This is a genomic window from Pseudomonas sp. ZL2, assembly GCF_054788455.1.
Window position 1 is genome coordinate 1 of the sequence record NZ_JBGOGX010000053.1, and the last position, 55,777, is coordinate 55,777.

The following is a 55,777-nucleotide window of genomic DNA, read 5'->3' on the forward strand; positions in this document are numbered from 1 at the left end:
CGCCGGCAACGCCTCACCGCGCTCGACACAAGCAGCCACCGCCGCAATCATCCCCTCCAGCTGATACCCCTGCCCGCTCAACCAGTCCTGGTCATAGTACGTGGTCGCATAGCGATCGCCGCCATCACACAGTATTGCCACGATCGACCCGGCCTCCCCCGCCGCGCGCATTTGCTGCGCCGCCGCCAGGGCGCCAATCAGGTTGGTGCCGCTGGAACCGCCAACACGCCGTCCCAGGCGCTGGGCCAGGTAATGCATGGCCGCCAGGGACAGGGCGTCCGGCACCTTGACCATGGCATCGATCACCTGCGGCAGGAACGAAGCCTCCACTCGTGGCCGGCCGATGCCTTCAATGCGCGAACCGCAGTCCAGGCGCAGGGAACGGTCACCCGTCTTGTAGCAGTCGAAAAACACCGAGCGCTCGGCATCGGCGCACAGCACCCGAGTGACGTGCTGGCGATAGCGCACATAGCGGCCTAACGTAGCGGTGGTACCGCCCGTGCCCGGGCTGGAAATCAGCCAGCTCGGCTCCGGGAACTGCTCGAAGCGCATCTGGGCAAAGATCGACTCGGCGATGTTGTTGTTTGCCCGCCAATCGGTAGCGCGCTCGGCATAGGTGAACTGGTCCATGAAGTGCCCGCCACTTTCCCGGGCCAGGCGCTCGGATTCGGCGTAGATCTGCGTCGGATCCTGCACCAGGTGGCTCTGGCCGCCATAGAAGGCAATCTGGGCAATCTTTTCCTGCGAGGTACTGGCCGGTACCACGGCAATGAAGGGCAAACCGAGCAAACGCGCGAAGTAGGCTTCGGAAATCGCCGTCGAGCCGCTGGATGCTTCGATCACCGGCGCGCCCGGGCGCAACCAGCCATTACACAGGGCATAGAGAAACAACGACCGCGCCAGCCGGTGCTTGAGACTGCCGGTGGGGTGGCTCGACTCATCCTTGAAATACAGCTCGACCTCGGGAAAGCCTGGCAGCGGCAGCGGGATCAGGTGAGTGTCGGCGCTACGCTGGAAGTCCGCTTCGATAATACGGATGGCTTCACGAGCCCACTGGCGGTGATCGTTCATGGTCGATTCTCGGGCAAAAAGGTCGAAGTTCTGCAGAACATGTTAGGAAAATTCTGATAATTCCTACAGATACAGCCACGGTGAATTATCGACTACAACTGCTAGGCTGCAGGGCGTGAGTTGGTTACAGCTTATAACAAAAAAGAATATAGTTTTTGTTTTAAAGAATATCACCACAGGGTAGGGTGTGCCCCTATCAGAACCTTCAGGATGGAGAGCGCCCTTGCCCCTGCGTAGCACTTTCACACGTTTCTTTCAGTTGGAAGCTGCCAGCGGTCTATTACTGATTGCTGCAGCTGCCCTGGCCCTGATCATCAACAACTCGCCGCTGTCGTACCTGTACAACGGCCTGCTGGATGTTCCCGTGGTCGCCCAGATTGGCGCGCTGAAAATCGCCAAACCCTTGCTTTTGTGGATCAACGACGGGCTGATGGCCCTGTTCTTCCTGCTGATCGGCCTTGAGGTCAAGCGCGAAGTGGTCGACGGGCACTTGTCCAAGCCCTCGCAAATCGTCCTGCCCGGTGCTGCCGCCATCGGCGGCATGGTGGTGCCGGCGCTGATCTACTGGTTCCTCAACAAGGACAACCCGGCCGCCGTTGCGGGTTGGGCCATCCCCATGGCCACCGACATCGCCTTCGCCCTCGGCGTGCTGGCCCTGCTGGGCAAACGCGTACCGGTTTCGCTCAAGCTGTTTTTGATGACCCTGGCGATCATCGACGACCTGGGTGCGATCATCGTCATTGCCCTGTTCTACTCCGGCACGCTGTCGAGTCTCTCGCTTGGCCTGGCGGCAGCCTGCCTGCTGGTGCTGATCGCGATGAACCGCATGGGCGTGGTCAAGCTTGGTCCGTACATGGTGGTTGGCCTGATTCTCTGGGTCTGCGTGCTCAAGAGTGGCGTGCACGCCACGCTGGCCGGGGTCACCCTGGCACTGTGCATCCCGCTGCGGACGAAAAACGCCGAGCCCTCGCCGCTGCTGAGCCTGGAGCATGCCCTGCACCCCTGGGTCGCGTATGGCATCCTGCCGTTGTTCGCCTTTGCCAACGCCGGTGTGTCGCTGTCCGGCGTCAGCCTCGAAAGCTTCACCCATCACGTGCCGATGGGCATCGCCGTGGGCCTGCTGCTGGGTAAAACCCTCGGGGTGTTCGGCTTCGCCTGGGTGATGATCAAGGCCGGCATGGCCGCCTTGCCCGCGGGTGCCAACTGGGGCCAGGTGCTGGGGGTGGCAATTCTCTGTGGCATCGGCTTTACCATGAGCCTGTTCGTCGGCTCCCTGGCCTTCGTACCGGGCAGCAGCGAGTACGCCGGCATGGACCGCATGGGTATTCTTACCGGCTCCATCCTCGCCGCGCTGATTGGCTATGGCATCACCGCGCTGTCGAGTCGCAAGCCCGTCACGGCCTGAGCCTCAAGGCAATAAAAAACCCCGACCGGCATTGCCGAGTCGGGGTTTTTAATGGGGGGGCAAAACTCAGTGAGTGACGCGGCTGGTGCCGTCGACCGTCATGATCCGCACACGCTCGCCTACGCGGAAAATCTCGTTCTGCTGCACTGCCTGCACGTAGGCACGCATGCTGCCGTCGTCTTCACGCACGGTGATTTCCACGCCCTGGGTGCGGGTCAGGCCTTCTTCAGCCGCGGAGCCTGCCAGGCCACCGGCCACGGCACCGATCACGGCGGCAACGATACTGCCGCGACCACCACCCACCGCGCTACCGGCGACGCCACCGACGATTGCACCAGCGCCACCGCCGATCGGGGTTTTGGTACCTTCGATTTTCACCGGACGCAGCGACTCGATGGTGCCCATGCGCACGGTCTGCACACGACGCGCTTCATCACGGGAGTACGAATCGCCGGTCAGGCTCGAGGCACAACCACCAAGCAGCAGCGACATTGTGGTGAAGCTTGCCACCAGCAGAACAGATTTACGCATTGGATGATCTCCGTAAGACAGATGCTCATTAGACTCCGCGCATTGACGACTGTCACGACACATGCGGGGTAAAATTGCTTCCATTCAGCTTCCGTACAGCCTGTGCTATCGGGGCAGCCTGTAGAAACTTCTAGCGCAAGGATAGACATGGATTACTTCATCGTCGTCATCACCACCGTGGCAGGCCTGTACTTCCACTGGTGGATCTACGTTCGCATCAAGCGCTGGATGGACCGTGACCTGGCCTTGTCGCTGGCCGGCCAGGACGAAGGCAAGAAGGCCTTCATGCTACAACGTCTGGACAGCGCCAAGGCGCAAAAGGTCAAACGCAGTGAACTGGCGGCCTGGCTGGAACGCGAGGCCGCCGGTTACCAGGCCGATTAAGGCGCGAGGCGCTCACGCAGCCAGTTGCCCTGCTGCAAGCGGTAGTTGAGACGATCGTGCAGGCGGCTGGCGCGGCCCTGCCAGAACTCGATGCGCTCGGGCAGCAGGCGATAGCCGCCCCAGTGCTCCGGGCAGTGTGGCTGACTTTCGCTGAAGCGCTGCTGGGTGGACTTGACCAGCCCTTCGAGCTCCGCGCGATCGGCGATCACCTGGCTTTGTGGCGAAGCCCAGGCCCCCAGGCGGCTGCCCAGCGGGCGCACCTGGTAATACTCGTCCGATTCCTGCGAGGTGACCTTGACCACCTTGCCTTCGATACGTACCTGGCGTTCCAGTGCCGGCCAGAAGAAGGTCATGGCCGCGAAGGGGTTGGCCAGCAATTGCTGGCCTTTGGCGCTTTCGTAGTTGGTGAAGAAGGTGAAGCCCTGCTCGTCCAAGCCCTTGAGCAGGACGATGCGGCAATGCGGACGGCCGTCGGCGTCCACCGTGGCCAGGGTCATGGCATTGGCTTCCACCGGTGGCTGCTCGGTTTTCAGGGCATCATTGAACCATTGACGAAACAACCCGAACGGTTGCTCCGGGGCCTGGGCTTCAGTCAGGCCGTCACGGGTATAATCGCGGCGCATATCGGCCAGGGACTGGGTCATTACTGCGTTCCTTGACGATCAGTTGGTCTTCGCAGGGCTGGTGTTGGCAGCAACTTTTTTCGCCGCCGGTGCCGCAGCCTTTTTCGCTGCGGGCTTGGCCGCAGGCTTCTTGGCAGCAGCCTTGGCCGGTGCGGCCTTCTTGGCTGCAGTGGCCTTTTTCGCCGGGGCCTTGGCCGCAGGCTTGGCAGCCGGTTTCGCTGCGGCCTTGGCCGGAGCCTTGGCATCCTGCACGGCAACCAGTTCGGCCGGGCTCGGGGTTGGCTGCTTGTATTTGGCCAGCAAGGCGACCATGGTGTTTTGCGGCGTCAGCACCAGTTCGACGCGGCGGTTCAGCGAACGGCCTTCAAGGCTGTCGTTGGCTGCACGCGGCATTTCCGAGCCCATGCCGCGCAGCATCAGGCGATCGCGCTCCAGGCCGCTGAGGCGGAAGATGGCGGCTACCGACTGGGCGCGCTCCTGGCTGAGCTTGGTGTTGGCTGCGGCGACACCACTGGTGTCGGCATGGCCAAGCACCAGTACCGCGGTCTGCTTGTCGGTCTCGACGGCCTTGGCCACACGGGTGATCGGGCCGAGGGTGACCGGCAGAAGCATGGCCGGACGATCCGGGTTGTAGGAGCTGTCGACCGGTACGGTAACTACCAGCACGTCTTCACGGCGCTCGACTTCGAACTTGCTGTCCTTGATGGCTTCGCGCAGCTTCGGCTCATAGCTGTCCAGCCAGGCCTGGGTGGCTTTGTGGTCGATTTTCGGCACGGCAGCGACCTTGCCCTTGTCACCCTCGCCAAACGGCCACCACCAGCGGCTGGCGCTTTCCGACTTGGCGTCGGCCTTGGCGACTTTTTCGGTTACCACTTCCTTAACTTCCTTGTCGACGACCTGGTCCGAGCCAAACGGCCACCAGTTGAAGCCGGCATCAGCGGCCCCGTCCTTCTGAGGATGCTGCGCGCAGCCGGTGACGGCCAGGCACAGGGCGAGAGCTAAGGATTTATGCGAAGACATCAGCGATACACCATGAAAATGAAAGAAATTTGGCCCAGCAATGCAGGGCTTTGGAATTCAGAATAGTCAAAGGGTTCAGGCAGCATCGGGGTTAACCGATCAAAGGCAGCGGGCCAATACCCGTACCAGCTTCTGCGCCCGGGGGTCCATGAGCACATAAGGGCCCAGGGTATTGGTAACAAAGCCAAAGGAAACATCATGTTCCGGATCGGCAAAACCTACCGAGCCGCCCGCCCCCGGGTGACCGAAGGCGCGCGCGCCCAGACCAAAGGTAGCGTTGGCAACGCTTGGCTGGTCGAGCATGCAGCCCAGACCAAAACGAGTCTGGGTCAGCAAGGTCTGATCCTGACCGAGGCTGTGTTCCCGGGTCAGCTCATCCAGCAGTTCCGACTCCAGCAGGCTGCCATCGAGCAAGCCGGCATAGAAACCGGCGAGGCTGCGGGCGTTGCCGTGGCCATTGGCCGCCGGTTGCTGCATGCGCCGCCACTCCGGTTTATTGACACTGGTGAGCATCCCTGGCGGGTTGGTGAAGGCGCGGGTCGACAAGGCCTGTGGCTCGCGCAGGGTCACCTGCAGCAGGCGCTTAGCCGCCTCGTCACCCATGTTGCCTTTGCCGCGGGCGATATGCGCGACGCGGTGGAACTCTGCTTCGGCCAGGCCTATATGAAAGTCCAGGCCCAGCGGCCTGGCCGTGCGTGCAACGATCGACTCGCCAGGTTCACGGCCATCGGCACGGCGGATCAACTCGCCGATCAGCCAGCCAAAGGTGATGGCGGCGTAACCGTGGGCGGTACCCGGCGTCCACCAGGGCGATTCGCCAGCCAGCGCCTGGACCATGGTTTGCCAGTCGTAGAGGGCTTCGGCCGGCATCATCTCGCGCAAGGCCGGGACACCGGCGCGATGGCTGAGCAACTGGCGCAGGGTAACCGACTGTTTGTCGGCCTGGGCGAATTCCGGCCAGTAGCGCGCCACCGGCACATCCAGGGCCAACTTGCCCTCGCCCACCAGTTGCAGGGCGGTCACGGCGGTGAACATCTTGGTGCAGGAAAACAGGTTGGCAATGGTGTCGCTGTGCCAGGCCTCGGCCCCGTCTTTATCGGCGCTGCCGGCCCAGAGGTCGATGACGGTTTCGCCGCCGACCTGGATGCACAATGCCGCGCCACGCTCCTGAGGATCGTCGAACAGCGCCGCAAAGGCTTCACGCACCGCTTCGAACTTTAGCTCGTAATGACCCTGAATCTGCACCCAGCAACTCCCCGCGAAACCGGCTTCTCAAAATGGCGTGCATTGTTTCAGCCTGCGCACGATTTGGGAACAGACAGAAGCCGGGCGGTCCATGCCAGGCGGCAGGGGTCAGGGGGTCGTGGGCGCTTTTTCTGTGACACTAAGCGTTTTGCCGAACTGTTCCTGAGTCTGCAGGTTGCTCTTGCGCACACCGTCGACAAAGCCCTGGAATGGCACATCGGTAATACCGACCAGGCCGAAGTGGCCGTTCTCGCCATCGAGCAGACGCCCGCTGGCCGGCTGATCGAGGTACTGGAACCAGTGCACGCCGACAATCGACGGCTCATCCAGCGCCGCCTTGACGAAGCTGGCATAGGCCGGCGCCCTGCCCTCTTCCTTGGCCACTTCCATCGGCCCCGGCCAGAACGGGCCACGGTCACGGGAGCCGAACTGGAACTCGGAGACCAGCACCGGTTTGTCCAGCGCCTTGAGCTGGTTGAAGTCGTAACCGTCCTGAGGCTTGGGCGTGTAGAAGTTGAAGCTGATGACGTCGCAGTACTCGGCACAGGCGGCGACTGCTTCCGGAGTACTCACGGCATAACGGCCACCCAGCAGCAGGTGGTTGGGCGCATGCCATTTCAGTGAGTCGGCAATGGTCTTGAAATAGGTTTCGGCGAAGACCTTCTGGAAGTACTTGAAGTCGGCTTCGATCTCTGGGTGTTCCGGGCTTGGCAGCGGCGGCTCGAAACCCGGGTCTTCCATCAGCTCCCAGGCTGGCAGGTCGATGCCCCAGGCCTTGGACAGGCCAGCCTGGTTGCGGTACTTGTCGCGCAATTGCTTGAGGAAGGCACGCTTGGCCGGCACGTCGGTGGTCAGGCGCAAGGTGCCGTAAGCCAGGGCGTAGCGCGCTTTGGGGTCATCACCGGGGGCAGCCCAGGCCAGTTCGTTGTCGGCAAAGTAACCGATCAGCCAGGGATCGTCGCGGTGGTCGCGGGCGGCAATCGCCACCGCACGCTCGGTGGCCATGGCAAAGCGCGGGTCGAACGGGTCGGGCATGCCGCCCCACCAGTCCATGCCGGTACTGATGCTGGTGTAATCGCCGACGATCGACAGCGGCAAGGTATAGGGCATGCGGCTGGCCTGGCCCAGCGACGGCTCGCTCCAGTTGCCCAGGGTATTGAAGCCCCAGGCCTGCAGGCGGTCGAGGCTATGACCCTGCCAGCGTTGCTTGTCGAAGCTGGCTGCCGGGCACTCGACCGCCGGAGCCTTTTCGCTGGCCGCGATCGGCGTGCACGGCGTGCCATGGCTGCGCTCGATATTGGCGGCATAAAAGTCGAACCAGCGCCCCTGGTTGAAGTTGCGGCCACGGGCCGAGCCATTGCCGTCGTTGTTGTTGCCTTCACCGTAGAACTGCGCCAGCGCTTCGCCGGCTTGAGGTAGCGCACTGAACATGGTTTCGCGCCCGGCCACATAGGTGCGGCCACCGTCGGCGGCCACGGTGTTGACGCCCAGGGAATAGAACGGGTGCCCTTCCGGGGTCACCAGGTACCAGCGGCCATCGCGTTTTTCAGTGCGAAAGAAGCCCTTGGCCTCGAACGCCGGGCCATCGCTGATGCCGCCGAACTTGTCCAGCTTGAGCTTGCTGCGCTCGCCCAGCCAGCCCTTGAGCTGCTGCTGTTCACGGCTGGCAGCGGCCTTGAGCTGATCGTCGCTGACGATCTTTTCCGGCCAGCGGCCGCGGGTGGACTGGCCATAGCCGTCGATCAAACCGGTGTACACGGCCTTCTGCAGTTGGTCGTCATCCTGGGTGCCGACGCGCTCGATGAGGATACTCTGGGCGACGTTGGGTTTGTTCATCGACAAGGTCACCGACACCACCTGCTTGAGATCAACCTCGCCGGCACTGCTGGTCAGCAGCACCCGCTGGCCTTCATGCACCCACGGCATCGGCGGCCCGGCACGCATGCCCTGGCTTAACGGCGAACTGGCCTTGAGCGGCACGTAAACGGTTTGCGCCGGGCCCGCCGGCAGGTCGATGCGGCTGGTGAGGGTCTTGCCGTCGCTGCTTTGCACCGTCACATCGACGGTCAGCGCCCAGTCCATGGCGCTTTGCAGGCGCAGGGTCAGGGCCGTGGCGCTGGACCAGTCCCAGGCCCCGGCTTGCGGGCTCAGGCGTAGTTTTGGCTGCTGCACCGGGTTGAACACCACCCGGCGCAGCACCTCGCCCTCGGCCGTCTGCTCTGCGTTGTACTGCGGCAGGCTGGCATCTTCGGTCACCACATTGACCACGGCGGCCGGGCGAACGAAGCTGAACAGCGTCTGTTGCCCGGCCAGCAGCGGCGTGCTGAACAACAGTGCGAATACGGCAGGCAAGGTACGGCGAATCATAGGGCTGGAGCTCTCCTTGAGGGCCCATGGGGCCTTGAACTGAGTGATAGACAACGCCCGGAGCATTGCGCTCCGGGTTTCAGGAAATTTCTCTGCGAAACGGTGGCAACGCATTGAGAATAGCCTTGCCGTAGCGCTGGGTGACCACGCGCCGATCAAGCAGGGTGATGGTGCCGCGATCCTCTTCGGTGCGCAGCAGGCGCCCGCAGGCCTGGATCAGCCGCAGCGAGGCATCCGGCACGGCAATCTCCATGAACGGATTGCCGCCTCGGGCCTCGATCCATTCGGCCAGGGCGGCCTCGACCGGATCATCCGGCACGGCGAATGGGATCTTGGCAATTACCACGTGCTCGCAATAGGCACCCGGCAGGTCGACGCCTTCGGCGAAACTGGCCAGGCCGAACAGCACGCTGGAATCACCGCCATCGACCCGCGCCTTGTGCTTGTTGAGGGTTTCCTGCTTGGACAGGTTGCCCTGGATGAACACCTGCTTGCGCCAGTCGCGATCCAGGCCGTCGAACACGTCCTGCATCTGCTTGCGCGAGGAAAACAGCACCAGCGAACCGCGCGAACCTTCCACCAGCTCCGGCAGATCGCGGATGATCGCCGCCGTGTGGGCGGCGGCATCACGCGGGTCTGCGCGCAGGTCCGGCACTCGCAACACACCGGCATCGACGTGATGGAACGGGCTCGGCACGACGCTGGTGACCGCAGTTTTTGGCAGCCCGGCACGCATGCGGAAGCGATCGAACTTGCCCAGCGCAGTCAGGGTGGCCGAAGTCACCAGGGCGCCGTGGGCGACGTTCCACAGGTTGCGCCGGAGCATTTCGGCGGCGAGGATCGGGCTGGCATTGACCTCGATATCGAACAAGGCGCCGCTTTCGGCCAGGGTCAGCCAGCGGGCCATGGGCGGGCTGTCTTCCGGGTCTTCGGCAGTGAAAGCGGTCCACAGCTCCCAGTTGCCCTGGGCGCGCATCAACAGGCTGCCGAACAGCGGGTACCATTCTTCGGCCTGATGGCTGGCAATACCGATGTTGACCTCGCCATCCATGCCTTCCTTGAGCAGCTCGGTCAGACGGGTGAACAAGTCGTTCAGTCGCGAGAAGCCCTTCTTCAGCTCGATGCCCATCTCGCGCATGTGCTCGGGCACCACGCCGCCTTCGAAGCGATGGCGGGGCCGCTCGCGGCCTTCCGTGTCTTCGCCTGGGCGGAAATCGGCGACCTGTTCACAGGCGCTGAACATGAACTGCTGCTGGGCCTTGATCTCCCGAGCCAGTTCCGGCACCTGCTCGATCAGCTTGCCCAGGTCACCCGGCAGCGGGTGCTGGGCGAGTAGTTTGGTCAGGTTCTTGGCGGTCTGCTCGAGCCAGTCGGCGGTCGAGCGCAGCCGGGTGTAATGGGCGAAGTGGCCGATGGCCTTGTCGGGCAGGTGGTGGCCTTCGTCGAACACATAAATGGTGTCGCGCGGGTCCGGCAGCACGGCGCCGCCACCCAGGGCCAGGTCGGCCAGGACCATGTCATGGTTGGTAACGATCACGTCGACCTTGCCCATGCCTTCACGGGCCTTGTAGAAGGTGCATTGGCCGAAGTTCGGACAATGGCGCCCGGTGCACTGGCTGTGGTCGGTGGTCAGGCGCGCCCAGTCCTGGTCTTCCAGGGCCTGGGGCCAGCTGTCCCGGTCGCCATCCCAGCGGTTGCCGGCAAGTTTCTCGATCATGCTGGTGAACAGCTTCTGGCTGGCCTCATCGACCTCGATCCTGAAGCCTTCTTCTTCGAACAGCTGAGCGGTAGCCGATTGTGCCTGGCCTTCCTGCAACAGCACGTCGAGTTTCGACAGGCACAGGTAGCGGCCCCGACCCTTGGCCAGGGCGAAGCTGAAGTTCAGGCCACTGTTGCGCATCAGGTCGGGCAGGTCCTTGAAGACGATCTGCTCCTGCAGGGCAACCGTGGCGGTGGCGATCACCAGGCGCTTGCCGGCCGCCTTGGCCGCCGGGATCGAGGCCAGGCTGTAGGCAACCGTCTTACCGGTACCGGTACCGGCCTCGACTGCGACCACGGCCGGCTCACCGACGCGCCGACCTTCGTCGTCGCAGTCGATATCGCCAAGCACCTTGGCCACTTCGGCAATCATCAGGCGCTGGCCATAGCGGGGCTTGAGGCTCTTGGCTTCGAGAAAACGCGAATAGGCGCCCTGAATCGTGGTTTTGAGTTCGTTGCTGATCATGGTTTCGGGGCGCCCGAAGGGCTGGATAAATTTTCAGTGTTTCGATTGGGTCGCTATCATACCCCGCTATTGCCCTTTGCGCCGAATGGAGATCCCGATGCCCGTCTTTGCCCTGTCTTATAGCCTGCATGTTCTGGCCGCCCTGGTGTGGGTAGGCGGGATGTTCTTCGCCTGGCTGGTCCTGCGCCCGGCGGCGGTTGCAGCCCTGGACGGTCCCGCTCGTCTGCGCCTTTGGGTGGAAGTGTTTCAGCGTTTTTTCGTGTGGGTGTGGATGGCAATTGCGCTGTTGGCGATCAGCGGTATGCTCATGATCAACACGCGTTTTGCCAGCTTCGAAACGACACCGCGCCATGTCCAGGTGATGATCGGCGGCGGCATCGCGATGTTCGCCCTGTTCTTTCGTATCCAGTCGTTGCTGTACCCGGAGTTGCGCAAGGCGGTGCAGGCCGAAGACTGGCCTGCGGGCGCGGCGGCAATGGCGAAGATTCGGCGGATGGTCGGGATCAACCTGATGCTGGGGATTGCGGTGGTGCTGTCGGGTGGGGTGTTGTGGTGAATTGAAGGCCGGGGGGCTGCTACGCAGCCCATCGCCGGCAAGGCCGGCTCCCACAGGGTCGGCGTATTTTTTACAGGCGCTGCAAAATCAACTCCCCTGCCGCCCCGACCGAGCCCGGCTGACCCGCTGCCCCAGGCTTACCGGCAGCGCCGCCCGCAGTGCTGTAAACCAGACAACCCTTGCTCGCGCCACCAGCACCTGGCTTGCCCGCTGCCCCTGCGACGCCTGGCGCACCACCCTCTAGCTGCACCACTATGTGCTCGGCGGGGAAACCTGCCGGTAGCGCCAGCCGTACCCGGCCACCAGGCGCGCCATCATGGCCATTGCCACCGTTGTCGCCATTAGCCCCGCGGCTGGCCTGGCCCCAGGTACAGCCACCGGGCTTGCCGTTGGCGCCATCGAGGCCGACGTACCCCGGAGCACCGGCTCCACCACGGGCATCAATTGCCAAAGTCGACGCCTGCAGCTCATGCAACTGCAACTCCAGGTTGCGTCCGGCCTTTGCCGCCTTTTCATACGTACCCGGCGCACCATGGGCGACAATCTGGCTGCCCTCGCCCAAACTGGCCCGGCTCACTTCGATCTGCAGGGTGGTCTCTGCCGGCACGATGGCAATCCGCGCCTCTTGGCCCAGGTGCAACTCATCGACCTTGAGATCGACCAGGCTGGCGGGCAACAACAGGGTGGCGGAATCAGCAACGTCCAGGCGCTGCAAGTGCACGACGCTGGACTTGTTTGGCAAGCGCAGCACCGAGTGGGCGGCCACGCTGATGGCATCGGCCAGGGCCAGGGGGCTGAACAACGCGGCCAGAATGATCAATTTACGCATGAGCAGCTTCCTTGCGGGGTGCCGGAATTGAAAGAACATGAAAAATACCGACCAGCAGGATCTGCAAGCGATCGAACCAACGGTGGCTGCGCTCGCGCAAGCAACCATTGAACATCAACACTTCCAGCAGGTGCAGGCCAAGCAGGGCAGCACCGGCGGCATTGATCAGCAGGTGGAAGGGGTGCTCCAGCGGGATCAGCAGATTCACCAGTACCACCCACCAGAACACTACGGTAAGGGCCTTGGCCAACCCCAGTAAGCCTTGCATAGGCGCCCCCTGTTGTTATTTTTCACAGGCGATGCCAGGTACGCTGGCATCGCCTGCAACAGTAACGGCTGACACAGCCCTTGTGCCAGCGCTTCGATCAATTAAGGTGCAGCTCCACCCTGCGGTTCTGCGCGCGGCCGGCATCGGTCGAGTTGTCGGCGATCGGCTGGCTTTCGCCACGGCCCTGGCTGGTGACTTTCGACGGCGCCAGGCCCTGACTGATCAGATACTCGGCAACGCTACTCGCACGCCGCTCGGAGAGTGCCTGGTTGTAGGCATCGGAACCCTGACTGTCGGTATGGCCGATGACCTTGACGCTGACGACGTTGGCGCCATTGAGCTTGCCGGTCAGCGCCTGCAGCTGTTGATGGGCCGCGCTGGTCAGTTCCGCTGAGTCGTAGGCGAACATCACGGCGCCCTGATCGTTGAGGGTGATCACTTCTGAAGTAGCCGCAGGTTCCGTCGTTTTCTGACTGGTCGGGTACTGCGGCAGCGGGCAACCGGTGTGGCTGACCGCAGTGTTGGCCGGTGTATCGGGGCAACGGTCGCGACGGTCGAACACGCCGTCTTCATCTTTGTCACCGTCCTGGGCATAACAGATCAGGCCGCCGGCAATTGCACCGGCGGCACCGGCGCCGGCTGCCCAGGCGGAGCTTTCGATAGCGCCCAGGCCACCACCGACCAAGCCGCCCAGCAGACTGCAGATAGGCCAGGTCCTTTGATTGAGTGGGGCGCTGCCATCGCTGTGGGTCGCGCAACCGGAGAGCAGGCTTGCGGCCATAAGGACCGGCAGCGCAGCCTTGGAGAGAACACTCATGAGAATTGCTCCTGTGTCACCGGCCTCTACCGGTCACACAGGAGTAAAGACCGGCCTGCGGTACTTCTCAAGCCGCAGGCCGCTGGCGCTTCAGCGCTCGATGCGAATTTCCGTACGACGGTTCTGCGCCCGGCCATCGGCAGTGGCATTGTCGGCCACCGGCTGGGTTTCACCCGCGCCCTGTACCGAGACAAAGCTGGCGCGTGGCACACCGCTCTCGATCAGGTACTCGGTGACCGAATGGGCGCGGCGTTCCGAGAGTTTCTGGTTGTAGGCATCGGAGCCTTTGCTGTCGGTATGGCCGGTGACGCTCAAGCGCGCGCTCGCCGCTTCGTTTTTCAGGCGCGTGGCAATGGTATTGAGGCGTTCCTTGTCGGCCGCGGTCAGCTTGGCCGAATCGAATTCGAAGTGAACATCACGGATGACAATGACCTCTTCCTTGACCACGGCCACTTCTTCAACCACGGCTACAGGCTCTGGTGGACAGCCGTTGGCATCGACCTGCACGCCACGCGGTGTGCCCGGGCACTTGTCGCGGCTGTCTGGCACGCCATCGCCATCTTCGTCGCCATCACCATGGGCCCAGCAGTAGCCCGCCGCCAGGCCACCGCCCAGCAACGCGCCCCAGCCTGCCCAGCTGGAACTTTCGATGGCGCCCAAGGCTGCGCCGCCTACGCCCCCGACGGCAGCACACTTCGGCCAGTCGGTTTTTTGCAAACCTGCACAACCAGTCAACACGCTGGTTAGCAGAACCAGAGGTAATGCTGTGCGTACTATGCTCATTTTGATGCATCTCCTAGGGGGAATCGGTGCAAAACCGATGCTCTGGGAGTAAAGACCGCCTCATTGATATCCGCCAGCAATAGGCCATGATGCGACGGCGCAGCACTATGCCAAGTGACGCCAGACCGTTAATCTTGACGCATCTGACCGAGGATTCCCGATGATGGACGGCTTTTCCCAACGCACTCCGCAACAGGCCCTCGCCGCCCTGCTCGATCGCCACGTACCGCAACGCCTGCTATTGATAGGTGAGCGATTTCCGGCCCTGGAGGCTTTCGCCCTGGCCCATCCCGAGGTGCACATCGACGTCGCCAGCCCCGGCCCGCTACCTGTGGAGCTGGCAGCGCAACGCTTCGACCTGGCGCTGCTGGTCGATTGCCTGGAGCACCTGCCCAAACGCGATGGCCTGCAGTTGCTCGGCGGCATCCGCAACCTCAATACCAGCCGCGTGGCGGTGCTGGCCGACTTGAGCGCCTGCGGCTGGCAGGAGACCGACTTCTTTGCCCTGGCGTTGCAGGCCAGCGAAAAATTCAAGCGGGATGCGCAGGTTCTGAACCTGTTCACCTATGATCTACGTGAATACAAACAGGTCCCGGACTGGCTCAACGCCAAGTTCTGGGCCAACCCGGAAAATTTTGGCAAGTACTGGTGGTGAAGCAATGAGTATCTCGGTTTGTCCCTGCGGTAGCGGCGATCTGCTTGATACCTGTTGCGGGCATTATCACGCAGGGCTTCCCGCCCCCGACGCACAGACCCTGATGCGTTCACGCTACAGCGCCTACGTGCTGGGGCTGGTCGACTACCTGGTGACCACCACCCTGCCGGTGCAGCAGGCAGGGCTCGATCGCGAGGCGATCAAGGCCTGGAGCCAGCAAAGCACCTGGCTGGGCCTTGAGGTGGAAAGCGCCGAGGTGTTCGGTGGCAAGCCTGAACATGCGTTCGTGACCTTCACCGCCCGCTGGCACGACAACGACGGCGAGCATTGCCACCGCGAACGCTCGGCTTTCGTGCAGAACCAGGGCTGCTGGTACTTCATCGACCCCACGGTTGGCCTCAAGGCCACGCGCAACGATCCCTGCCCGTGCAACAGCGGGCAGAAATTCAAGAAGTGCTGCTCCAGTTACCTGGGTAGCTGAGCCTGATGGCCCGCCTGTTGCTGATCGGCGTTTTGCTACTGCAACTGGCGGGTTGCGCCAGCTGGCTGGACGCTGACTATCAGGACCCGCAGGTCCATCTGCTCAAGGTCGAACCGCTGAAGATGCGCCTGCTGCAACAGGAGTTCGTGCTCCATGTGCAGGTCGACAACCCCAATGACAGCCGTCTGTTCATCCGTTACCTGGGCTACAAGGTGCTGATCAACGACCTGCCGCTGACCGAAGGCGAAGCCAGCCTGTGGCGCAGCGTCGGCCCTCACGCGCGGCGCACCTTCAAGATTGCGGTGCGCACCAACCTCTGGCAGCAGGTCAAACCCCTGGCAAAACTGCTCAAGGGCGCCGAGGGTCCATTGCGCTATCGCCTGGAAGGTGAGCTCAGCAGCGGATTATTCTTCGCTCGCGACCTGCACTTGTCGCGCAGTGGTGAGATAATTCCCGGCGATCTTATTCCGGAGTAACCCAAGATGACCCAGCAACCCCATGTCCATGGCCCTGACTGCAACCACGATCATGATCACCACGACCATGACCATGGCCATGTACACGGCCCGCACTGCAACCACGGCCACCAGGAGCCGGTGCGCAACGCCCTGAAGGACGTCGGCCGCAACGATCCGTGCCCATGCGGCAGCAGCAAGAAGTTCAAGAAGTGCCACGGGGCCTGATCGCGGCCCCATAGCAGTGGTCGCCGCTTGTGTCCTGCGCAGGCGCGACCGCTAGCCCCACCCTTTCAGGCTTGACGTCACGTCAGCTACTGAAAATAAAGGCTGCGCCCCGCTTGCATGGCGTGATCGCGCTCACTAACGTAGCGCCTTTTACCGCCACGCCCTGCAGGAGCCTGAACATGGCCGCGCCAGCCCTTCCCCCTTTTACCCCCCGGTTCGGCGTAGCCGCTGCGTTGCTCGGGCTGCTCAGCCTGGGTGGCTGCCAGATGGCCGGCCAGCGTGACAGCGTGCTGCCCAGTACCGGCGTGCAGCCGCTCAAGGGCCTGGCGCAGAATGTTTCGGTACGCCGCAACGCCATGGGCATGCCGCTGATCGAATCGAGCAACTTCCACGACGCACTGTTCGCCCTGGGTTACGTCCACGCCGGTGACCGTATCGGCCAGATGGTCGGCATGCGCCTGCTGGCTCAAGGTCGCCTGGCGGAAATGGCCGGCGCCGATGTGCTGGAAGTCGACCGCCTGATGCGCGCGGCCAACCTCAAGGCCAGCGCCAACCAGCTGTACGCCGATGCCTCGCCACGCCTCAAGCGTTTCTTCGAGGTGTATGCCCGCGGGGTCAACGCTTATATGTTCCGCTACCGCGACAAGCTGCCGGCGCCACTGGCGCAGAGTGGCTACCGCCCGGAATACTGGAAGCCCGAGGACTCGGCGCTGATCTTCTGCCTGTACAACTTCAGCCAGTCGGTCAACCTGCAGGAAGAACTCGCCGCCCTGGGCCTGGCGCAAAAAGTCGGCACCGACAAGCTGGCCTGGCTGTTGCCAAGCTACCCTGACGAGCCCCTGGCCCTGGCCGAAACCGACAAGCTCAAAGGCCTGAACCTGAACACCCAGCTGGCGGGCCTGGCGCCACTGACGGCGGTCAGCGAACAATTGGCCGCGCTCAACCTGCTCGGCACGGCCGGCTCCAGCAACTGGGCGATTGCCCCGCAGCGCAGCCGCAGCGGCAAGAGCCTGATGGCCAGCGACAACCTCGGCGCCTGGGCCATGAGCCCGGTGCAGATCCGTTCGCCCAAGTACCAGGCCGCGGGCGTGTCGATTGCCGGCCTGCCGCTGGTGCTCTCCGGCTACAACGGCAAGCTGGCCTGGAGCGCCAGTGCGGTGATGGCCGACAACCAGGACCTGTTCCTGGAAAAACTGCGCAAGGAAGGCAGCCGCCTGATGTACCAGGCCGACGGCAAATGGCTGCCGGCCCAGGCACGCAACGAGACCTTCTTCATCAAGGACCAGCGCCCGCTGCGTGAAACCCTGTACGACACCCGCCACGGCACCCTGCTCGGCCAACCGCAGAATGCCAGCCTGGGCCTGGCCCTGCGCATGCCTGAGCTCAAGGGCGACCAGAGCCTGGATGCGTTCTTCAACCTGTCGCGGGCGCAGAATGTCGAGCGCGCCTTCGACAACACCCGCGAGATTGGCGCTGCGGCGCTGAACTTCGTGTTTGCCGACGCCAGCAATATCGGCTGGCAAGTCAGCGGACGCTTCCCCAACCGCCGCGAAGGCCAGGGCCTGCTGCCGTCGCCGGGCTGGGACGGTCGCTACGACTGGGACGGCTACGCCGACCCGATGCTCCACCCCTACGACCAGGACCCGCCCCAGGGCTGGATCGGCAATGCCAACCAGCGCAGCGTGCCCAAGGGCTATGGTATGCAGCTGTCCAACAGCTGGTACTACCCCGAGCGCGCCGAGCGCCTGGCGCAACTGGCCGGCAACGGCAAGCACGACAGCCGCAGCCTGATGCTGATGCAAAACGACCAGACCACGCTGTTTGCCGACAAGCTGAAAAAGATGTTCCAAGCCCCCGGCATGGCCCAACCGCTGGAACAGGCGATCGACGCCCTGCCTGCCGAGCAACGGACCAAGGCCCGCGAGGCCTACACCCGCTTGATGGCCTTCGATGGTCGGCTGAGTACCACTTCGGCAGATGCCGCCCTGTACCAACTGTTCCTGCAGGAAAGCGCCAAGCTGACCTTCCTCGACGAGCTCGGCCCTGAATCCAGCCCGAGCTGGCAGGCCTTCGTCGGCAACGCCCGGCTGTCGTACTCGGCCCAGGCCGACCACTTGCTCGGTCGCGAAGACAGCCCGTTCTGGGACGATCAGAAAACCGCGCAAAAAGAAGACAAGCCGGCCATTCTCGCCCGCAGCCTGGCAGCAGCAATCACTGCCGGCGAAGCGCAACTGGGCAATAATCAGCGCACCTGGCAATGGGGCAAGCTGCACCAGTACCGCTGGCCGGCGCCGACTTTCCATGGACTGGGTGACGCGGTCAGTCGCGGCCCGCTGGCCACGGGCGGCGACCACAGCACCTTGAACCTTGCGCCCTATGCCTGGGGCAAGGACTTCAACGCGCAATTGGCACCGTCACTGCGCATGGTGGTGGACTTCGGCCAGATTGAACCGCTGCAACTGCAAAGCAGCAGCGGCCAGTCCGGCAACCCGGCCAGCCCGCACTTTGCCGATGCTCTGGATGCCTGGTTCAAGGGCCGCTACATGAGCCTGCCGCTGCAACCACAAAACTTCGACCGCGCCTACGGCAACAAGCGCCTGACCCTGGTGCCGGGCAGGTAAAACCGCGCAATCCGCATGCGCAGCCGGTGCAATGCCGGCTGCGCTGATCCATATCAACAGCCCCCGCCGGCAAATCCCTTACAACGAAACTGAGGCAAGTTTCGTTACCCGCCTCTGCCTGATGAACCATAAAAACGATTGCAGCCCTGCGCCCAGGGGACCACCCCAGGCCAGGTGACTAAAGGAATAATGCAATGGCATCTGCCTTCTCCCGTCTGGCCCTGGTGGCCACGACCGTGTTCTCGTTCTCCGTCCTCGCCAGCGAGCCGTCCCCGGCAGCGGCGGCCGACAGCGAACTGCTTGCCCGAGGCAAATACATCGCCCAGCTCGGCGACTGCATTGCCTGCCACACCGCCCCGCAAGCACCGGAAATGGCCGGTGGCCTGCAACTGAAAACGCCGATGGGTACCATCTACTCCAGCAACATCACCCCCGACCCGGACACCGGCATCGGCCGCTACAGCTTCGAGCAGTTCGACAAGGCCATGCGCGAAGGCGTGACTCCGGACGGCACCAACCTCTACCCGGCAATGCCCTACCCGTCCTACGCGAAAATGAGCGAAGCGGACATGCGCGCCCTGTACGCCTATCTGATGCAGGGCGTGACGCCGATCAGCCAGTCCAACCAGGAAGCGGACATGAGCTGGCCGTTCAACATGCGCTGGGGCCTGTCGCTGTGGAACTTCGCCTTCGTCGACAGCGAGCCCTTCGAGCCCGATCCCGCCAAGGACGAAGTGCTCAATCGGGGTGCCTACCTGGTGCAGGGCCTGGGCCATTGTGGTGCCTGCCATACCCCGCGCGGCATCGCCTTCCAGGAAAAGGCCATGAGCGACGCCGGCCGCAGCGGCAAGCACTTCCTCGCCGGTGAAACCGTGGAGCATTGGCAGGCCCTGAGCCTGCGCAACCTGTGGACGGTGCAAGACACCGTGCAATTGCTCAAGACCGGGCAGAACCGCTTTGCCACGGTGTCGGGCAACATGGCCGACGTCATTCATCACAGTACCCAGCACTTCAGCGACGGCGACCTGGTGGCCATCGCCAGCTACCTGAAATCGCTGCCGCCGGGCAAGGATGACCTGCCGATGCCGGATATTCCGCTGGCCGCAGCCGTCGCCCCGGATGACCTGTTCAGCAGCCGCGGCGGCCTGGGCTACACCCAGTTCTGCAGCGATTGCCACCGCCCGGACGGGCGTGGGGTCCCGGGCCTGTTCCCGCCGTTGGCCGGCAACCCGAGCATCGCCTCGGCCAACCCGACCTCCTTGCTGCACATCACCCTCACCGGCTGGGAGACCGCGCAAACCGCCACCCATTCGCGGATCTACACCATGCCGGGCTTCGCCCGCCTGGCCGATGAAGAAATCGCCGAAATCCTGAGTTTCGTGCGTAGCCGCTGGGGCAACGACAGCTCGCCGATCACCGCCAAACAGGTGAAAACCCTGCGTGGCCAGCTCAACCCGCAGACCACCGACTCAACGGCGTTTGAAACCCCGCGCCTGGCCAACCTGCTCGCCGCAGCCAACGCCGACCAGGTGATCCGTGGCATGCGCCTGCACTTGCAGACCCGCGAGTTGCTGCCGGACAACGTTGGCAACGCGCTGAACTGCACCAGTTGCCACCTCAACGCCGGTACCGTGGCCGACGGCTCGCCGTTTGTCGGCGTTTCGGCGTTCTTCCCCAGCTACGCACCCCGGGCGGGCAAGGAAGTCACCCTTGAAGAGCGCATCAATGGCTGCTTCCGTCGTTCGATGAACGGCAAGCCGCTGCCGCCGCAATCAGCGGACATGCAGGCGATGGTGGCCTATTTCGACTGGATGAAAATGAACACCCAGCCGGGCGACAAAGTGGCCGGGCGCGGGGTCGGCAAGATCGATACCGCGATCAAGCCGGACCTGGACAACGGCAAGCAGGTGTATGCCGAACAATGTGCAGTGTGCCATGGCAGCAATGGCGAGGGCCTGGCCCGTGAAGACGGCAGCCTGGTGTACCCGCCGCTGTGGGGCGATCAGTCGTTCAACATCGGCGCCGGCATGGCCCGCACCTATACCGCCGCAGCGTTCGTCAAACGCAACATGCCGATCGGCTTCCACGAGAAGTTCCCGCTGGGCCAGGGTGGCTTGAGTGATCAGGAAGCGGTGGATGTCGCAGCCTGGTTCTCGCAGCAGCCACGGCCGGACTTCCCGGACAAGGTCAAGGATTGGCCTAACGGTGGCAAGCCGGTGGATGCGCGCTACTGAGGCTATTCAGGGCCGCGCTGCGGTCCATCGCTGACAAGGCCAGCTCCCACAGAATGTGGGCGCTGGCCTGGAATATGGTGTGAAACTTGCTATCACTGTGTTGTCTGGCATCGACCGGTAACGGCTTTGTGCCACCCCAACACTTTGCGAATCCAAGGACACACAATGAAAAAAGCATGGCTGACGCTTTCCGCACTCGCGTTGTGTCTGGCTGCGGGGAATACCCTGGCCAAGGAATACAAGGAGCTGCGCTTTGGCGTCGATCCGTCTTATGCACCGTTCGAATCGAAAGCCGCCGACGGTACCCTGGTGGGCTTCGATATCGACCTGGGCAATGCCATCTGTGCTGAGCTCAAGGTCAAGTGCAAGTGGGTGGAAAGCGACTTCGACGGCATGATTCCGGGGCTCAAGGCCAATAAGTTCGATGGCGTGATCTCGTCGATGACCGTTACCCCGGCGCGCGAGAAAGTCATCGACTTCTCCAATGAACTGTTCTCCGGCCCCACCGCCCTGGTATTCAAGAAAGGCTCGGGCCTGACTGCCGACCCGGCCTCGCTCAAAGGCAAGACCGTCGGCTATGAGCAAGGCACCATCCAGGAAGCCTATGCCAAGGCAGTGCTGGATAAAGCCGGAGTCAAGACCCAGGCCTACCAGAACCAGGACCAGGTCTACGCCGACCTGACCTCCGGACGCCTGGATGCCTCGATCCAGGACATGCTCCAGGCTGAACTGGGCTTCCTCAAATCGCCAAAAGGCGTCGACTACGAAGTCAGCCAGCCGGTCGAAAGCGAATTGCTGCCGTCCAAGACCGCCATCGGTATCAAAAAAGGTAACACTGAGCTCAAGGCGCTCCTGGATAAAGGTATCAAAGCGTTACACGACGATGGCACCTACGCCACGATCCAGAAAAAACACTTCGGTGACCTGAACCTCTACAGCGGCAAATAACCATTGGGGGAACCGGTAACGCCGGTTCCCCCATGATCGTGTCTACTGGCATAGGTTCGTTTCATGTTCGAAGACCTGCTGCAGTTCCTGGGGCTCTCGGCATTCAGCTTGAAGGGCTTTGGCCCCTTGCTGCTGCAGGGCACCTGGATGACCATCAAATTATCCATCATGTCGCTGCTGGTCAGCGTTGGCCTGGGCCTGCTCGGCGCCAGCGCCAAGCTCTCGCCGGTGCGCCCGCTGCGCCTGATCGCCCAGGCCTACACCACGCTGATTCGCGGGGTGCCGGACCTGGTACTGATGCTGCTGATTTTCTACAGCCTGCAAACCTGGCTGACGACCCTGACCGATACCATGGAATGGGAATACATCGAAATCGACCCGTTTGCCGCCGGGGTCATCACCCTCGGTTTCATCTACGGCGCCTATTTCACCGAAACCTTCCGCGGCGCCATCCTCGCCGTGCCCCGTGGCCAGGTCGAAGCAGCAACCGCCTACGGCCTCAAGCGCCTGCAACGCTTTCGCTTCGTGGTCTTCCCGCAAATGATGCGCTTCGCCCTGCCGGGCATCGGCAACAACTGGATGGTGATGCTCAAGGCCACCGCCCTGGTGTCGATCATCGGCCTGGCCGACCTGGTCAAGGCCGCCCAGGATGCCGGCAAAAGCAGCTACCAGCTGTTCTACTTCCTGGTGGTCGCGGCCTTCATCTACCTGTTGATCACCAGTGCCTCGAACGTGGGCCTGCGCTGGCTGGAACGGCGCTATAACGTCGGCACCCGGGAGGCCATCCGATGATCGAACTCCTGCAGGAATACTGGCGCGACTTCCTCTACACCGACGGCACCCACATCACCGGCCTGGCCATGACCATGTGGCTGCTGACCGCGTCGCTGGCCATCGGCTTCGTGGTCTCGATCCCGCTGTCGATTGCGAGGGTTTCGCCGCGCTTCTGGATTCGCTGGCCGGTGCAGTTCTACACCTACCTGTTCCGCGGCACGCCGTTGTATATCCAGTTGCTGATCTGCTACACCGGGATCTACAGCCTGGAAGCGGTACGCGCCCAGCCAATGCTCGACAGCTTTTTTCGCGATGCGATGAATTGCACCATCCTCGCCTTCGCCCTCAACACCTGCGCCTACACCACGGAGATTTTCGCCGGGGCGATCCGCAGCATGAACCACGGTGAAGTCGAGGCCGCCAAGGCCTACGGCCTGCGCGGCTGGAAACTTTATGCTTATATCATCATGCCGTCGGCGCTGCGCCGTTCGCTGCCGTACTACAGCAACGAGGTGATCCTGATGCTGCATTCCACCACGGTGGCCTTCACCGCCACCGTGCCGGACATCCTCAAGGTCGCCCGCGACGCCAACTCGGCCACGTTTCTGACATTCCAGTCGTTTGGCATTGCCGCCGTGATCTACCTGTGCGTGACTTTTGCCCTGGTAGGGCTGTTCCGCCTCGCCGAACGTCGCTGGCTGGCTTTTCTAGGACCGACTCACTAGGACTGATATGCATCACTCGACTCACGACATTCTGGCACCGGTGCCCGGCATTGCCCGCCAGATCCACAGCTTCCACTTCGGCCCGCGTGACGCCGGCAAAATCTACATCCAGGCTTCGCTGCATGCCGACGAACTGCCCGGCATGCTGGTGGCCTGGCACCTCAAGCAACGCCTGGGTGAACTGGAGGCCCAGGGCCGGTTGCGCCGCGAGATCGTGCTGGTGCCGATCGCCAATCCGGTGGGCCTGGAACAGGTGCTGATGGATGTGCCGCTGGGCCGTTACGAACTGCAAAGCGGCGAGAACTTCAACCGCCACTTCGTCGACCTGAGCGACCAGATCGGCGACCAGATCGCCGATCACCTGAACCAGGACCCGCAGCACAACATCGCCCTGATCCGCGAAAGCCTGCGCCGCGCCCTGGATGCCCATGCCGCCCACACCCCCCTGCAATCCCAGCGTCTGACCCTGCAGCGCCTGGCCTGCGATGCCGAGATGGTGCTCGACCTGCACTGCGACTTCGAAGCCGTAGCGCACCTGTACACCACCCCGGAAGCCTGGCCACAGGTCGAGCCGCTGTCACGCTACCTCGGCGCCCAGGCCAGCCTGCTGGCCACCGATTCGGGTGGCCAGTCCTTCGATGAATGCTTCACCCTGGTCTGGTGGCAATTGCAGCAGCGCTTCGGCAAGCAGTTCCCGATCCCCCAGGGCAGCTTCTCGGTGACCGTCGAGTTGCGTGGCCAGGGCGATGTCAGCCATCCGCTGGCCGAACAGGACTGTGCGGCAATCCTCGACTACCTGACCCGTTACGGCGCCATCGACGGCGAACCGGCCGCCCTGCCCGCCCTGAGCTACCCGGCAACGCCGTTGGCCGGTGTGGAGCCGGTGGCAACTGCGCTGGGCGGCTTGCTGGTATTCCACGTCAAACCGGGCCAGTACCTGCAGGCCAATGAACTGATCGCCGAAGTCATCGACCCGTTGACCGACCGGGTAACCCCGGTGCGCAACACCCAGCCCGGCCTGCTCTATGCCCGCTCGCTGCGGCGCATGGCCACCGCCGGCATGGTCATCGCTCACGTGGCCGGCAACCAGGCCTACCGCAGCGGCTACCTGTTGTCGCCTTGAATCTCACCTTTAGAGCCTGCGCATGTACAAACTGACCATCGAAGACCTGCACAAACGCTACGGCGAGCACCATGTGCTCAAGGGCGTTTCGCTCAAAGCGAAGACCGGCGACGTGATCTGCCTGATCGGCGCCAGCGGCTCGGGCAAGAGTACCTTCCTGCGTTGCATCAACTTCCTCGAGCAACCCAACGAAGGCAGCATGACCCTCGACGGCAAGCCGGTGCACATGACCCAGGACCATCATGGCCTGCATGTCACCGACCCGGACGAACTGCAGCGCCTGCGCACACGCCTGGCCATGGTGTTCCAGCACTTCAACCTGTGGAGCCACCTGAGCGTGCTGGACAACATTGCCATGGCGCCGCGGCGGGTGTTGGGGGTGAGCAAGCACGAAGCCGAAGAACGCGCCCGGCGCTACCTGGACAAGGTCGGCCTGGCGCCACGGGTGGCGGATCAGTACCCGGCATTCCTCTCCGGCGGCCAGCAACAACGGGTGGCGATCGCCCGGGCACTGGCGATGGAACCTGAAGTCATGCTGTTCGATGAGCCGACCTCGGCCCTCGACCCGGAGCTGGTCGGCGAAGTGCTGCGGGTGATTCAGGGGCTGGCCGAAGAAGGCCGGACCATGATCATGGTTACCCACGAAATGGCCTTCGCGCGCAAAGTGGCGAGCCAGGTGATGTTCCTCCACCAGGGCCTGGTGGAGGAACAAGGGCCGCCGGAAGAGGTGCTGGGCAATCCGAAGAGCGAACGCCTGCGTCAGTTCTTGAGCGGCAACCTCAAGTAGGGCTCAGGCGACGGGTGCCGGCGGTGGCTCGTCCGGCAAGGTCGGCTCACCGGGTTCCATCGGCGGATTATCGCCTGGTTGCGGCGAGTCCGGAGTGTCTGGATCAGGCTGACCGGGCACGCCGCCTGCCTGCACGATGTGCGGGTGCGGATGAGCCAGCAACGACCAGGCCAACACCCCAACGCTGTTGGGTTGCAGCACGGCCAGCTTGGCACTGATGGTCGGGTCGAGTTTCATGGGCTGCTCCTGGTTGACGTCCGCCTGGCGTGGTGCCGGACGGAACGGTTCAACTCTTTGGAGTCTGCCGGCGGCGAGGAATTCCCTCGTTTTGTCGCCTCAGGTGCGTGGCAGGGTGACGCCGCGCTGGCCCTGGTACTTGCCGCCACGGTCCTTATAGGACACTTCGCATTCTTCATCGGACTCGAGGAAGAGCATCTGCGCCACGCCTTCGTTGGCGTAGATCTTTGCCGGCAGTGTGGTGGTGTTGGAGAACTCCAGGGTCACGTGACCTTCCCACTCAGGCTCGAGCGGGGTGACGTTGACGATGATGCCGCAACGGGCATAGGTGCTCTTGCCCAGGCAGATGGTCAGCACGTTACGCGGGATACGGAAGTATTCGACGGTACGGGCCAGGGCGAACGAGTTCGGCGGGATGATGCAGACGTCGCTCTTGACGTCGACGAAGCTGCCGGCGTCGAAATTCTTCGGATCGACGGTCGCCGAGTTGATGTTGGTGAACACCTTGAACTCGTCGGCGCAGCGCACGTCGTAGCCGTAGCTGGAGACGCCGAAGGAGATCAGCCGATTATCGCTCTCACCGCGCATCTGGCGCTCGACGAACGGCTCGATCATGCCGTGCTCCTGCGCCATGCGGCGAATCCACTTGTCCGATTTGATGCTCATGGCGGGGGTGTCCTGAAATTGCGTGGTGAAAAAATTCTGTGCGGCATCTTACCGGGCCCGGCGCCGGGTTCAAAGTTCCATGCTGCATCAACCGTCGGATCCACGTATGACGGGGCCTGCACGGGGGCCCCAGGCACCGTCAGTCATGAATTATGAGAAAGCATCACAAGACCATTGGCACGTTCTGGAAAAAGGGTTAAGGTGACGCCACTGTGCTGCACGTGTCACTGAGAATATCTACCTGATGCAAGATTTCGATCAACCCATCTTCATGAATTTTCTGCCTCTTTGCACTCAGTCTCGGCCAGGGCGTTTCCTGAGTCGTAGTTAACTTTGTCCAAGGAGACAGACCATGTCCAATCGCCAAACCGGTACCGTTAAGTGGTTCAACGATGAAAAAGGCTTCGGCTTCATCACCCCACAATCCGGTGACGACCTGTTCGTACACTTCAAAGCCATCAAGGCTGACGGCTTCAAGAGCCTGAAAGAAGGCCAAGCGGTCTCTTTCATCGCTACCCGCGGTCAGAAAGGCATGCAGGCTGAAGAAGTAGAAGTTATCTAACTTCCGCTTTACAGCTTGAAGAAAGCCCCGCCCTTAACAGGTGGGGCTTTTTTTATGCCCTGATTTTAGGCTGCCTGGTGGCCCATCGCTGGCAAGCCAGCTCCCACAAGGTCCAGTGCATGCAGAACCTGTGGGAGCTGGCTTGCCAGCGATAGCATCACCTCAATCTTCGCTGATAGTGATATTCGGCATCGCCGGTGCCGCCGCTTCCTGCAACACGATCCGCGCCCCCACCTGGCGGGCCAGCTCCTGGTAAACCATGGCAATCTGGCTTTCCGGCTCGGCAATCGCCGTCGGCTTGCCGCTGTCGGCCTGCTCACGGATCAGCATCGACAAAGGCAACGATGCCAACAGCTCGACACCGTACTGGGCCGCCAGCTTCTCGCCACCGCCTTCGCCGAACAGATGCTCGGCATGGCCGCAGTTCGAGCAGATGTGCACGGCCATGTTCTCGACCACACCCAGCACCGGAATGTTGACCTTGCGGAACATCTCCACGCCCTTCTTGGCATCGAGCAACGCCAGGTCCTGCGGCGTGGTGACGATGACCGAACCGGCCACCGGGACTTTCTGCGCCAGGGTCAGCTGGATGTCGCCAGTGCCCGGCGGCATGTCGATCACCAGGTAGTCGAGGTCGTCCCAGGCGGTCTGGGTTACCAGCTGCAGCAGTGCCCCGGAGACCATCGGCCCGCGCCAGACCATCGGCGTGTTGTCGTCGGTCAGAAACGCCATGGACATGACCTCGACACCATGGGCCTTGAGCGGCACGAACCACTTCTGCTCGCGGATCTGCGGCCGTGTACCTTCGGCGATACCGAACATCACGCCCTGGCTCGGGCCATAGATGTCGGCATCGAGAATCCCCACCCGCGCACCTTCACGGGCCAGGGCCAGGGCCAGGTTGGCGGCGGTGGTCGACTTGCCGACACCGCCCTTGCCCGAGGCTACGGCGATGATGTTCTTGACGTTGGCCAGGCCCGGAATCTGCGCCTGGGCCTTGTGCGCGGCGATGACGCAGTTGATCTCGACCCGCGCCGAGGCAACCCCGTCGATACCTTCGACGGCCGTTTGCAGAACTTGCGCCCAACCGTTCTTGAACAGGTCGGCGGCATAGCCCAGTTGCAGTTGCACGCTGACGCGATCGCCCTGGATATCGATGGCCTGGACACAGCCGGCGCTGACCGGGTCCTGGTTCAGGTAAGGGTCGGTGTACTGGCGAAGAACGGCTTCGACGGCTGCGCGAGTGACGGCACTCATGGAGACTCCCGTGATAAAGACTGAGCAAAACAGACCACTATGCTAACCCGCCATACATCCTCAGATACGTCCATGGGGTGAAATATATTTCCCGGCGTTTTATAGTGGCCGATCACCGTTTCATCTCAAGTAGCCGAAAAAAGTAGCCGAGCCCCCATGTCCGAGCCACGTCAGATTCTCGTCACCAGCGCCCTGCCCTATGCCAATGGTTCCATTCACCTTGGCCATATGCTCGAGTACATCCAGACAGACATGTGGGTGCGCTTCCAGAAGCTTCGCGGCAACCAGTGCATTTATGTCTGCGCTGACGACGCCCACGGTTCGGCCATCATGCTGCGCGCCGAGAAGGAAGGCATCACTCCTGAACAGCTGATTGCCGCCGTCCAGGCCGAGCACAGCGGGGATTTCGCCGATTTCCTGGTCGATTTCGACAACTTCCACTCGACCCACGCCGAAGAAAACCGCGAGCTGTCGAGCCAGATCTATCTCAAGCTGCGTGACGCCGGGCACATTGCCACCCGTTCGATCACCCAGTACTTCGACCCGGACAAGAAAATGTTCCTGGCCGACCGCTTCATCAAGGGCACCTGCCCCAAGTGCGCCGCTGAAGACCAGTACGGCGACAATTGCGAAAAATGCGGCGCCACCTATGCGCCGACCGAGCTGAAGAACCCCAAGTCGGCGATCTCCGGCGCCACCCCGGTGCTCAAGGACTCGCAGCACTTCTTCTTCAAGCTGCCCGACTTCCAGGCCATGCTCCAGCAGTGGACCCGCAGCGGCACACTGCAGGACGCGGTTGCCAACAAGATCGCCGAATGGCTGGATGCCGGCCTGCAGGAATGGGATATCTCCCGTGACGCGCCGTACTTCGGCTTCGAGATCCCCGACGAGCCGGGCAAGTACTTCTACGTCTGGCTGGACGCACCGATCGGCTACATGGCCAGCTTCAAGAACCTCTGCGCACGCCGCCCGGAGCTGGACTTCGATGCGTTCTGGAACAAGGACTCGAAAGCCGAGCTGTACCACTTCATCGGCAAGGACATCGTCAACTTCCACGCCCTGTTCTGGCCAGCCATGCTCGAAGGCGCCGGCTACCGCAAGCCGACCGGCATCAACGTGCACGGCTACCTGACCGTCAACGGCTCGAAGATGTCCAAGTCGCGCGGCACCTTCATCAAGGCCCGCACCTACCTGGATCACCTGGCGCCGGAATACCTGCGCTACTACTACGCCTCCAAGCTGGGCCGCGGCGTCGACGACCTCGACCTGAACCTGGAAGACTTCATCCAGAAGGTCAACTCCGACCTGGTTGGCAAGGTGGTCAACATTGCCAGCCGTTGCGCCGGCTTCATCCACAAGGGCAACGACGGCGTAATGGTTGACGGCGACGCCGCGCCTGAGCTGACCGAAGCTTTCCTCGCCGCCGCGCCGGGCATTGCGGAAGCCTACGAAGGCCGCGACTTCGCCCGGGCCATGCGCGAAATCATGGGCCTGGCCGACCGCGCCAACGCCTGGATTGCCGACAAGGCGCCATGGTCGCTGGCCAAGCAGGAAGGCAAGCAGGACGAAGTCCAGGCGATCTGCGCCCAGGGCATCAACCTGTTCCGCCAGCTGGTGATCTTCCTCAAGCCGGTGCTGCCAGTGCTGGCCACCGACGCCGAGGCGTTCCTCAACGTCGCCCCGCTGACCTGGGCCGACCATCAGACCCGCCTGAGCAACCACCAGCTCAACCCGTTCAAGGCGCTGATGAGCCGTATCGACCCGGCCAAGGTCGAAGCCATGACCGCTGCCTCCAAGGAAGACCTGGCGGCCAGCCAGACCAGCGTTGTCACCGGCAATGGTGAACTGACCAAGGACCCGCTGTCGGCCGAGATCGACTTCGACACCTTCGCCGCCGTCGACCTGCGGGTTGCCCTGATCCTCAAGGCCGAAGCCGTGGAAGGCGCCGACAAGCTGTTGCGCCTGACCCTGGATATCGGCGACGAGCAGCGCAACGTGTTCTCCGGCATCAAGTCGGCCTACCCGGACCCGGCCAAGCTCGAAGGTCGCCTGACCATGATGATCGCCAACCTCAAGCCACGCAAAATGCGTTTCGGCGTCTCCGAAGGCATGGTCATGGCCGCCGGCCCTGGCGGCGAAGAGATCTACCTGCTCAGCCCTGACAGCGGCGCCAAGCCGGGCCAACGCATCAAGTAAGGCTCTCGCCCCGGCTGATTGTGGCCGGGGCGTTCTCATCCTCGCGTCATTGCCGGATAATGGCGGACAGCCTCAGCATTCGGCCCCCTCATGAGCGAATTCTTCCTGGCCCTGGTCAGCGCCGCGCTGATCAACAACCTGGTCCTGCACCAGGGGCTGGCCATCGACCCACTGCCACGCAGCAGTACCGATCAGTATCGGCGTCAGGTGCATGCGCTGGGGCTGGCGACTTTGCTGTTGCTGGTTTTGACCGTCGGGATCGGGCAACTGATTTATCGCTTGGCGTTGTTGCCCCTGGCGCTTGAGTACCTGCGCCTGTTCGTGTTCCTGGCGCTGAGCGTGCTGCTGATCTCACCACTGCTCAAACTGCTGACACACCTGCTACCGGCCCTGCCGTTCGATGACCTGCTGCCACTGCTGCTGGCCAACATGGCACTGCTAGGCTTGAGCCTGCAGGTCAGTGAAGGCGGCTATGGCATCGCGCAAACCCTGGGCTGGAGCCTGGGGGGCGGCCTGGGTTTCTGGCTGGCCCTGAGCCTGTTCGCCGACCTGCGCCAGCGCAGCGACAACGACGACGTCCCCATGGCTTTTCGCGGCCTGCCGATCGAGCTGATCGGCGCCGGCGTAATGGCCATGGCGTTTCTCGGTTTCAACGGATTATTCAACCCATGAGCCTGATTCAACGCATCGACGCCCTGCTGCCGCAGACCCAATGCGGCAAATGTGGCCACCCGGGTTGCCGGCCTTACGCCGAAGGCCTGGCGGCGGGCGAAGCGATCAACAAATGCCCGCCTGGGGGCCGCGAAACCATCGCCGCCCTGGCCCGGCTACTGGATGTGCCGGTGATCGAACTTGATCACGAGCGCGGCCATGCACCGGCGCAGGTCGCCTATATTCGCGAAGCCGAATGCATTGGCTGCACCAAATGCATCCAGGCCTGCCCGGTGGACGCCATCATCGGCGCGGCCAAGCTGATGCACACCGTGATCAGCGCCGAATGCACGGGCTGCGACCTGTGCGTGGCGCCCTGCCCGGTTGACTGCATTGACCTGCTGCCGCTCACCGCCAGCAGCAACGTCGTGCCAATTGTCGGCGGCCTGGCCCGGGACGCCGAAGCGCTTGCAGCCCGCGGCCACAAGCGCAACCATGCCCGGCGGCGCTTTGAGCAGCGCAACCAGCGCCTGCAGCGCGAAGAAGCACGCAAGCAGGCCGAACGCCTGGCTCGCAGCCAGCGTGCGGCCAACGCCACCGCCGCCACCTCGAGCGCGGTTGTCGACGACCCGATCAAGGCCGCCATCGAACGCGTCAAGGTGCAAAAGGCCGCTGCCGCCGATGCCGCCCTCAAGCAGGCGAAAATCGCCGCTGCCATGAGCCGGGCGCAACTGAACAAGGCCAGGGCTGCCTTTGGCGATGTACCTAGCGAGGCCCAGCAAGCACAACTGGCTGAACTTGAGAGCGAAGCGCAACTGGCCCAGACACGCCTGCAAGCGCTACAACCGGCAGCCGGCGATGGCCGCGGCTGATAACCGCGAGCGCCTGCGCAGCACCATGGCCCTGGTGCTGCTGGCCTGTGCACCAGGGTTGCTGACCTTATTGTGGCTGCACGGCTGGGGGCTGCTGCTGAATCTGCTGCTGTGCGTCAGTGCCGCGTTGGCAAGCGAAGCGATGCTACTGAAACTGCAACAACGGCCGAGCCTGCCCGCACTGAACGACGGCAGCGCCCTGGTCACTGCCGTCCTGCTGACGGCAGCACTGCCCGCCTACGCCCCCTGGTGGCTGCCAATGATTGCCGCCAGCAGCGCCATTGCCCTGGGCAAACAACTCTACGGCGGTGTCGGCAAGAATCTGTTCAACCCGGCAATGGTTGGCTATGCGCTGGTGTTGTTGGCGTTTCCACAGCATATGACCCAGTGGCCGGTCACTCAGGTGCTTGGACTGACAGACACGCTGCAGCAGGTATTCGGCCTTGGTTCCGGCAGCCAGCCGGATGCCTGGGCGCAAGCCACGGTACTGGACGGCCTGCGCAACAACCGCAGCCTGACCATGGATGAGCTGTTCGCCAGTCATCCGGGCTTCGGGCGCTTGGGTGGCCGGGGCAGCGAAGCGGTCAACCTGGCCTTTTTGCTCGGCGGCCTGCTGCTGTTGCAGCGCAAGGTCATCAGCTGGCACGCCCCGGTCGGCCTGCTGGCCAGCCTGATGCTGATCAGCCTGGTGTGCTGGAACGGCTCGGGCTCGGACTCCAACGGCTCGCCGCTGCTGCATCTGCTGTCCGGCTCTACCATGCTGGCAGCGTTTTTCATCGTCACCGAGCCGATATCAGGGCCGAAAAGCCCAAGGGCCAAGCTGCTGTTTGGCATCGGCGCGGGCTTGCTCATCTACCTGATCCGGACCTGGGGCAGCTATCCCGACGGCGCCGCGTTCGCGGTATTGTTGATGAATCTATGCGTTCCGACGCTGGAGCGCTGGGCAGAGCGTGGGCAGACGCAATGAACACCTCATCGATACGCACCGCGCTGCTGTTATTGACGCTCATCGTGCTGGCCGTAGGCGGCACGGTACTCTGGCAGCAGTTCACCGCCCCGCGCATCACTGAAGCCGAGCAACAGCTCAAAGCCCAGCGCTGGCTGAGCGTGCTGCCAGAACAGCATTACGACAACCAGCCGCTGCAACACCCCCTGCGCCTGGGGGCCGCCACCCTGGATCACAGCCGCCTGCTCGCAGGCTATCTGGCGACCCTGAAGGGCCAGCCCCGCGCGGTCGTGCTGCATAGTCAAACCCAGGGCTACGGCGGCCCGCTCGACCTGCTGATTGCCATTGACGAGGGCGGTCGCCTGATCGGCGTCAAGGTGTTGCAGCAACAGGAAACCCCAGGCCTGGGCGGCAAGCTGGTTGAGCCCGGCAACACCTGGCTGCAGGGTTTTGTCGGCAGCAGCCGGCAAAGCACTGCCGATACAGCCTGGGCGCTCAAGCGAGATAGCGGCCAGTTCGATCAACTGGCCGGCGCTACCGTCACCTCACGCGCAGTCATTCAGGCTACCCACGATGCCCTGCGCTATTTCGACGAGCACCGTCAGCAGCTTCTCGCTGGAGCCGCCGATGAATAGACCATGGCTCGCCGCCGTAAGCCTGGCACCCTTGCTGGGAGCTACCCAGACGTTGCTGCAGGCCAGTGCCATTGCGCTGTGCAGCCTGCTGGTCATCGGCCTGCACCGGCTGTGCATGACACCGCTGCGCAAGGTGCTGGACGGTAGCGCCAAGCTTTTCGCCAGCGTGCTGCTGGCAGCCTTGCTGGTCACCTGTCTGGAACTGGGCCTGCGCGCCTGGGCCCTGCCGCTGTCGCTGGCACTGGCCCCCTATCCGGCATTGATCGCCGTACAATGCCTGCTGTTCGAGTTTGCCCTGGGTAACAATGCCCGCTGGCGTACTGCTGCGATGACGTTGGCAGGATTCGCCTCGCTGTGCATTGCCATGGGGCTCACGCGACAGTTGCTGGGCGAATTTGCCAATCTGCGCCTGGCAAGCCTGTTGCCGGGTGCGCTAATGCTTCTGGGCCTGTTACTGGCCTTGTATAACCGGGTTCGCCAGAGGCGGGCCCCTTCACGTCGTCAAGGAAAGCTTTGACCCCATGAATGCCGCCAAACGCCTGGAAATCTTTCGCAGGCTGCACGAAGACAACCCCGAGCCGAAAACCGAGCTGGCCTACACCAATCCTTTCGAACTGCTGATTGCGGTAATCCTCTCGGCCCAGGCCACCGATGTCAGCGTGAACAAGGCCACGGCCAAACTGTATCCGGTCGCCAATACCCCGGAAGCGATCTACGCCCTGGGCGTTGAAGGCCTGTCCGAATACATCAAGACCATCGGCCTGTACAACAGCAAGGCGAAAAACGTCATCGAAACCTGTCGCCTGCTGGTCGAGCAGCATGGCAGCCAGGTGCCGGAAACCCGTGAAGCGCTGGAAGCCCTGCCCGGAGTTGGCCGCAAGACCGCCAACGTGGTGCTGAACACTGCGTTTCGGCAAATGGCCATGGCCGTCGACACGCATATCTTCCGGGTCAGCAACCGCACCGGCATAGCCCCGGGCAAGACTGTTCTGGAGGTCGAAAAGGCCTTGATGAAGTTCGTGCCCAAGGCTTACCTGCTGGACGCTCACCACTGGCTGATCCTGCATGGCCGCTATGTGTGCCAGGCACGCAAGCCCCGCTGTGGAAGTTGCCGCATCGAAGATTTGTGCGAGTACAAGCAGAAAACCTCGGACGATTGAGCGGATAGTGAAAACACTGCCCAGTCGATTGAAAAAATCTTTTTTACCCGCTCAGAAATTCTCGCTATAAGGTGCGCCAATGGCCCTCTTGGCTTGGAGTGACTTATGAGCACCGATAAAGAAGACCTGGATGTAGAGGTAGTAGACGACATCGGCACTGAAGATGCAGATGACGAGCCCCAGGTTGAAGTGGCGAAAACCAACCTGAGCAAACGCCGCACCATCGATAACCTGCTGGAAGAGCGGCGCTTGCAGAAGCAATTGGCCGATTACGACTTCGACCTCTGACGGATCGACGTCTATTAATCAAAAAGCCTCCTTGCTGGAGGCTTTGTTGTTTCTGGGTGTATCAAACCAGACCGTTGCGCTGGGCCAGTTCGATCAGGTCAACCAGCGAGCGTGCATTGAGCTTGAGCAGCAAACGCGTCTTGTAAGTGCTGACCGTCTTGTTGCTGAGGAACATGCCATCGGCGATCTCCTTGTTGGTCTTGCCCCGCGCCAGTTGCTGCAGGACCATCATTTCCCGCCCCGACAAGCGCTCGACCATATCAGCCTCGCTTGAGCCACCGAGGTTCGACCGTACCGAATGCAGCGCCTGGTTCGGGAAATAGCTGTAGCCGGAAAGCACCGCCTTTATGGCACTGAGCAACTCGGTGAGATCCTGTTGCTTACAGACATACCCGGCTGCCCCTGCCTGCATGCAGCGCATGGAAAAATGCCCGGGTGCCTGGGACGTCAGCACCAGTACCTTGATACCGGCATTATTGGCGGTCAACCTGGCGATGACCTCCAGGCCATCAAGCTTGGGGATGCCGATATCCAGAATGACGATGTCCGGGCCATGCTCCCGCGCCAGCTGCAACGCGTCCACGCCGTTATCCGTCTCCGCAATGACTTCATAACCATGCCGCTCCATCAACATGCGTACAGCCAGGCGAATGACCGGATGATCATCCACGATCAGGACTTTATTCATGGGCAAATCCAATTGTTCGCTGTTCTATTTTTTGAGTCCGCACAATAGCCTAGTTACATGACATATTGTATTGCGCCATTAACCAGCAATTGCATACAAGGACACTGCCTACAGCCTTAAAAGAATTATCCTACAAAGCACCTAAATAACGACACTTTGCAAAATAGCATTGGAGCACACGCACAACGCCTCCAACACTTATTGGATAAAGGTAGCACCAGATATAGAAACCACCTATGAAACTTAGCTTAATTACCTGAAGGAAATGTCCTATAGGCTTGTTTGATAAAAACAAAATCCCCCAGCAACGAAATACCGCCCTACGTAACCCGGGATATATTGCCAAGCCGTGAAATGCGCCACGCTGTCCGAATACCGTCGGACATGCTAAACCCTGCTCTCACACCGCAGTGCAATCGCTGAACGCAAGGGGAGCTGTATGAGTAAAGCCGAGCCGAAAAGCCCACTGACGATCATTGCCATTTTCGCGGGCATCATCGAAGCGTCGGCACTGGCCTCTTTGCCATTTCTGGGCGAGGATAGCCAGAGTACCTACACTTGGTTCCTGGTGGGATTCCCGTTCTTCCTCACGGTGTTGTTCTTTCTTACCTTGAACTTCAACTATAAATCCCTTTACTCACCCGACATTAGCGAGCCGGCGCCCGGCACAATCACCGGCCCTGCTCCGGTGGTCAGGCCCATGTATATACCCGCCTTGCCTGAAACATCCGCAACCGAGGATCTCCGCGCAAGTTCAGCGAGCATACAAGCTGAAACAATTAACGCAACGCACATGCTTCCGGATATTTCCGAGCAAAGTACAGTGATCATCACCCTGCGCGGGCCTGCAGCAACTCACCTGATGAAATACTTTGCCCTACAGGCACTCCAACCCTCGCGGCTGCCGTGTAATAAATGGATTCTGTACAACCTCGACACCGGGGCGCAAACCACTCTGCAGACTCAATCATCGAGCGAAACCCAGCCTTGAGTGCAACCTGCAGCTGAAAAAAACCCCGGCAAGCCGGGGTTCTTTCACAGGCAGCAATGATCAGATCAGGGTCCGACCCTTGTTGGCCGCAATGCGCATGCGCAGGGCGTTGAGCTTGATGAAGCCCGCTGCGTCTGCCTGATTGTACGCGCCGCCATCTTCTTCGAAGGTGGCGATGTTGGCGTCGAACAGCGAGTCGTCCGACTTGCGGCCGGTGACGATGACGTTGCCCTTGTACAGCTTCAGGCGTACCACACCGTTCACGTTGACCTGCGAAGCGTCGATCATCTGTTGCAGCATCAGACGCTCCGGGCTCCACCAGTAACCGGTGTAGATCAAGCTGGCGTACTTGACCATCAGCTCATCCTTCAGGTGAGCGACTTCGCGGTCCAGGGTGATCGACTCGATCGCCCGGTGGGCGCGCAGCATGATGGTGCCGCCTGGGGTTTCGTAGCAGCCGCGCGACTTCATGCCGACGTAACGGTTCTCGACGATGTCCAGACGACCGATGCCGTTCTCGCCGCCGATGCGGTTGAGGGTGGCCAGTACGGTGGCTGGCGACATTTCAACGCCGTCCAGGGCAACGATGTCGCCGTTGCGGTAGGTCAGTTCCAGGTAGGTCGGAACGTCCGGGGCGTTTTCTGGCGACTTGGTCCAGCGCCACATGTCTTCTTCGTGCTCGGTCCAGGTATCCTCCAGTACACCACCCTCGTAGGAGATGTGCAGCAGGTTGGCGTCCATCGAGTACGGCGACTTCTTCTTGCCGTGACGCTCGATCGGGATACCGTGCTTCTCGGCGTAGTCCATCAGTTTTTCACGGGACAGCAGGTCCCACTCACGCCATGGCGCAATGACCTTGACGCCTGGCTTGAGCGCGTAGGCACCCAGCTCGAAACGTACCTGGTCGTTGCCCTTGCCGGTCGCACCATGGGAGATGGCATCGGCGCCGGTCTCGTTGGCGATTTCGATCAGGCGCTTGGCGATCAGCGGACGAGCGATGGAAGTACCCAGCAGGTACTCGCCTTCGTAGACGGTGTTGGCGCGGAACATCGGGAACACGAAGTCGCGTACGAATTCCTCGCGCAGGTCATCGATGTAGATTTCCTTGACGCCCATGGCCTGAGCCTTGGCGCGGGCCGGCTCGACCTCTTCGCCCTGTCCCAGGTCAGCGGTGAAGGTCACCACTTCACAGTTGTAGGTATCCTGCAGCCACTTGAGAATCACCGAAGTATCAAGGCCGCCGGAATACGCCAGTACGACCTTTTTTACGTCCGCCATGCCATCACTCCACGGGGTTGTACGGAAAGCCGTCGATTCTACCGGCCTTGCGACAAAATTTACAGTGGGGCGACAGCTTGTGACGACAAAGCGACAGGAACTGTCGAGAGCGCGACGGACGGTCGCAGCTCAGGACTTGCTTGCGGGCTTGACAGTATCGGCTGCGGCAGCAGGCGTGGCCGGCGGTTTGGCTGCCGGCTCAACGGGTTTTGCTACCGTTTTTTCGACAGGCGTCACCCGATCGAGCTGAATGTTCACCCGCCGGTTGCGCGCGCGGTTGGCCGCGGTGTTGTTGCGCGCCAGCGGATAGCGCTCACCATGAAAGCGCACGGTGATCTGCTCTTCGGGAACGCCGTGGGCCTTGAGGTACTCCATCACCGCCAGCGCCCGGCGCCGCGACAGATCGCGGTTGGTCAGGCGGTTGCCGCTGTTGTCGGAGTGGCCGTCGAGCTCGACGTGGTTGACCGTCGGGTCGGCCTTGAGGAAGTCGAGGATCACGTCCAGGCGTACCCGGGCATCGGCATCCAGGTCAATACCACCGCCCGGAAAGCCGACCCGCGCCTGGCGCACCTGGTCATAGTTCATCGGCAGGAGTTTCGCCGCGCAGGCCTGATAATCTCCGTAGGCCTTGTTGAACTTGACCGGCAACACCCGCACTTCCATGGTCCGCCCGGCTTCACCGGCAGCGTTGCGCACCACGGTGCTGCGTCCATCGAGCAAACCGTTGATAAGGCGGCTGGCCTGGCCCTGGGAGCTGGTAAAAAGCACACCGCTGCGGGCCATGCGCACCGCGCCCAGGTTGATATCGCCCCGCCCGGGCTGCCACGGCGCAGCCGCCGCCAGCAGAGTGGCGGAGCCGGCACCCAGTACATTGCTGCTTGAACGCAGCTGGAAAGTCGGCTGTTCACCGGCACGGCGGACAAACTCGCCGCTACCGAAATCGGCAATGGGTTGAACCAGCCGACATTCGAACTGATCGCCTTCGACCTTCCACTCGATGTTCTCCAGACGGGTCTGGAAGGTGAGTGCCATGGCGGGCATGCTGGCAAACACACTGAGCAGGGCTAGATAACGCTGGCGCACGGGCGGCTCCACAGATTTTCACGGTATACCTGCACGCTATCGGTCGGTCGCGGCAAAACTTGATAGCGAGTGCTCGTAACCGGCTTTTCCGGTAGCATTCACCTTGAGTTCGACCCGCCTGGAATCCCCAATGTCCGACCGCCTGACCCTCCTGCGTCCCGACGACTGGCACATCCATCTTCGTGATGGCGCTGTATTGCCGCATACCGTCGGCGACGTTGCGCGCACCTTTGCCCGCGCAATCATCATGCCCAACCTGGTACCACCGGTGCGCAACGCCGCCGAAGCCGGTGCCTACCGCGAGCGCATCCTCGCCGCACGCCCTGCCGGCAGCCGTTTCGAGCCGCTGATGGTGCTGTACCTCACCGACCGCACCCAGCCCGAGGAAATCCGCGCGGCCAAGGCCACCGGCTTCGTCCACGCCGCCAAGCTCTATCCGGCTGGCGCGACGACCAACTCTGACTCCGGTGTAACCAGCGTCGACAAGATCTTCCCGGTGCTCGAAGCCATGGCCGAGGTCGGCATGCCACTGCTGGTGCACGGTGAAGTGACCCGCAGCGAAATCGACGTGTTCGACCGCGAAAAGCTGTTCATCGACGAACACCTGCGCCGCGTGGTCGAGCGCTTCCCGACCCTCAAGGTAGTGTTCGAACACATCACCACCAGCGACGCCGTGCAGTTCGTCAACGAGGCCCCGGCCAACGTTGGCGCGACCATCACTGCCCAGCACCTGCTGTACAACCGCAACCACATGCTGGTGGGCGGAATTCGTCCGCACTTCTATTGCCTGCCGATCCTCAAGCGCAATACCCACCAGGTGGCCTTGCTGGACGCCGCCACCAGCGGTAGCAGCAAGTTCTTTCTCGGCACCGACTCGGCTCCGCACGCCCAGCACGCCAAGGAAGCCGCCTGTGGCTGTGCCGGTTGCTACACCGCCTATGCCGCGATCGAGATGTACGCCGAAGCGTTCGAACAACGCAATGCGCTGGACAAGCTCGAAGGCTTCGCCAGCCTGCACGGCCCGGCCTTCTACGGCCTGCCGGTAAACACCGATAGCATTACCCTGGTCCGCGACAGCTGGACCGCCCCAAGCAGCTTGCCGTTCGGCGAGCAGACCGTTATCCCGCTGCGCGCCGGTGAGCAACTGCGCTGGCGCCTGCTGGAGGAAACTGCGTGAGCGAAGATCAGTACGAAGACGACCAGGAAGGTCATGGCGGCGGTTCGCGCCACCCAATGGCTGAACGCTTTCGCGGTTACCTGCCAGTAGTTGTCGATGTTGAGACCGGCGGTTTCAACAGCGCAACCGACGCCCTGCTGGAGATCGCCGCGGTCACCATCGGCATGGACGAAAAAGGCTTCCTGTTTCCGGAACACACCTATTTCTTCCGCGTCGAGCCGTTCGAAGGCGCCAACATCGAACAGGCTGCCCTGGAGTTCACCGGGATCAAGCTCGACCACCCGCTGCGCATGGCGGTCAGCGAGGAGTCGGCCCTGACCGACATCTTCCGTGGCGTGCGCAAGGCGCTGAAGGCCAATGGCTGCAAACGGGCGATCCTGGTCGGCCACAACAGCAGCTTCGACCTGGGCTTCCTCAATGCCGCCGTGGCCCGCCACGACATGAAGCGCAACCCGTTTCATCCGTTCTCGAGCTTCGACACCGCCACCCTGGCCGGCCTTGCCTATGGCCAGACCGTACTGGCGCGGGCCTGCCAGAGCGCCGACATCGACTTCGATGGCCGTGAGGCGCACTCGGCGCGTTACGACACCGAGAAGACCGCCGAGCTGTTCTGCGGCATCGTCAACCGCTGGAAAGAAATGGGCGGCTGGCAGGACTTCAACGACTGATGTTGGAGCGGGCTTGCCTCGCGATGCGATATAGCATGCAGAATGCTATCGCGGGGCAAGCCCGCTCCTTCAGGCATAAAAAAACCGGCCATCAAGGCCGGTTTTTTTATGCCTGGCAATTACAGCTTGCCAGCGTTCTCGCTCAGGTAAGCAGCAACGCCTTCTGGCGAAGCGGTCATGCCCTTGTCGCCTTTTTTCCAGTTGGCAGGGCAGACTTCGCCGTGCTCTTCGTGGAATTGCAGGGCGTCGACCAGACGCAGCAGCTCGTCCATGTTGCGGCCCAGCGGCAGGTCGTTGACGATCTGCGAGCGAACAACGCCCTTGTCGTCGATCAGGAAAGCACCACGGAAAGCTACGCCGCCTTCGGACTCTACGTCGTAGGCCTTGGCGATGTCGTGCTTCATGTCGGCAGCCATGATGTACTGGACCTGACCGATGCCGCCGGCATTGATCGGGGTGTTGCGCCAGGCGTTGTGGGTGAAGTGCGAGTCGATCGACACGGCGATCACTTCAACGTTGCGCGCCTTGAATTCGGCCATGCGGTGGTCCAGGGCGATCAGCTCGGACGGGCAGACGAAGGTGAAGTCCAGCGGGTAGAAGAACACCAGGCCGTACTTGCCCTTGATGGCCGAAGCCAGGTTGAAGCTGTCGACGATTTCGCCGTTGCCCAGAACAGCTGGAACGGTGAAGTCCGGGGCATTTTTGCCAACGAGTACGCTCATGCGATATCTCCTGATGGGGTGGAATCATCTTGCACAGGCCAGCATGCAGCGGCCCGGCATCGAAATGGCCGACCATCATACACCGCCCGGCGCGACTCGCCGAATTTCAGTCCGAATGCTCGACAATCTGCCGTTGGTCGCTCTAGTCCGCGCCTTGCAGAAAGAGTTTTGACAAGCATTCTCATTAACATTAAGCTTCTTCGCATTGAGCCTTAACCAGCGATGGTCAGCCCTATGTATGTGTGTCTTTGTGTTGGTGTGACCGACGGACAGATCCGCGATGCGATCTATGAAGGATGCTGCAGCTACAAGGAAGTCAGAACCGCCACCAACGTGGCGAGCCAGTGTGGCAAATGTGCCTGCCTGGCCAAGCAGGTAGTGCGCGAAACCCTCACCGAGCTTCAGGTCAGCCAGGCTGCCCTGCCCTATCCTGTAGAATTTACTGCAGCATAATTCAGCGAATTCCAAGAACCGGACCCAGTGTCCGGTTTTTTTATGCCTGTAATTCAAGTAGTTAGAGGTTTAACGCGGAACACAAACATTCTTATTCCGATTAATTTTCATTTATTATTCAATAACTTAGGTTTGACAGTAGAAGTTGCGAGGCTCAGACTTGCCTTTATAGACACACTTACAGGGCAGGACCCCATCATGAAAGGCGACGTTAGCGTCATCCAGCATCTCAACAAGATCCTCGGAAACGAGCTGGTCGCAATCAACCAATACTTCCTGCATGCACGCATGTACGAGGACTGGGGTCTGGAGAAGCTCGGCAAGCACGAGTACAAAGAATCCATCGAAGAGATGAAACACGCTGACAAACTGATCAAGCGTATTCTGTTCCTCGAAGGCATCCCCAACGTCCAGGACCTGGGCAAGTTGCTGATTGGCGAGCACACCAAAGAGATGCTTGAGTGCGACCTGAAGATCGAGCAAAAAGGCCTGGTCGACCTCAAGGCCGCCATCGCCCACTGCGAGACCGTCGGCGACTTCGGCAGCCGTGAGCTGCTCGAAGACATTCTCGAAGCCGAGGAAGAGCACATCGACTGGCTGGAAACCCAGCTGAGCCTGATCGACAAGGTCACGCTGGAGAACTACCTGCAGTCGCAAATGGGCGAGTAAGTTCAACGCCCTGCCCTACAGGCACAAAAAAACCCCGCACTGCGGGGCTTTTTTTTGACCAAACCTGGAATCAGGCCTTGGCTGCCTCAGCCTTGGCTGCAGCTTCCTTGATCAGGGTCTGCAGTTCGCCGTTGGCAAACATTTCGGCCATGATGTCGGAACCGCCGACCAGCTCACCGGCAACCCACAGTTGCGGGAAGGTTGGCCAGTTGGCGTACTTTGGCAGGTTGGCGCGGATTTCCGGATTCTGCAGGATATCCACGTAAGCGAATTTTTCGCCACAACCCATCACGGCTTGCGCCGCCTTGGCCGAAAAACCGCACTGCGGGGCATTCGGCGAGCCTTTCATGTAAAGCAGAATGGTGTTGTTGGCAATCTGCTCTTTGATTGTTTCAATGATATCCATGAAGCACCTCGCGGCTGAACTTTCCGACCTGGTTGTCGGCACGGTGACGCATTGTATCGGAAAGCCGAGCAGGACGCTCGGCCTTGCCGATATCAGGCCGCAACCACCTGCACCGGCACGCCGTTGAGCGCCGCATTGCCCGACACCGCATCCAGCTGGCGCTCATCGGTAAGGTCGTTGGCGCTGGCGCCGGGCTGGCCCTGGGCGATCTCCATGCGCACCCCGGCACGGGCATGGCCAAAGCCATGGGGCAAGCTGACCACCCCCGGCATCATGTCGCTGCTGGCCTGCACCTCGACCTCGATTTCACCGACCCGCGAGCTGACCCGCACCCGCTGGCCATCCTGCAACTGGCGGCCGGCCAGGTCATCCGGATGCATCAACAGCTGGTGACGCGGCTTGCCTTTCACCAGGCGATGGTAGTTGTGCATCCAGGAATTATTGCTGCGCACATGGCGACGACCGATCAGCAGCAGTTGATCCGCCGCCAGCGGCTGTTGCCCGGCAAAGCGCTGCAGGTCGCCGAGAATCTCCGGCGGTGCGGCTTGAACCCGTTGGTTAGCCGTCTTCAAACGCGCAGCCAGGTTCGGCTGCAGCGGGCCCAGGTCGATGCCATGCGGGTACTGATCGAGGGTCTCAAGCGACAGTTTGAACGCCGAAGCATCCCCATATCGGCCCTGGCGCAAGCCGATATCGATCATTTGCGCCGGCGGCAAGGTCGGCTTCAACGGCCTCTCGCTGAGAGCGGCAAAGGCCTTGGCCAGGCCGACGAAGATCTCCCAGTCATGCAAGGCGCCTTCGGGTTTGGGCAGCATGGCCCGATTGAAGCGGCTGACATTGCGTACCGCGAACAGGTTGAAGGTGGTGTCGTAGTGATCGTTCTCCAGTGCCGAGGTGGACGGCAGGATCAGGTCGGCGTAACGGGTAGTTTCGTTGATGTACAGGTCGATGCTGAGCATGAACTCAAGGCCGTCCAGGGCCCGCTCCAGCTGCCGGCCATTGGGCGTGGACAGCACCGGGTTACCCGCGACCGTCACCAGCGCGCGAACCTGCCCTTCCCCTTCGACCAGCATCTCTTCGGCCAGGGCCGCCACCGGCAATTCGCCGCCGTACTCGGGAAGCCCGGAGACCCGGCTCTGCCAGACATTGAAATGCCCACCCGACGTACTGGCCACCAGATCCACCGCAGGCTCGGTACACAGGGCGCCACCCACGCGGTCGAGGTTGCCGCTGACCAGGTTGATCAACTGCACCAGCCAGTGGCACAAGGTGCCAAAGGCCTGGGTCGAGACGCCCATGCGCCCGTAACAGACCGCCTTGTCGGCGGCGGCAAAGTCCCGGGCCAATTGGCGAATTACCTGGGCATCGACGCCGCACAGCGGGCTCATGGTCTCGGCGGTGAACGGCGCGATCGCCGCTTGCACCTCGTCCAGACCATCGACCGGCAATGCCGATTGGCGGGTAAGGCCCTCGGCAAACAAAGTGTTGAGCAGGCCGCAGAGCAGCGCCGCATCACCGCCAGGACGGATGAACACATGCTGGTCGGCCATGGCCGCCGTCTCGCTACGGCGCGGGTCGACGACCACCAGTTTGCCGCCGCGGACCTGGATTGCCTTGAGGCGCTTCTCGACGTCCGGCACGGTCATGATGCTGCCGTTGGAGGCCAGTGGGTTGCCGCCAAGAATCAACATGAACTCGGTGTTGTCGATGTCCGGGATCGGCAGCAGCAGGCCATGGCCGTACATCAGGTAGCTGGTCAGGTGATGCGGAAGCTGGTCCACCGAGGTGGCAGAGAAGCGGTTACGGGTCTTGAGCAGGCCGAGGAAGTAGTTGCTGTGGGTCATCAGCCCGTAGTTGTGCACACTCGGGTTGCCTTGATAGACGGCCACGGCGTTCTGCCCATGGGTCTGCTGGATGGCCCAGAGCTTTTGCGCGGCCAGTTCGAAGGCTTCCTCCCAACTGATCGCCTGCCAGCTGTCAGCGACGCGCTTGTGTGGCGCACGCAAGCGATCCGGATCGTTCTGGATATCCTGCAAGGCCACCGCCTTGGGGCAGATATGACCGCGGCTGAAGCTGTCCTCGGGGTCGCCCTTGATCGAAGTGATGCGCGGCGCGGCATCGGGTTCGTGGGTGATCTCCAGGGTCAAGCCGCAGATGGCTTCACATAGATGACAGGCACGGTGATGCTGGGTCTTGTTCATGGCCACCTCTTGCTCGGGTGTCTGGGATCAACCGACTATGAGCCTGACCCGGCCTGGCGACCAGTGAGGTTTGTCGCGTGAATCTTCAGGCATCAGGCGCAGCGATTCGCCGCGGGGCCGCTGCCGGGTTTGCCAAGGCGCTGGCAGGCAGTGTAAAACCCTTGTGTAACGTATAAAAAAAGCTTCTGACCAATGGGTTACGACACTGCCTGAAACATCGGCGACGAAACCCCCTCTTGGTATGACGCGACATTTAATTATAGTATTGCGTCTTCCCCTAATTCGTCGCCCCGTGCGGCTTTCGCCGCAGGTCACTTCCGTTGTTTTGAAAAACCGGTATGGCTGATCTGCGGTCTGTTGCAAAAAGGTAGTCAAAAATGAGCGCTAGGCACTTTCTCTCCCTGATGGATTTCACACCCGACGAACTGCTCAGTGTGATCCGTCGAGGTATCGAGCTGAAGGACCTGCGTAACCGCGGCGTACTGTTCGAACCGCTGAAAAACCGCGTGCTGGGGATGATCTTCGAAAAGTCCTCGACCCGCACCCGCCTGTCGTTCGAAGCCGGCATGATCCAGCTTGGCGGCCAGGCCATCTTCCTCTCGCCACGGGACACCCAGCTGGGCCGTGGCGAGCCGATTGGCGACTGCGCCATCGTCATGTCGCGCATGCTCGATGCGGTGATGATCCGTACCTTTGCCCACAGCACCCTGACCGAATTCGCCGCCAACTCGCGGGTGCCGGTGATCAACGGCCTGTCCGACGACCTGCACCCGTGCCAGCTGCTGGCCGACATGCAGACCTTCCTCGAGCACCGCGGCGCCATCCAGGGCAAGACCGTGGCCTGGATCGGCGACGGCAACAACATGTGCAACAGCTATATAGAAGCGGCGATCCAGTTCGACTTCCAGCTGCGCATCGCCTGCCCGGCCGAGTTCGAGCCCAATCCGCAGTTCCTGGCCCAGGCCGGTGACCGCGTGCAGATCTTCCGTGAACCCAAGGATGCGGTGCAGGGTGCCCACCTGGTGAGCACCGATGTCTGGACTTCCATGGGTCAGGAAGAGGAAACTGCACGGCGTCTGGCCTTGTTCGCGCCTTACCAGGTAACCCGCGAACTGCTCGACCTGGCAGCACCCGATGCCCTGTTCATGCACTGCCTGCCCGCTCACCGCGGCGAGGAAATCAGCCTGGACCTGCTCGACGACCCCCGTTCGGTCGCCTGGGACCAGGCCGAAAACCGCTTGCATGCACAGAAGGCGCTTCTCGAATTTCTTGTTGAACCGGCCTATCACCACGCATGAGTCAACCTTTACTGCTTAACCTGCGCGAGCTCGCCTGTGGCTATGGCGAGCAGCGCATCGTCCAGAACCTCAACCTGCACCTGAACGCCGGCGACATCGGTTGCCTGCTGGGCTCCTCAGGCTGCGGCAAGACCACCACCCTGCGCGCCATCGCCGGCTTCGAGCCGGTGCACGAAGGCGAGATCCAGCTGGGCGGCGAGGTCATCTCCAAGGCCGGATTCACCCTGGCACCGGAGAAACGCCGGATCGGCATGGTGTTCCAGGACTACGCGCTGTTCCCGCACCTGACCGTGGCCGAGAACATTGCCTTCGGTATCGGCAAGCACCCGCAACAGCGCCAGGTGGTCGAAGAGATGCTCGAGCTGGTCAAGCTCGGCGGCCTGGGCAAACGCTACCCCCACGAGCTTTCCGGCGGCCAGCAGCAACGTGTGGCCCTGGCCCGCGCGCTGGCGCCCGAACCGCAACTGCTGCTGCTCGACGAGCCGTTCTCCAACCTCGACGTAGAGCTGCGCCGGCGCCTGAGCCACGAAGTGCGCGACATCCTCAAAAGCCGTGGCACCAGCGCGATCCTGGTCACTCACGATCAGGAAGAAGCCTTCGCCGTCAGCGATCACGTCGGTGTGTTCAAGGAAGGTCGCCTGGAGCAATGGGATACCCCCTACAACCTCTACCACGAACCGCTGACGCCGTTTGTGGCCAGCTTCATTGGCCAGGGCTATTTCATTCGCGGCCAGCTGACCAGCCCGGAATCGGTACGCACCGAGCTCGGTGAACTGCGCGGCAACCGTGCCTATACCCTGACACCTGGTAGCGCCGTGGATGTGCTGCTGCGCCCGGACGACATCATCCATGCGCCGCACAGCGAGCTGAAGGCGCTGATCGTGGGCAAGAGCTTCCTTGGCGCCTCGACCCTGTATCGCCTGCAACTGCCGACCGGCAGCCAGCTGGAAGCGATCTTCCCGAGCCACAACGACCATCAGGTCGGTGCCGAAGTAGGGATTGAAGTGGCGGCGGATCACCTGGTGGTGTTTGCCGTTCCGGGCAGCGTGGCGGCGCAGTTGCCGGTGCCGGAGAACGGCGTTCGCCGGTACAGCTCGGCGGTCTGATGTAAGGCCAATCGCGGGGCATGTGGGAGCGTGCTTGCCCCGCGATGCTTCTAAATCATCAAAACCCCACTGGCCACCAGCCTGGCATTCCCGGCAATCTTCACCCGCTCCCCCTCCAGCCGGCAGAACAACTCACCGCCGCGACTCGAACACTGGAACGCGCGCAGCTCGCTCTTGCCCAGGCGCTGCGCCCAGTACGGGATCAGGCTGCAGTGGGTGGAACCTGTCACCGGATCTTCCGGTATGCCTATCCCCGGCGCAAAGTAGCGCGAAACAAAGTCGTGCTCGATACCTGGCGCCGTGACGATCACTCCCAGCCCCGGTAATTGCGCCAGCGCTGTCATGTCCGGCGTACAAGCGCGCAACACCTGCTCGGATTCGACCCGCACCAACAGTTCGCTGGTTTTCCATACTTCCAGCACCGGGCAGCCCAGGGCTTCGGCCACCGGCAGCGCTTCATCCAGCAGTTGCGGATCGACACGCGGAAAATCCAGCTGCAAGCGCCCGCCCTCGCGGCTTACGCTCAGCGGGCCGGATTTACTCTGGAACAGCAGCCGCTCGCCCGGCACGTTATAGACCTCCAGCAACACATGAGCACTGGCCAGGGTCGCGTGGCCACACAGCGGTACTTCAGTGGTCGGGGTGAACCAGCGAATCTGCCAGCCTTCGGTATGGGGGACGACGAACGCGGTCTCGGCCAGGTTGTGTTCGGCGGCAATCTGCTGCATCAGCTCATCGGCGAGCCAGCTGCCGAGGCGATAGACCATGGCCGGGTTGCCGGCAAAGGGACGGTCGCTGAAGGCATCGACCTGATGGAATTCAAGCTGCATGGGACGATTTCTCTCAGTGGCGGGCCACAGAGCATGCCCGCCAAGCACTGACGACCGACAGAGACAGAATCAAGCGATTTTGAGCATACAGATGTCAGTCACGACCAATGGCGGCGAATTTTCCCTGGGTGTGCTCGGCCAGCACCGCAGCGGCCAGTTCGACTTCCAGACCCCGGCGGCCGGCACTGACGAAAATTGTTTCAAAGGATTGAGCGGTTTCGTCAATAAAGGTACGCAGGCGCTTCTTCTGGCCCAACGGGCTGATCCCGCCCAGCAGGTAACCGGTCGAACGCTGGGCCGCCGCCGGATCGGCCATCTCGCACTTCTTTACCCCGGCAGCATGGGCCAGGCCCTTCAGATCCAGGCTACCGACCACCGGCACCACCGCCACCAGCAACTCGCCCTTTTCGCTACTGGCCAACAAGGTCTTGAACACCTGCGCCGGCTCAAGATTGAGCTTCTCCGCCGCTTCCAGGCCGTAGGACGCAGCTTTGGGGTCATGTTCGTAACTGTGGATATGGTGTTCGGCGCGAACCTTTTTCAGCAGATCCAGGGCGGGCGTCATGCAGGACTCCAAACAGTAGGGTGAATGCCATTTCGCTGGCTACTTTAGGGCAAAACCCCAACCGCAACCAACGCCCATCACCGCCTCCAATAGTCAGATTGTGAATGGTGGTTCACTTTCGACCTTTGACATAAGCGTTTCTTGTCTATATTTTTTCGATTCTGAATATAGCTATGCCCCGTTAAGGTGCATTTCCTGCCGCCGCCCGACCGAAATGGGGATTTCTGTCGGGTTTTTGTCGAGCGCTCACTGCGCCTCACAACAACAAGAACCGAGGTAACGAATGACGACTGCTCTGCGACAACCAACACTTTCAAGCCAGTGCATGGCCGAATTTCTCGGCACCGCACTGCTGATCTTTTTCGGCACCGGTTGCGTCGCTGCGCTCAAGGTAGCGGGTGCCAGCTTTGGCCTGTGGGAAATCAGCATCATCTGGGGCGTCGGCGTGAGCATGGCGATCTACCTGACCGCCGGGGTTTCCGGCGCGCACCTGAACCCGGCGGTAAGCATCGCCCTGTGCCTGTTCGCCGGTTTCGAGAAGCACAAACTGCCGTTCTACGTCGTCGCCCAGATCGCCGGCGCCTTCTGTGGCGCAGCGTTGGTTTACACGCTGTACAGCAACCTGTTCTTCGATTTCGAACAAGCCCATGAAATGATCCGTGGCAGCCAGGCCAGCCTCGAGTTGGCCTCGGTGTTCTCCACCTACCCGCACCCGGCGCTGTCCACCGGCCAGGCCTTCCTGGTCGAAGTGATCATCACCGCCGTACTGATGGCGGTGATCATGGCCCTGACCGATGACAACAACGGCTTGCCGCGCGGCGCCATGGCGCCCCTGCTGATCGGCCTGCTGATTGCAGTGATCGGCAGCGCCATGGGCCCGCTGACCGGCTTCGCGATGAACCCGGCGCGGGATTTCGGGCCCAAGCTGATGACCTTCCTCGCCGGCTGGGGCGAAGTCGCCTTTACTGGCGGTCGTAATATTCCCTATTTCCTGATTCCGATTTTTGCGCCGATCATAGGGGCAAGCCTTGGGGCCGCCCTGTACCGCGGTGTGATCGCCCGCAACCTGCCGGTTGCCGAGAGCGAAAGCGCCCAGACCGACGCCAACCCTCAGGGCAAGACCCAGGCATCCTGATGCCTGCAGTGGCGAGCCAGGCTCGCCCCGCCCTGATCTCCACCCTATTTAGTGCAAGGCCAACGACATGACAGACACCCAGAACAAGAACTACATCATTGCCCTGGACCAGGGTACGACCAGTTCGCGGGCCATCATTTTCGACCGTGATGCCAACGTGGTTGGCACCTCGCAGCGCGAATTCGCACAGCATTACCCACAAGCCGGCTGGGTCGAGCACGACCCGATGGAAATCTTCGCCACCCAGAGCGCGACCATGGTCGAAGCCCTGGCCCAGGCAGGCCTGAGCCACGACCAGGTAGCCGCCATCGGTATCACCAACCAGCGTGAAACCACCGTGGTGTGGGACAAGGAAACCGGTCGTCCGGTGTACAACGCCATCGTCTGGCAATGCCGGCGCAGCACCGAGATCTGCGAACAGCTCAAGCGTGACGGCCTGCAGGACTACATCCGCGAAACCACCGGCCTGGTCACCGACCCGTACTTCTCCGGCACCAAGCTCAAGTGGATCCTCGACAACGTCGAAGGCGCCCGCGAGCGCGCCGAGCGTGGCGACCTGCTGTTCGGCACTGTCGACAGCTGGCTGATCTGGAAATTCTCCGGCGGCAAGGTCCACGTCACCGACTACACCAACGCCTCGCGCACCATGCTCTTCAACATCCACACCCTTCAGTGGGACGAGAAGATGCTCGAGGTGCTGAACATCCCTCGGCAGATGCTGCCCGAAGTGCGCAGCTCCTCGGAAGTCTACGGCCGCACCAAGAGCGGTATCGCCATTGCCGGTATCGCTGGCGACCAGCAGGCCGCGCTGTTCGGCCAGATGTGCGTGGAGCCCGGCCAGGCCAAGAACACCTACGGCACCGGCTGCTTCCTGCTGATGAACACCGGCGACAAGGCGGTCAAATCTTCCCACGGCCTGCTCACCACCATCGCCTGCGGCCCTCGCGGCGAAGTGGCCTACGCCCTGGAAGGCGCCGTTTTCAACGGCGGTTCCACCGTGCAGTGGCTGCGTGACGAGCTGAAGATCGTCAACGACGCCCACGACACCGAATACTTCGCCAGCAAGGTCAAAGACAGCAACGGCGTGTACCTGGTACCGGCCTTCACCGGCCTGGGCGCACCGTACTGGGACCCCTACGCCCGTGGCGCGCTGTTTGGCCTGACCCGCGGGGTCAAGGTCGATCACATCATCCGCGCGGCGCTGGAGTCGATCGCCTACCAGACCCGTGACGTACTCGACGCCATGCAGCAGGACTGCGGCCAGCGCCTGAGCGAGCTGCGGGTCGATGGTGGTGCTGTAGCCAACAATTTCCTCATGCAGTTCCAGGCCGACATCCTCGGCACCTGCGTCGAGCGCCCGCAAATGCGTGAAACCACTGCCCTCGGCGCGGCCTACCTGGCGGGCCTGGCCTGCGGTTTCTGGGGCAGCCTGGATGAACTGCGCGGCAAGGCAATCATCGAGCGCGAGTTCACCCCGCAACTGGACGAAGTACAGAAAGAGAAGCTGTACGCCGGCTGGCTGAAGGCCGTGGATCGCACGCGCGATTGGGAACCGCACGAGGAGTGAGCAGTAGAAACAAGCTGTAAGCTACAAGCTGCAAGCGTGTAGGCCACGAATCATCTTGTGGCTTGCAGCTTGCAGCTTGAGCTGTTTTCATGGCGCAATTTGCCCGGCTGCCCCAAAGGACCGCCCATGAATCTGCCCCCTCGCCAACAACAAATCCTCGAACTGGTCCGCGAACGCGGCTATGTCAGTATCGAAGAAATGGCGCAGCTGTTCGTCGTCACCCCGCAAACCATCCGCCGTGATATCAACCAACTGGCGGAGGTCAATCTGCTGCGCCGTTACCACGGTGGCGCAGCCTACGACTCCAGCATCGAAAACACCGCCTACGCCATGCGCGCCGACCAGATGCGCGATGAAAAACAGCGTATCGCCGAAGCCATTGCTGCGCAGATTCCCGACCACGCCTCGCTGTTCATCAACATCGGCACGACCACCGAATCCATCGCCCGCGCCCTGCTCAACCACAACCACCTGAAAATCATCACCAACAACCTGCACGTGGCTTCGATCCTCAGTGCCAAGGATGATTTCGAAGTGCTGCTGGCCGGCGGCAATGTACGTCGCGACGGCGGCGTGGTCGGCCAAGCCAGTGTCGACTTCATCAACCAGTTCAAGGTCGACTTCGCCCTGGTCGGCATCAGCGGCATCGATGAAGACGGCAGCCTGCTGGATTTCGACTATCAGGAAGTGCGGGTATCCCAGGCAATCATCGCCAATGCCCGCCAGGTGATCCTCGCCGCCGACTCGAGCAAGTTCGGCCGTAATGCCATGGTGCGCCTGGGTTCGATCAGCCTGATCGACTGCCTGGTGACCGACCAGGCACCAGTGCCCGCCCTCAGCCAACTGCTCAACCAGTACAAGATCCGCCTCGAAGTGGTCTGAGCCGCCGCAAGCTGCCATCGCAACGATGGCAGCTCGAATGTTCGTTATTTTTCATTTATTTGTCATCTGATCAGTATTTTCTATGGGAAGTGACTGGCGAGCAGCATTCTGTTGCGCTAGTATTTTCGAAAGTGAACATTAATGTTCATATTCGATGTCGGAAAGACCTTCAGGAGGCCACCCGTGTCCCAATCCAGCGTGTCATCGCCCGCCCTTGCCGAAATCTATGACCTCGCCGTAATCGGCGGTGGCATCAATGGTGTGGGGATTGCCGCCGATGCAGCCGGACGCGGTCTTTCCGTGTTCCTTTGTGAAAAGGACGACCTGGCCAGCCATACCTCCTCGGCCAGCAGCAAGCTGATCCACGGCGGCCTGCGCTACCTCGAACATTACGAATTCCGCCTGGTGCGTGAAGCCCTGGCCGAGCGCGAAGTGCTGCTGGCCAAGGCGCCGCATATCGTCAAGCCGATGCGCTTCGTCCTGCCGCACCGCCCGCACCTGCGCCCGGCATGGATGATCCGCGCCGGCCTGTTCCTCTACGATCACCTGGGCAAGCGCAAGCAGCTCGGCGCTTCGCGCAGCCTGCGCTTCGGCCCGGACAATCCGCTCAAACCGGCGATCACCCGTGGTTTCGAATATGCCGACTGCGCCGTAGACGACGCCCGCCTGGTAGTGCTCAACGCCATGGCCGCCCGTGAAAAAGGCGCCGATATTCGTACTCGCACTCGCTGCACCAGCGCCCGCCGGGTCGATGGTGTGTGGAACGTGCAGCTGGAAAACGCCGACGGCAGCCAGCAGTCGATCCAGGCCCGTGCCCTGGTCAATGCGGCCGGCCCGTGGGTGGCCAAGTTCATCCAGGACGACCTCAAGCTCGACGCGCCATATGGCATCCGCCTGATCCAGGGCAGTCACCTGATCGTGCCGAAGCTGTACGACGGCGAACATGCCTACATCCTGCAGAACGAAGACCAGCGCATCGTCTTCGCCATTCCGTACCTGGAACGCTTCACCCTGATCGGCACCACCGACCGCGAATACACTGGCGACCCGGCGAAAGTGGCAATCACCGAGGGCGAGACCGATTACCTGCTGAAAGTGGTCAACGAGCACTTCAATCACCAGCTCAGCCGCGCCGATATCCTCCACACCTATGCCGGAGTTCGTCCGTTGTGCAACGACGAGTCCGACAACCCGTCGGCCGTTACCCGCGACTACACCCTGGCGCTGTCGGCCAGCACTGGCGAAGCACCGCTGTTGTCGGTATTCGGTGGCAAACTGACCACCTACCGCAAACTGGCCGAGTCGGCGATGGCCGAGCTGGCCCCGTTCTTCACCCAGATGCGCGGTAGCTGGACGGCTACCGCCCCTCTGCCGGGCGGCGAAGACATGAGCACCCCGCAAGCGCTGGTCGATGCCATCCTGGCCCGCTACGGCTGGTTGCCCGCCGAAATCGCCAAGCGCTGGGCACGTACCTATGGCAGCCGCGTGTGGCGCCTGCTGGAAGGCGTACAAGGCCCGGAAGACCTGGGTGAGGCGATTGGCGGCGGCTTGTTCACCCGTGAGGTGGATTACCTGTGCAGTGAGGAATGGGCAGTGAATGCCGATGACATCCTCTGGCGCCGGAGCAAGCTGGGGCTGTTCACTACCGCAGCTGAACAACAGGCTTTGCAGGACTATCTTCAGCGCCTGGAGCTGAATCGCGCGCGGGTTCAAGCTGCCTAGTCGCTGACCAACATCGCGGGGCAAGCCCGCTCCTACACTGGGAGCGGGCTTGCCCTCGGACGCGGCCCATCATTCGGATTTCCGAACACCAAACCCCGCCGCATTCGGCCATCCGGACGAATCCTACCTCCCGCAAACCGTCAAAAAAGATTAATCCCCCGATTTTTCATGGCGTTATGATCGAAATCAGGGCTTGGCACGAGTCATGCTCTACACTCAGTACCCGAATGCGCAAACCGCTTCACTGCAGTGTTCGCTGAACGAAAGAGCCGGCCAACGGCTCCATAAAAAAAACAACGTCGAGGAAATTTTGATGCGTATCGTTCCCCATCTGTTGGGCGCCGCTGTTGCGGCCGCTTTGATCAGTGCGCCAGCCTTCGCTGCCGAACTGACCGGCACCCTGAAAAAGATCAACGAGTCGGGCACCATTACCCTGGGGCACCGCGACGCTTCCATTCCGTTCTCCTACATCGCCGACGCTTCGGGCAAACCCGTCGGTTACTCCCATGACATCCAGCTGGCAATCGTCGAGGCCCTGAAAAAGGACCTGAACAAGCCGGACCTGAAGGTCAAATACAACCTCGTCACCTCCCAGACCCGTATCCCGCTGGTACAGAACGGCACCGTTGACGTCGAATGTGGTTCGACCACCAACAACGTCGAGCGCCAGCAGCAGGTCGCCTTCTCGGTCGGTATCTTCGAAGTCGGTACCCGCCTGCTGACCAAGGCAGAAGACGGCAAGCCGGAAAACGCCAAGTACAAGGACTTCCCGGACCTGGCCGGCAAGAACGTGGTCACCACCGCCGGTACCACTTCCGAGCGCATCCTCAAGGCCATGAACGCCGACAAGCAGATGAAGATGAACGTCATCTCGGCCAAGGACCACGGCGAGTCGTTCCAGATGCTCGAGTCCGGCCGCGCCGTGGCCTTCATGATGGACGACGCGCTGCTCGCCGGTGAAATGGCCAAGGCCAAGAACCCGAAAGGCTGGGCAATCGTCGGTACGCCGCAGTCCTATGAAATCTACGGCTGCATGGTCCGCAAGGACGACCCGGCGTTCAAGGCTGCCGTCGACAAGGCCATCGTCGAGCTCTACAAGTCGGGCGAGATCAACAAGATCTACGACAAGTGGTTCAACCAGCCAGTCCCACCTAAAGGCCTGAACCTGCAGTTCCCGATGAGCGACGAGCTCAAGGCGCTGATCGCCAATCCTACCGACAAAGCTGCAGACGAAAAGAAGTCCTGATCCCCAGCTAGTTAGTGTCTAACCTTTCATCCGAGGGCGCCTTGCGCCCCCGGATGCTCGAAGGTGCCCGTGAAACAACTGATCTGAGGGGAGATCCCGATGAATTACAACTGGGACTGGGGCGTATTCTTCAAGTCCACTGGCGTCGGCAGCGAAACCTATCTGGACTGGTATATCACCGGCCTGGGCTGGACCATCGCCATTGCCATTGCCGCCTGGATCATCGCATTGCTGCTGGGTTCGGTACTCGGCGTCATGCGTACTGTGCCGAACCGTCTGGTATCGGGCATTGCCACCGCCTACGTGGAACTCTTTCGTAACGTACCGCTGCTGGTGCAGCTGTTCATCTGGTACTTCCTGGTGCCCGACCTGCTGCCGGAGAACCTGCAGGAGTGGTACAAGCAAGACCTCAACCCGACCACCTCGGCACTGATCAGTGTGGTCGTCTGCCTGGGCCTGTTCACCG

58 protein-coding genes and 1 pseudogene (1 of these 59 cut by a window edge) are annotated in these 55,777 nt (G+C 61.9%); 37 read left to right on the forward strand and 22 right to left on the reverse strand.

Features of this window, described 5'->3' with window-relative positions; genetic code table 11:
* A partial coding sequence (locus tag ABM562_RS24200) for a PLP-dependent cysteine synthase family protein (RefSeq protein WP_460423594.1) occupies positions 1–1,071 on the reverse strand: 1,071 nt, incomplete at its 3' end.
* A gap of 223 nt (positions 1,072–1,294) precedes the next feature.
* On the opposite strand from ABM562_RS24200, the gene nhaA reads away from it, so the two are divergent.
* Complete coding sequence (gene nhaA / locus ABM562_RS24205; RefSeq protein ID WP_115085658.1) at positions 1,295–2,476, forward strand: Na+/H+ antiporter NhaA; 1,182 nt, start codon at positions 1,295–1,297, stop codon at positions 2,474–2,476.
* Between the two features lie 66 nt (positions 2,477–2,542).
* Here the strand turns inward: nhaA and ABM562_RS24210 are convergent, their stop codons facing one another.
* Positions 2,543–3,007 carry an outer membrane lipoprotein gene (locus ABM562_RS24210; protein ID WP_010221079.1) on the reverse strand — a complete coding sequence of 155 codons (465 nt, stop codon included), beginning with the start codon at positions 3,005–3,007 and terminating at the stop codon, positions 2,543–2,545.
* A 147-nt stretch (positions 3,008–3,154) separates the two neighbouring features.
* On the opposite strand from ABM562_RS24210, the gene ABM562_RS24215 reads away from it, so the two are divergent.
* The gene (locus ABM562_RS24215; protein ID WP_038999159.1) at positions 3,155–3,391 is read left to right on the forward strand and encodes a hypothetical protein; all 237 of its coding nucleotides are present in this window, start codon (positions 3,155–3,157) and stop codon (positions 3,389–3,391) included.
* Here the strand turns inward: ABM562_RS24215 and pdxH are convergent.
* From pdxH to dinG, 5 genes are all read right to left on the reverse strand, one after another.
* On the reverse strand, positions 3,388–4,035 hold the full coding sequence (pdxH, locus tag ABM562_RS24220; protein ID WP_115085657.1) for a pyridoxamine 5'-phosphate oxidase: 648 nt from the start codon (positions 4,033–4,035) through the stop codon (positions 3,388–3,390). The genes ABM562_RS24215 and pdxH overlap by 4 nt on opposite strands.
* Before the next feature lie 18 nt (positions 4,036–4,053).
* On the reverse strand, positions 4,054–5,034 hold the full coding sequence (locus ABM562_RS24225; protein ID WP_115085656.1) for an OmpA family protein: 981 nt from the start codon (positions 5,032–5,034) through the stop codon (positions 4,054–4,056).
* Between the two features lie 99 nt (positions 5,035–5,133).
* Positions 5,134–6,279: a serine hydrolase domain-containing protein gene (locus tag ABM562_RS24230; RefSeq protein WP_258578276.1), complete on the reverse strand. Its 1,146-nt coding sequence runs from the start codon at positions 6,277–6,279 to the stop codon at positions 5,134–5,136.
* Positions 6,280–6,387: 108 nt separating this feature from the next.
* Positions 6,388–8,646, reverse strand: coding sequence for a beta-galactosidase (locus tag ABM562_RS24235; RefSeq protein WP_460423598.1), 2,259 nt, complete (start codon positions 8,644–8,646; stop codon positions 6,388–6,390).
* A gap of 79 nt (positions 8,647–8,725) precedes the next feature.
* On the reverse strand, positions 8,726–10,870 hold the full coding sequence (dinG, locus tag ABM562_RS24240; protein WP_115085653.1) for an ATP-dependent DNA helicase DinG: 2,145 nt from the start codon (positions 10,868–10,870) through the stop codon (positions 8,726–8,728).
* Between the two features lie 97 nt (positions 10,871–10,967).
* Here dinG and ABM562_RS24245 point away from each other — a divergent pair, with 97 nt between their 5' ends.
* Positions 10,968–11,426 (forward strand): CopD family protein, encoded by a 459-nt coding sequence (locus ABM562_RS24245; protein ID WP_115085652.1) that lies wholly within the window; start codon positions 10,968–10,970, stop codon positions 11,424–11,426.
* 70 nt (positions 11,427–11,496) lie between these two features.
* Here ABM562_RS24245 and ABM562_RS24250 read toward each other — a convergent pair whose 3' ends face one another.
* The 4 genes from ABM562_RS24250 to ABM562_RS24265 all read right to left on the reverse strand — a co-directional run bounded on the left by ABM562_RS24250 (position 11,497) and on the right by ABM562_RS24265 (position 14,123).
* Positions 11,497–12,255 carry a collagen-like protein gene (locus ABM562_RS24250; RefSeq protein ID WP_115085651.1) on the reverse strand — a complete coding sequence of 253 codons (759 nt, stop codon included), beginning with the start codon at positions 12,253–12,255 and terminating at the stop codon, positions 11,497–11,499.
* On the reverse strand, positions 12,248–12,523 hold the full coding sequence (locus ABM562_RS24255; RefSeq protein WP_038999146.1) for a DUF1145 domain-containing protein: 276 nt from the start codon (positions 12,521–12,523) through the stop codon (positions 12,248–12,250). The genes ABM562_RS24250 and ABM562_RS24255 overlap by 8 nt, the downstream gene beginning before the upstream one ends.
* A 97-nt stretch (positions 12,524–12,620) precedes the next feature.
* Entirely contained in the window at positions 12,621–13,340 is a 720-nt protein-coding gene (locus ABM562_RS24260) for an OmpA family protein (protein ID WP_460423601.1), read from the reverse strand.
* Between the two features lie 90 nt (positions 13,341–13,430).
* Positions 13,431–14,123: an OmpA family protein gene (locus ABM562_RS24265; RefSeq protein WP_460423603.1), complete on the reverse strand. Its 693-nt coding sequence runs from the start codon at positions 14,121–14,123 to the stop codon at positions 13,431–13,433.
* Positions 14,124–14,283: 160 nt separating this feature from the next.
* On the opposite strand from ABM562_RS24265, the gene ABM562_RS24270 reads away from it, so the two are divergent.
* From ABM562_RS24270 to ABM562_RS24320, 11 genes are all read left to right on the forward strand, one after another.
* Positions 14,284–14,778: a DUF6231 family protein gene (locus tag ABM562_RS24270; protein WP_134061547.1), complete on the forward strand. Its 495-nt coding sequence runs from the start codon at positions 14,284–14,286 to the stop codon at positions 14,776–14,778.
* 4 nt (positions 14,779–14,782) lie between these two features.
* Positions 14,783–15,259 (forward strand): YchJ family protein, encoded by a 477-nt coding sequence (locus ABM562_RS24275; RefSeq protein WP_115085647.1) that lies wholly within the window; start codon positions 14,783–14,785, stop codon positions 15,257–15,259.
* Positions 15,260–15,264: 5 nt separating this feature from the next.
* Positions 15,265–15,735 carry an LEA/WHy family protein gene (locus ABM562_RS24280; protein ID WP_134061546.1) on the forward strand — a complete coding sequence of 157 codons (471 nt, stop codon included), beginning with the start codon at positions 15,265–15,267 and terminating at the stop codon, positions 15,733–15,735.
* Positions 15,736–15,741: 6 nt separating this feature from the next.
* Complete coding sequence (locus tag ABM562_RS24285; protein WP_010221064.1) at positions 15,742–15,942, forward strand: SEC-C metal-binding domain-containing protein; 201 nt, start codon at positions 15,742–15,744, stop codon at positions 15,940–15,942.
* A gap of 179 nt (positions 15,943–16,121) precedes the next feature.
* Entirely contained in the window at positions 16,122–18,563 is a 2,442-nt protein-coding gene (locus ABM562_RS24290) for a penicillin acylase family protein (protein WP_460423606.1), read from the forward strand.
* A 194-nt stretch (positions 18,564–18,757) separates the two neighbouring features.
* Positions 18,758–20,797, forward strand: coding sequence for a c-type cytochrome (locus ABM562_RS24295; RefSeq protein WP_115085644.1), 2,040 nt, complete (start codon positions 18,758–18,760; stop codon positions 20,795–20,797).
* Between the two features lie 165 nt (positions 20,798–20,962).
* Positions 20,963–21,745, forward strand: a complete 783-nt coding sequence (locus tag ABM562_RS24300; RefSeq protein ID WP_115085643.1) for a transporter substrate-binding domain-containing protein — start codon at positions 20,963–20,965, stop codon at positions 21,743–21,745.
* Between the two features lie 63 nt (positions 21,746–21,808).
* Positions 21,809–22,537 carry an ABC transporter permease gene (locus ABM562_RS24305; RefSeq protein WP_115085642.1) on the forward strand — a complete coding sequence of 243 codons (729 nt, stop codon included), beginning with the start codon at positions 21,809–21,811 and terminating at the stop codon, positions 22,535–22,537.
* Positions 22,534–23,244, forward strand: a complete 711-nt coding sequence (locus tag ABM562_RS24310) for an ABC transporter permease (RefSeq protein ID WP_115085641.1) — start codon at positions 22,534–22,536, stop codon at positions 23,242–23,244. The genes ABM562_RS24305 and ABM562_RS24310 overlap by 4 nt, the downstream gene beginning before the upstream one ends.
* 7 nt (positions 23,245–23,251) lie before the next feature.
* The gene (locus tag ABM562_RS24315) at positions 23,252–24,367 is read left to right on the forward strand and encodes a succinylglutamate desuccinylase/aspartoacylase family protein (protein WP_115085640.1); all 1,116 of its coding nucleotides are present in this window, start codon (positions 23,252–23,254) and stop codon (positions 24,365–24,367) included.
* Between the two features lie 22 nt (positions 24,368–24,389).
* Positions 24,390–25,154: an ABC transporter ATP-binding protein gene (locus tag ABM562_RS24320; RefSeq protein ID WP_115085639.1), complete on the forward strand. Its 765-nt coding sequence runs from the start codon at positions 24,390–24,392 to the stop codon at positions 25,152–25,154.
* 3 nt (positions 25,155–25,157) lie between these two features.
* Here the strand turns inward: ABM562_RS24320 and ABM562_RS24325 are convergent, their stop codons facing one another.
* Both ABM562_RS24325 and dcd read right to left on the reverse strand, forming a co-directional pair.
* A complete protein-coding gene (locus ABM562_RS24325) occupies positions 25,158–25,391 on the reverse strand; it encodes a hypothetical protein (RefSeq protein WP_134061543.1) in 234 nt (77 codons plus the stop codon).
* Positions 25,392–25,490: 99 nt separating this feature from the next.
* Positions 25,491–26,057: a dCTP deaminase gene (gene dcd, locus ABM562_RS24330; protein ID WP_115085637.1), complete on the reverse strand. Its 567-nt coding sequence runs from the start codon at positions 26,055–26,057 to the stop codon at positions 25,491–25,493.
* 352 nt (positions 26,058–26,409) lie between these two features.
* Between dcd and ABM562_RS24335 the strand changes: the two genes are divergently transcribed.
* Positions 26,410–26,619 (forward strand): cold-shock protein, encoded by a 210-nt coding sequence (locus tag ABM562_RS24335; RefSeq protein WP_010221054.1) that lies wholly within the window; start codon positions 26,410–26,412, stop codon positions 26,617–26,619.
* A 162-nt stretch (positions 26,620–26,781) separates the two neighbouring features.
* Here ABM562_RS24335 and apbC read toward each other — a convergent pair whose 3' ends face one another.
* Entirely contained in the window at positions 26,782–27,876 is a 1,095-nt protein-coding gene (apbC, locus tag ABM562_RS24340; protein ID WP_115085636.1) for an iron-sulfur cluster carrier protein ApbC, read from the reverse strand.
* A 156-nt stretch (positions 27,877–28,032) separates the two neighbouring features.
* On the opposite strand from apbC, the gene metG reads away from it, so the two are divergent.
* From metG to ABM562_RS24380, 8 genes and pseudogenes are all read left to right on the forward strand, one after another.
* On the forward strand, positions 28,033–30,072 hold the full coding sequence (metG, locus tag ABM562_RS24345) for a methionine--tRNA ligase (RefSeq protein ID WP_115085635.1): 2,040 nt from the start codon (positions 28,033–28,035) through the stop codon (positions 30,070–30,072).
* Between the two features lie 90 nt (positions 30,073–30,162).
* Complete coding sequence (locus ABM562_RS24350; protein WP_460423611.1) at positions 30,163–30,744, forward strand: Rnf-Nqr domain containing protein; 582 nt, start codon at positions 30,163–30,165, stop codon at positions 30,742–30,744.
* Positions 30,741–31,577: pseudogene (gene rsxB / locus ABM562_RS24355) on the forward strand (electron transport complex subunit RsxB); the annotation flags it as partial. The gene ABM562_RS24350 and the pseudogene rsxB, both read left to right, overlap by 4 nt.
* Positions 31,578–31,581: 4 nt before the next feature.
* Positions 31,582–32,562, forward strand: coding sequence for an RnfABCDGE type electron transport complex subunit D (locus tag ABM562_RS24360; RefSeq protein ID WP_460423613.1), 981 nt, complete (start codon positions 31,582–31,584; stop codon positions 32,560–32,562).
* Positions 32,559–33,176, forward strand: a complete 618-nt coding sequence (locus ABM562_RS24365; protein WP_134061538.1) for an RnfABCDGE type electron transport complex subunit G — start codon at positions 32,559–32,561, stop codon at positions 33,174–33,176. The genes ABM562_RS24360 and ABM562_RS24365 overlap by 4 nt, the downstream gene beginning before the upstream one ends.
* Positions 33,169–33,693 carry an Rnf-Nqr domain containing protein gene (locus ABM562_RS24370; RefSeq protein WP_115085630.1) on the forward strand — a complete coding sequence of 175 codons (525 nt, stop codon included), beginning with the start codon at positions 33,169–33,171 and terminating at the stop codon, positions 33,691–33,693. Before ABM562_RS24365 ends, ABM562_RS24370 begins: the two co-directional genes overlap by 8 nt.
* 4 nt (positions 33,694–33,697) lie before the next feature.
* The gene (nth, locus tag ABM562_RS24375) at positions 33,698–34,336 is read left to right on the forward strand and encodes an endonuclease III (protein ID WP_115085629.1); all 639 of its coding nucleotides are present in this window, start codon (positions 33,698–33,700) and stop codon (positions 34,334–34,336) included.
* Between the two features lie 105 nt (positions 34,337–34,441).
* A complete protein-coding gene (locus ABM562_RS24380) occupies positions 34,442–34,624 on the forward strand; it encodes a PA3496 family putative envelope integrity protein (protein WP_115085628.1) in 183 nt (60 codons plus the stop codon).
* A gap of 61 nt (positions 34,625–34,685) precedes the next feature.
* Here the strand turns inward: ABM562_RS24380 and ABM562_RS24385 are convergent, their stop codons facing one another.
* A complete protein-coding gene (locus ABM562_RS24385; RefSeq protein WP_115085627.1) occupies positions 34,686–35,312 on the reverse strand; it encodes a response regulator transcription factor in 627 nt (208 codons plus the stop codon).
* Positions 35,313–35,751: 439 nt separating this feature from the next.
* Between ABM562_RS24385 and ABM562_RS24390 the strand changes: the two genes are divergently transcribed.
* Positions 35,752–36,303: a hypothetical protein gene (locus ABM562_RS24390; protein ID WP_415842479.1), complete on the forward strand. Its 552-nt coding sequence runs from the start codon at positions 35,752–35,754 to the stop codon at positions 36,301–36,303.
* A 60-nt stretch (positions 36,304–36,363) separates the two neighbouring features.
* Here ABM562_RS24390 and ABM562_RS24395 read toward each other — a convergent pair whose 3' ends face one another.
* Both ABM562_RS24395 and ABM562_RS24400 read right to left on the reverse strand, forming a co-directional pair.
* On the reverse strand, positions 36,364–37,581 hold the full coding sequence (locus ABM562_RS24395) for an argininosuccinate synthase (RefSeq protein WP_115085626.1): 1,218 nt from the start codon (positions 37,579–37,581) through the stop codon (positions 36,364–36,366).
* Positions 37,582–37,710: 129 nt separating this feature from the next.
* Positions 37,711–38,664: a flagellar protein MotY gene (locus tag ABM562_RS24400; RefSeq protein WP_460423617.1), complete on the reverse strand. Its 954-nt coding sequence runs from the start codon at positions 38,662–38,664 to the stop codon at positions 37,711–37,713.
* A 130-nt stretch (positions 38,665–38,794) separates the two neighbouring features.
* Between ABM562_RS24400 and pyrC the strand changes: the two genes are divergently transcribed.
* Positions 38,795–39,841: a dihydroorotase gene (gene pyrC / locus ABM562_RS24405; protein ID WP_115085624.1), complete on the forward strand. Its 1,047-nt coding sequence runs from the start codon at positions 38,795–38,797 to the stop codon at positions 39,839–39,841.
* Positions 39,842–39,897: 56 nt separating this feature from the next.
* Positions 39,898–40,509, forward strand: coding sequence for a ribonuclease T (gene rnt, locus ABM562_RS24410; RefSeq protein ID WP_267954172.1), 612 nt, complete (start codon positions 39,898–39,900; stop codon positions 40,507–40,509).
* Positions 40,510–40,628: 119 nt separating this feature from the next.
* Here the strand turns inward: rnt and ABM562_RS24415 are convergent, their stop codons facing one another.
* The gene (locus ABM562_RS24415; protein ID WP_010221038.1) at positions 40,629–41,231 is read right to left on the reverse strand and encodes a peroxiredoxin; all 603 of its coding nucleotides are present in this window, start codon (positions 41,229–41,231) and stop codon (positions 40,629–40,631) included.
* Between ABM562_RS24415 and ABM562_RS24420 the strand changes: the two genes are divergently transcribed.
* From ABM562_RS24420 to bfr, 3 genes are all read left to right on the forward strand, one after another.
* Positions 41,230–41,403, forward strand: a complete 174-nt coding sequence (locus ABM562_RS24420; RefSeq protein ID WP_167458864.1) for a hypothetical protein — start codon at positions 41,230–41,232, stop codon at positions 41,401–41,403. The two genes, ABM562_RS24415 and ABM562_RS24420, sit on opposite strands and share 2 nt — an antisense overlap.
* 62 nt (positions 41,404–41,465) lie before the next feature.
* A complete protein-coding gene (locus ABM562_RS24425; RefSeq protein WP_115085622.1) occupies positions 41,466–41,684 on the forward strand; it encodes a bacterioferritin-associated ferredoxin in 219 nt (72 codons plus the stop codon).
* 198 nt (positions 41,685–41,882) lie between these two features.
* Entirely contained in the window at positions 41,883–42,353 is a 471-nt protein-coding gene (bfr, locus tag ABM562_RS24430; RefSeq protein ID WP_115085621.1) for a bacterioferritin, read from the forward strand.
* A 70-nt stretch (positions 42,354–42,423) separates the two neighbouring features.
* Here the strand turns inward: bfr and grxD are convergent, their stop codons facing one another.
* Positions 42,424–42,759 carry a Grx4 family monothiol glutaredoxin gene (gene grxD / locus ABM562_RS24435; RefSeq protein ID WP_028943477.1) on the reverse strand — a complete coding sequence of 112 codons (336 nt, stop codon included), beginning with the start codon at positions 42,757–42,759 and terminating at the stop codon, positions 42,424–42,426.
* Between the two features lie 92 nt (positions 42,760–42,851).
* Positions 42,852–44,960, reverse strand: coding sequence for a molybdopterin oxidoreductase family protein (locus ABM562_RS24440; RefSeq protein ID WP_460423620.1), 2,109 nt, complete (start codon positions 44,958–44,960; stop codon positions 42,852–42,854).
* Positions 44,961–45,337: 377 nt separating this feature from the next.
* Here ABM562_RS24440 and argF point away from each other — a divergent pair, with 377 nt between their 5' ends.
* Both argF and ABM562_RS24450 read left to right on the forward strand, forming a co-directional pair.
* Positions 45,338–46,258, forward strand: a complete 921-nt coding sequence (argF, locus tag ABM562_RS24445; RefSeq protein ID WP_115085619.1) for an ornithine carbamoyltransferase — start codon at positions 45,338–45,340, stop codon at positions 46,256–46,258.
* Positions 46,255–47,364, forward strand: a complete 1,110-nt coding sequence (locus ABM562_RS24450; RefSeq protein WP_134061536.1) for an ABC transporter ATP-binding protein — start codon at positions 46,255–46,257, stop codon at positions 47,362–47,364. The genes argF and ABM562_RS24450 overlap by 4 nt, the downstream gene beginning before the upstream one ends.
* A gap of 50 nt (positions 47,365–47,414) precedes the next feature.
* Here the strand turns inward: ABM562_RS24450 and ABM562_RS24455 are convergent, their stop codons facing one another.
* Together ABM562_RS24455 and ybaK are read right to left on the reverse strand one after the other, a co-directional pair.
* A complete protein-coding gene (locus ABM562_RS24455) occupies positions 47,415–48,194 on the reverse strand; it encodes a PhzF family phenazine biosynthesis protein (RefSeq protein WP_134061535.1) in 780 nt (259 codons plus the stop codon).
* 94 nt (positions 48,195–48,288) lie between these two features.
* On the reverse strand, positions 48,289–48,759 hold the full coding sequence (gene ybaK / locus ABM562_RS24460; RefSeq protein WP_115085616.1) for a Cys-tRNA(Pro) deacylase: 471 nt from the start codon (positions 48,757–48,759) through the stop codon (positions 48,289–48,291).
* 283 nt (positions 48,760–49,042) lie between these two features.
* Between ybaK and ABM562_RS24465 the strand changes: the two genes are divergently transcribed.
* From ABM562_RS24465 to ABM562_RS24490, 6 genes are all read left to right on the forward strand, one after another.
* The gene (locus tag ABM562_RS24465) at positions 49,043–49,894 is read left to right on the forward strand and encodes an MIP/aquaporin family protein (RefSeq protein WP_460423623.1); all 852 of its coding nucleotides are present in this window, start codon (positions 49,043–49,045) and stop codon (positions 49,892–49,894) included.
* A gap of 67 nt (positions 49,895–49,961) precedes the next feature.
* Positions 49,962–51,461 carry a glycerol kinase GlpK gene (gene glpK / locus ABM562_RS24470; RefSeq protein WP_115085614.1) on the forward strand — a complete coding sequence of 500 codons (1,500 nt, stop codon included), beginning with the start codon at positions 49,962–49,964 and terminating at the stop codon, positions 51,459–51,461.
* Positions 51,462–51,587: 126 nt separating this feature from the next.
* Entirely contained in the window at positions 51,588–52,343 is a 756-nt protein-coding gene (locus tag ABM562_RS24475; RefSeq protein WP_045197716.1) for a DeoR/GlpR family transcriptional regulator, read from the forward strand.
* A gap of 183 nt (positions 52,344–52,526) precedes the next feature.
* Complete coding sequence (glpD, locus tag ABM562_RS24480) at positions 52,527–54,065, forward strand: glycerol-3-phosphate dehydrogenase (RefSeq protein ID WP_460423626.1); 1,539 nt, start codon at positions 52,527–52,529, stop codon at positions 54,063–54,065.
* 313 nt (positions 54,066–54,378) lie between these two features.
* Entirely contained in the window at positions 54,379–55,311 is a 933-nt protein-coding gene (locus ABM562_RS24485) for a glutamate/aspartate ABC transporter substrate-binding protein (RefSeq protein ID WP_115085612.1), read from the forward strand.
* A 99-nt stretch (positions 55,312–55,410) separates the two neighbouring features.
* Positions 55,411–55,777, forward strand: partial view of an amino acid ABC transporter permease gene (locus ABM562_RS24490; RefSeq protein WP_115085611.1) — the 5' end (the start) only. The gene runs 380 nt beyond the window's last position; 367 of the gene's 747 nt are visible here — the first part of the coding sequence; its start codon is at positions 55,411–55,413; its stop codon lies beyond the right edge, outside the window.

Coding starts and splice junctions, on each gene's coding strand:
- ABM562_RS24210 (WP_010221079.1), bottom strand. CDS start 3,007: ATGCGTAAATCTGTTCTGCTGGTGGCAAGCTTCACCACAATGTCGCTG.
- ABM562_RS24215 (WP_038999159.1), top strand. CDS start 3,155: ATGGATTACTTCATCGTCGTCATCACCACCGTGGCAGGCCTGTACTTC.
- pdxH (WP_115085657.1), bottom strand. CDS start 4,035: ATGACCCAGTCCCTGGCCGATATGCGCCGCGATTATACCCGTGACGGC.
- ABM562_RS24225 (WP_115085656.1), bottom strand. CDS start 5,034: ATGTCTTCGCATAAATCCTTAGCTCTCGCCCTGTGCCTGGCCGTCACC.
- ABM562_RS24235 (WP_460423598.1), bottom strand. CDS start 8,646: ATGATTCGCCGTACCTTGCCTGCCGTATTCGCACTGTTGTTCAGCACG.
- dinG (WP_115085653.1), bottom strand. CDS start 10,870: ATGATCAGCAACGAACTCAAAACCACGATTCAGGGCGCCTATTCGCGT.
- ABM562_RS24245 (WP_115085652.1), top strand. CDS start 10,968: ATGCCCGTCTTTGCCCTGTCTTATAGCCTGCATGTTCTGGCCGCCCTG.
- ABM562_RS24250 (WP_115085651.1), bottom strand. CDS start 12,255: ATGCGTAAATTGATCATTCTGGCCGCGTTGTTCAGCCCCCTGGCCCTG.
- ABM562_RS24255 (WP_038999146.1), bottom strand. CDS start 12,523: ATGCAAGGCTTACTGGGGTTGGCCAAGGCCCTTACCGTAGTGTTCTGG.
- ABM562_RS24260 (WP_460423601.1), bottom strand. CDS start 13,340: ATGAGTGTTCTCTCCAAGGCTGCGCTGCCGGTCCTTATGGCCGCAAGC.
- ABM562_RS24265 (WP_460423603.1), bottom strand. CDS start 14,123: ATGAGCATAGTACGCACAGCATTACCTCTGGTTCTGCTAACCAGCGTG.
- ABM562_RS24270 (WP_134061547.1), top strand. CDS start 14,284: ATGATGGACGGCTTTTCCCAACGCACTCCGCAACAGGCCCTCGCCGCC.
- ABM562_RS24275 (WP_115085647.1), top strand. CDS start 14,783: ATGAGTATCTCGGTTTGTCCCTGCGGTAGCGGCGATCTGCTTGATACC.
- ABM562_RS24280 (WP_134061546.1), top strand. CDS start 15,265: ATGGCCCGCCTGTTGCTGATCGGCGTTTTGCTACTGCAACTGGCGGGT.
- ABM562_RS24285 (WP_010221064.1), top strand. CDS start 15,742: ATGACCCAGCAACCCCATGTCCATGGCCCTGACTGCAACCACGATCAT.
- ABM562_RS24290 (WP_460423606.1), top strand. CDS start 16,122: ATGGCCGCGCCAGCCCTTCCCCCTTTTACCCCCCGGTTCGGCGTAGCC.
- ABM562_RS24295 (WP_115085644.1), top strand. CDS start 18,758: ATGGCATCTGCCTTCTCCCGTCTGGCCCTGGTGGCCACGACCGTGTTC.
- ABM562_RS24300 (WP_115085643.1), top strand. CDS start 20,963: ATGAAAAAAGCATGGCTGACGCTTTCCGCACTCGCGTTGTGTCTGGCT.
- ABM562_RS24305 (WP_115085642.1), top strand. CDS start 21,809: ATGTTCGAAGACCTGCTGCAGTTCCTGGGGCTCTCGGCATTCAGCTTG.
- ABM562_RS24310 (WP_115085641.1), top strand. CDS start 22,534: ATGATCGAACTCCTGCAGGAATACTGGCGCGACTTCCTCTACACCGAC.
- ABM562_RS24315 (WP_115085640.1), top strand. CDS start 23,252: ATGCATCACTCGACTCACGACATTCTGGCACCGGTGCCCGGCATTGCC.
- ABM562_RS24320 (WP_115085639.1), top strand. CDS start 24,390: ATGTACAAACTGACCATCGAAGACCTGCACAAACGCTACGGCGAGCAC.
- ABM562_RS24325 (WP_134061543.1), bottom strand. CDS start 25,391: ATGAAACTCGACCCGACCATCAGTGCCAAGCTGGCCGTGCTGCAACCC.
- dcd (WP_115085637.1), bottom strand. CDS start 26,057: ATGAGCATCAAATCGGACAAGTGGATTCGCCGCATGGCGCAGGAGCAC.
- ABM562_RS24335 (WP_010221054.1), top strand. CDS start 26,410: ATGTCCAATCGCCAAACCGGTACCGTTAAGTGGTTCAACGATGAAAAA.
- apbC (WP_115085636.1), bottom strand. CDS start 27,876: ATGAGTGCCGTCACTCGCGCAGCCGTCGAAGCCGTTCTTCGCCAGTAC.
- metG (WP_115085635.1), top strand. CDS start 28,033: ATGTCCGAGCCACGTCAGATTCTCGTCACCAGCGCCCTGCCCTATGCC.
- ABM562_RS24350 (WP_460423611.1), top strand. CDS start 30,163: ATGAGCGAATTCTTCCTGGCCCTGGTCAGCGCCGCGCTGATCAACAAC.
- ABM562_RS24360 (WP_460423613.1), top strand. CDS start 31,582: ATGGCCGCGGCTGATAACCGCGAGCGCCTGCGCAGCACCATGGCCCTG.
- ABM562_RS24365 (WP_134061538.1), top strand. CDS start 32,559: ATGAACACCTCATCGATACGCACCGCGCTGCTGTTATTGACGCTCATC.
- ABM562_RS24370 (WP_115085630.1), top strand. CDS start 33,169: ATGAATAGACCATGGCTCGCCGCCGTAAGCCTGGCACCCTTGCTGGGA.
- nth (WP_115085629.1), top strand. CDS start 33,698: ATGAATGCCGCCAAACGCCTGGAAATCTTTCGCAGGCTGCACGAAGAC.
- ABM562_RS24380 (WP_115085628.1), top strand. CDS start 34,442: ATGAGCACCGATAAAGAAGACCTGGATGTAGAGGTAGTAGACGACATC.
- ABM562_RS24385 (WP_115085627.1), bottom strand. CDS start 35,312: ATGAATAAAGTCCTGATCGTGGATGATCATCCGGTCATTCGCCTGGCT.
- ABM562_RS24390 (WP_415842479.1), top strand. CDS start 35,752: ATGAGTAAAGCCGAGCCGAAAAGCCCACTGACGATCATTGCCATTTTC.
- ABM562_RS24395 (WP_115085626.1), bottom strand. CDS start 37,581: ATGGCGGACGTAAAAAAGGTCGTACTGGCGTATTCCGGCGGCCTTGAT.
- pyrC (WP_115085624.1), top strand. CDS start 38,795: ATGTCCGACCGCCTGACCCTCCTGCGTCCCGACGACTGGCACATCCAT.
- rnt (WP_267954172.1), top strand. CDS start 39,898: ATGGCTGAACGCTTTCGCGGTTACCTGCCAGTAGTTGTCGATGTTGAG.
- ABM562_RS24420 (WP_167458864.1), top strand. CDS start 41,230: ATGCGATATCTCCTGATGGGGTGGAATCATCTTGCACAGGCCAGCATG.
- ABM562_RS24415 (WP_010221038.1), bottom strand. CDS start 41,231: ATGAGCGTACTCGTTGGCAAAAATGCCCCGGACTTCACCGTTCCAGCT.
- ABM562_RS24425 (WP_115085622.1), top strand. CDS start 41,466: ATGTATGTGTGTCTTTGTGTTGGTGTGACCGACGGACAGATCCGCGAT.
- bfr (WP_115085621.1), top strand. CDS start 41,883: ATGAAAGGCGACGTTAGCGTCATCCAGCATCTCAACAAGATCCTCGGA.
- grxD (WP_028943477.1), bottom strand. CDS start 42,759: ATGGATATCATTGAAACAATCAAAGAGCAGATTGCCAACAACACCATT.
- ABM562_RS24440 (WP_460423620.1), bottom strand. CDS start 44,960: ATGAACAAGACCCAGCATCACCGTGCCTGTCATCTATGTGAAGCCATC.
- argF (WP_115085619.1), top strand. CDS start 45,338: ATGAGCGCTAGGCACTTTCTCTCCCTGATGGATTTCACACCCGACGAA.
- ABM562_RS24450 (WP_134061536.1), top strand. CDS start 46,255: ATGAGTCAACCTTTACTGCTTAACCTGCGCGAGCTCGCCTGTGGCTAT.
- ABM562_RS24455 (WP_134061535.1), bottom strand. CDS start 48,194: ATGCAGCTTGAATTCCATCAGGTCGATGCCTTCAGCGACCGTCCCTTT.
- ybaK (WP_115085616.1), bottom strand. CDS start 48,759: ATGACGCCCGCCCTGGATCTGCTGAAAAAGGTTCGCGCCGAACACCAT.
- ABM562_RS24465 (WP_460423623.1), top strand. CDS start 49,043: ATGACGACTGCTCTGCGACAACCAACACTTTCAAGCCAGTGCATGGCC.
- glpK (WP_115085614.1), top strand. CDS start 49,962: ATGACAGACACCCAGAACAAGAACTACATCATTGCCCTGGACCAGGGT.
- ABM562_RS24475 (WP_045197716.1), top strand. CDS start 51,588: ATGAATCTGCCCCCTCGCCAACAACAAATCCTCGAACTGGTCCGCGAA.
- ABM562_RS24485 (WP_115085612.1), top strand. CDS start 54,379: ATGCGTATCGTTCCCCATCTGTTGGGCGCCGCTGTTGCGGCCGCTTTG.